General features: G+C 64.0%; 37 protein-coding genes, 1 tRNA gene and 2 pseudogenes (2 of these 40 cut by a window edge). 19 read left to right on the plus strand and 21 right to left on the minus strand.

Features of this window, described 5'->3' with window-relative positions; translation table 11 throughout:
* The 6 genes from DXT59_RS07390 to DXT59_RS07415 form a co-directional block, all read right to left on the minus strand.
* Positions 1-1,610: the 5' portion of a TOMM precursor leader peptide-binding protein gene (locus DXT59_RS07390; protein WP_116136271.1), read on the minus strand. 628 nt of this gene lie to the left of the window's left edge; the window shows 1,610 of its 2,238 coding nt (coding positions 1-1,610); the start codon lies at positions 1,608-1,610; its stop codon lies beyond the left edge, outside the window.
* 96 nt (positions 1,611-1,706) lie between these two features.
* The gene (locus DXT59_RS07395) at positions 1,707-2,060 is read right to left on the minus strand and encodes a BMA_0021/BMA_0022 family TOMM bacteriocin (RefSeq protein ID WP_116136272.1); all 354 of its coding nucleotides are present in this window, start codon (positions 2,058-2,060) and stop codon (positions 1,707-1,709) included.
* 1 nt (position 2,061) lies between these two features.
* Entirely contained in the window at positions 2,062-2,415 is a 354-nt protein-coding gene (locus tag DXT59_RS07400) for a BMA_0021/BMA_0022 family TOMM bacteriocin (RefSeq protein WP_116136273.1), read from the minus strand.
* Complete coding sequence (locus DXT59_RS07405) at positions 2,415-6,536, minus strand: TOMM system kinase/cyclase fusion protein (RefSeq protein WP_116136274.1); 4,122 nt, start codon at positions 6,534-6,536, stop codon at positions 2,415-2,417. The genes DXT59_RS07400 and DXT59_RS07405 overlap by 1 nt, the downstream gene beginning before the upstream one ends.
* 7 nt (positions 6,537-6,543) lie before the next feature.
* Positions 6,544-7,359: an FHA domain-containing protein gene (locus tag DXT59_RS07410; RefSeq protein WP_116136275.1), complete on the minus strand. Its 816-nt coding sequence runs from the start codon at positions 7,357-7,359 to the stop codon at positions 6,544-6,546.
* Between the two features lie 254 nt (positions 7,360-7,613).
* Entirely contained in the window at positions 7,614-9,020 is a 1,407-nt protein-coding gene (locus tag DXT59_RS07415) for a GGDEF domain-containing protein (RefSeq protein WP_116136276.1), read from the minus strand.
* A gap of 193 nt (positions 9,021-9,213) precedes the next feature.
* Between DXT59_RS07415 and DXT59_RS07420 the strand changes: the two genes are divergently transcribed.
* The 3 genes from DXT59_RS07420 to DXT59_RS07430 all read left to right on the plus strand — a co-directional run bounded on the left by DXT59_RS07420 (position 9,214) and on the right by DXT59_RS07430 (position 13,314).
* A complete protein-coding gene (locus tag DXT59_RS07420) occupies positions 9,214-10,239 on the plus strand; it encodes an aldo/keto reductase (protein WP_116136277.1) in 1,026 nt (341 codons plus the stop codon).
* Positions 10,240-10,565: 326 nt separating this feature from the next.
* Positions 10,566-11,951, plus strand: a complete 1,386-nt coding sequence (locus DXT59_RS07425) for an NCS2 family permease (RefSeq protein ID WP_116136278.1) — start codon at positions 10,566-10,568, stop codon at positions 11,949-11,951.
* A 286-nt stretch (positions 11,952-12,237) separates the two neighbouring features.
* Entirely contained in the window at positions 12,238-13,314 is a 1,077-nt protein-coding gene (locus DXT59_RS07430; protein WP_205417388.1) for an NHL repeat-containing protein, read from the plus strand.
* A 74-nt stretch (positions 13,315-13,388) separates the two neighbouring features.
* On the opposite strand, the gene DXT59_RS31435 is transcribed toward DXT59_RS07430, so the two are convergent.
* The 4 genes and pseudogenes from DXT59_RS31435 to DXT59_RS07440 all read right to left on the minus strand — a co-directional run.
* Positions 13,389-13,514: a hypothetical protein gene (locus DXT59_RS31435; RefSeq protein WP_275895767.1), complete on the minus strand. Its 126-nt coding sequence runs from the start codon at positions 13,512-13,514 to the stop codon at positions 13,389-13,391.
* Positions 13,515-13,868: 354 nt separating this feature from the next.
* Complete coding sequence (locus DXT59_RS31110; RefSeq protein ID WP_338065158.1) at positions 13,869-14,168, minus strand: ATP-binding protein; 300 nt, start codon at positions 14,166-14,168, stop codon at positions 13,869-13,871.
* Complete coding sequence (locus tag DXT59_RS07435; RefSeq protein ID WP_240324436.1) at positions 14,169-15,500, minus strand: sensor histidine kinase; 1,332 nt, start codon at positions 15,498-15,500, stop codon at positions 14,169-14,171.
* 269 nt (positions 15,501-15,769) lie between these two features.
* Positions 15,770-16,747: pseudogene (locus DXT59_RS07440) on the minus strand (bifunctional enoyl-CoA hydratase/phosphate acetyltransferase); the annotation flags it as partial.
* A gap of 254 nt (positions 16,748-17,001) precedes the next feature.
* Here DXT59_RS07440 and DXT59_RS07445 point away from each other — a divergent pair.
* Positions 17,002-17,214 carry a DUF2964 family protein gene (locus DXT59_RS07445; protein WP_240324437.1) on the plus strand — a complete coding sequence of 71 codons (213 nt, stop codon included), beginning with the start codon at positions 17,002-17,004 and terminating at the stop codon, positions 17,212-17,214.
* Positions 17,215-17,218: 4 nt separating this feature from the next.
* Here DXT59_RS07445 and DXT59_RS07450 read toward each other — a convergent pair whose 3' ends face one another.
* Positions 17,219-18,115 (minus strand): LOG family protein, encoded by an 897-nt coding sequence (locus tag DXT59_RS07450; RefSeq protein ID WP_116136281.1) that lies wholly within the window; start codon positions 18,113-18,115, stop codon positions 17,219-17,221.
* 427 nt (positions 18,116-18,542) lie between these two features.
* Between DXT59_RS07450 and DXT59_RS07455 the strand changes: the two genes are divergently transcribed.
* The 7 genes from DXT59_RS07455 (at position 18,543) to rbsD (ending at position 25,933) form a co-directional block, all read left to right on the plus strand.
* Positions 18,543-19,676 (plus strand): NHL repeat-containing protein, encoded by a 1,134-nt coding sequence (locus tag DXT59_RS07455; protein ID WP_116136282.1) that lies wholly within the window; start codon positions 18,543-18,545, stop codon positions 19,674-19,676.
* Positions 19,677-19,905: 229 nt separating this feature from the next.
* Positions 19,906-20,865 carry a sugar ABC transporter substrate-binding protein gene (locus DXT59_RS07460; RefSeq protein WP_116136283.1) on the plus strand — a complete coding sequence of 320 codons (960 nt, stop codon included), beginning with the start codon at positions 19,906-19,908 and terminating at the stop codon, positions 20,863-20,865.
* Between the two features lie 71 nt (positions 20,866-20,936).
* Positions 20,937-22,502, plus strand: a complete 1,566-nt coding sequence (locus DXT59_RS07465; protein WP_116136284.1) for a sugar ABC transporter ATP-binding protein — start codon at positions 20,937-20,939, stop codon at positions 22,500-22,502.
* Positions 22,499-23,497, plus strand: coding sequence for an ABC transporter permease (locus tag DXT59_RS07470; RefSeq protein WP_116136285.1), 999 nt, complete (start codon positions 22,499-22,501; stop codon positions 23,495-23,497). Before DXT59_RS07465 ends, DXT59_RS07470 begins: the two co-directional genes overlap by 4 nt.
* A 28-nt stretch (positions 23,498-23,525) precedes the next feature.
* Positions 23,526-24,563 (plus strand): LacI family DNA-binding transcriptional regulator, encoded by a 1,038-nt coding sequence (locus tag DXT59_RS07475; protein ID WP_116136286.1) that lies wholly within the window; start codon positions 23,526-23,528, stop codon positions 24,561-24,563.
* Positions 24,560-25,513, plus strand: a complete 954-nt coding sequence (rbsK, locus tag DXT59_RS07480) for a ribokinase (RefSeq protein WP_240324438.1) — start codon at positions 24,560-24,562, stop codon at positions 25,511-25,513. Before DXT59_RS07475 ends, rbsK begins: the two co-directional genes overlap by 4 nt.
* A gap of 12 nt (positions 25,514-25,525) precedes the next feature.
* Positions 25,526-25,933 carry a D-ribose pyranase gene (gene rbsD / locus DXT59_RS07485; protein WP_116136288.1) on the plus strand — a complete coding sequence of 136 codons (408 nt, stop codon included), beginning with the start codon at positions 25,526-25,528 and terminating at the stop codon, positions 25,931-25,933.
* Positions 25,934-25,955: 22 nt separating this feature from the next.
* On the opposite strand, the gene DXT59_RS07490 is transcribed toward rbsD, so the two are convergent.
* The 3 genes from DXT59_RS07490 to DXT59_RS07500 form a co-directional block, all read right to left on the minus strand.
* Entirely contained in the window at positions 25,956-28,403 is a 2,448-nt protein-coding gene (locus DXT59_RS07490; protein WP_240324439.1) for a hypothetical protein, read from the minus strand.
* Between the two features lie 2 nt (positions 28,404-28,405).
* A complete protein-coding gene (locus DXT59_RS07495; protein ID WP_420823370.1) occupies positions 28,406-29,968 on the minus strand; it encodes an SLC13 family permease in 1,563 nt (520 codons plus the stop codon).
* Between the two features lie 201 nt (positions 29,969-30,169).
* On the minus strand, positions 30,170-30,994 hold the full coding sequence (locus tag DXT59_RS07500) for a phosphate/phosphite/phosphonate ABC transporter substrate-binding protein (RefSeq protein WP_162877997.1): 825 nt from the start codon (positions 30,992-30,994) through the stop codon (positions 30,170-30,172).
* Positions 30,995-31,182: 188 nt separating this feature from the next.
* Here DXT59_RS07500 and DXT59_RS07505 point away from each other — a divergent pair, with 188 nt between their 5' ends.
* Positions 31,183-32,145, plus strand: coding sequence for a fatty acid desaturase (locus DXT59_RS07505; protein ID WP_116136291.1), 963 nt, complete (start codon positions 31,183-31,185; stop codon positions 32,143-32,145).
* Here the strand turns inward: DXT59_RS07505 and DXT59_RS07510 are convergent.
* Positions 32,138-32,878 (minus strand): sulfite exporter TauE/SafE family protein, encoded by a 741-nt coding sequence (locus DXT59_RS07510; protein WP_116136387.1) that lies wholly within the window; start codon positions 32,876-32,878, stop codon positions 32,138-32,140. The two genes, DXT59_RS07505 and DXT59_RS07510, sit on opposite strands and share 8 nt — an antisense overlap.
* A 129-nt stretch (positions 32,879-33,007) precedes the next feature.
* Positions 33,008-33,637 (minus strand): cysteine hydrolase family protein, encoded by a 630-nt coding sequence (locus tag DXT59_RS07515; RefSeq protein ID WP_116136292.1) that lies wholly within the window; start codon positions 33,635-33,637, stop codon positions 33,008-33,010.
* A 340-nt stretch (positions 33,638-33,977) separates the two neighbouring features.
* On the opposite strand from DXT59_RS07515, the gene DXT59_RS07520 reads away from it, so the two are divergent.
* The 4 genes from DXT59_RS07520 to DXT59_RS07535 all read left to right on the plus strand — a co-directional run bounded on the left by DXT59_RS07520 (position 33,978) and on the right by DXT59_RS07535 (position 49,119).
* Positions 33,978-46,448: an NUDIX domain-containing protein gene (locus DXT59_RS07520; RefSeq protein ID WP_116136293.1), complete on the plus strand. Its 12,471-nt coding sequence runs from the start codon at positions 33,978-33,980 to the stop codon at positions 46,446-46,448.
* A 170-nt stretch (positions 46,449-46,618) separates the two neighbouring features.
* Positions 46,619-47,050, plus strand: a complete 432-nt coding sequence (locus DXT59_RS07525) for a hypothetical protein (protein WP_116136294.1) — start codon at positions 46,619-46,621, stop codon at positions 47,048-47,050.
* A gap of 62 nt (positions 47,051-47,112) precedes the next feature.
* Positions 47,113-48,510, plus strand: coding sequence for an ATP-dependent RNA helicase DbpA (gene dbpA / locus DXT59_RS07530; protein ID WP_116136295.1), 1,398 nt, complete (start codon positions 47,113-47,115; stop codon positions 48,508-48,510).
* Positions 48,511-48,588: 78 nt separating this feature from the next.
* Positions 48,589-49,119: a GNAT family N-acetyltransferase gene (locus DXT59_RS07535; protein ID WP_116136296.1), complete on the plus strand. Its 531-nt coding sequence runs from the start codon at positions 48,589-48,591 to the stop codon at positions 49,117-49,119.
* Positions 49,120-49,133: 14 nt separating this feature from the next.
* On the opposite strand, the gene DXT59_RS07540 is transcribed toward DXT59_RS07535, so the two are convergent.
* The 3 genes and pseudogenes from DXT59_RS07540 to DXT59_RS07550 form a co-directional block, all read right to left on the minus strand.
* Complete coding sequence (locus DXT59_RS07540; RefSeq protein ID WP_116136388.1) at positions 49,134-49,994, minus strand: MurR/RpiR family transcriptional regulator; 861 nt, start codon at positions 49,992-49,994, stop codon at positions 49,134-49,136.
* Positions 49,995-50,223: 229 nt separating this feature from the next.
* Positions 50,224-50,439 (minus strand): annotated as a pseudogene (locus DXT59_RS07545) (FAD-dependent monooxygenase); the annotation flags it as partial.
* A 2-nt stretch (positions 50,440-50,441) separates the two neighbouring features.
* Positions 50,442-51,083 carry a cytochrome d ubiquinol oxidase subunit II gene (locus DXT59_RS07550; RefSeq protein WP_338065155.1) on the minus strand — a complete coding sequence of 214 codons (642 nt, stop codon included), beginning with the start codon at positions 51,081-51,083 and terminating at the stop codon, positions 50,442-50,444.
* Here DXT59_RS07550 and DXT59_RS07555 point away from each other — a divergent pair.
* A complete protein-coding gene (locus tag DXT59_RS07555; RefSeq protein WP_162877986.1) occupies positions 51,036-52,262 on the plus strand; it encodes an inositol polyphosphate kinase family protein in 1,227 nt (408 codons plus the stop codon). The two genes, DXT59_RS07550 and DXT59_RS07555, sit on opposite strands and share 48 nt — an antisense overlap.
* Positions 52,263-52,309: 47 nt before the next feature.
* On the opposite strand, the gene DXT59_RS07560 is transcribed toward DXT59_RS07555, so the two are convergent.
* Positions 52,310-52,396 (minus strand) — tRNA-Leu (locus DXT59_RS07560).
* 241 nt (positions 52,397-52,637) lie between these two features.
* On the opposite strand from DXT59_RS07560, the gene rnr reads away from it, so the two are divergent.
* Together rnr and rlmB are read left to right on the plus strand one after the other, a co-directional pair.
* Positions 52,638-55,103, plus strand: coding sequence for a ribonuclease R (gene rnr, locus DXT59_RS07565; RefSeq protein ID WP_116136299.1), 2,466 nt, complete (start codon positions 52,638-52,640; stop codon positions 55,101-55,103).
* A 24-nt stretch (positions 55,104-55,127) separates the two neighbouring features.
* A complete protein-coding gene (rlmB, locus tag DXT59_RS07570; protein ID WP_116136300.1) occupies positions 55,128-55,871 on the plus strand; it encodes a 23S rRNA (guanosine(2251)-2'-O)-methyltransferase RlmB in 744 nt (247 codons plus the stop codon).
* On the opposite strand, the gene DXT59_RS07575 is transcribed toward rlmB, so the two are convergent.
* Positions 55,861-57,671 carry the 3' portion of an AprA-related methyltransferase gene (locus tag DXT59_RS07575; RefSeq protein WP_116136301.1) on the minus strand. 352 nt of this gene lie beyond the right edge of the window, so the window shows 1,811 of its 2,163 coding nt (coding positions 353-2,163); its start codon lies beyond the right edge, outside the window — the gene reads right to left on this strand; the stop codon is at positions 55,861-55,863. The two genes, rlmB and DXT59_RS07575, sit on opposite strands and share 11 nt — an antisense overlap.

Consider the following 57,671-nt stretch of genomic DNA (forward strand, 5'->3'; position numbering starts at 1 on the left):
GCCACGGCATCGCGCTCCACGAGTTCGAGCAATCCTTGCAACACGGCTTCTTCGAAGCAACTGCCCGCCGCACTGCCGTTGGGATTGTGTACGCACACATTGGCATCTGCGTGGGCATCGGGCGTTTCGGAGAAGCAATAGCTCAGCGGCACGAGCCGCTTGCCGCCGCCGGCAATCGACCATGCCGGCGTCCAGTCGATCACCGCGTCGGCGCTGAAGCGTTGCGGGACTCGCTTGCGTACGTCATCGGTCGCGGCATTGATCACCTCGCGCGCGTCGAATTGGCGTTCGCTGAATTGCTGCAGCGCGTTGGGATCGATCGGTTCTCCCGCCGGCGAGGAGCTTGCCGTCAGTTGCCGCAGGCTGCCTCGGACGGTCGCTTCGTCCCCTTGATAGACGCCGCTGAATCGTTCGAGCGCTTCGCAAAGCGCACTGGCGCGCGCTTGCGTTTCCGTGGCGCCCTTGCCGGAGCAGATGCGGTCGAAGCGATTGGCGCTTCGACCGGGCGAGCGCGGGCAGACGACGTAACCGGCGACATAGACGTAGCGCGATCCGGCATGGCGCCCGGGCATGGGATGCGAATAGGCGATGGCTCCGGTCAACGGAGATACGAAGTGGCGGTATCGTTCGAAAGCCGTCTGCGCGTCGGCGATCCGATAGCCGCCGAGGCGCCGGGCTACGGTGGGCGCCGGCGACAGCGCTCGCGGTTCGAAGGCCTGCTCGCGCATCAACGAAGGGTTGCCGCAATATGGGCACTGCGGGCGCTTGATCAGGCGGTGCCAAGCCGTCTCGAAGCTGTCCGTGCGAACGGATAGCACGTGGTTGCCGGCACGCGCACGCTTCTTTGGATCGACGGCGAGTCGTTCGAGGAACGTGGCGACGAACGCGGCCATCGTGCGCAAACTCGCGGCGCTATAAACAACAGGCATGCGGGCCGCGCGTTCGCCATGACGCCGTGCCAGCAGCGATTGAACCGGCCGGTTCAACCCGATCCAATAGCGGACGCAGGCGATGCAGGGAGCGTCGGCGTCGCCGCCGGTCCCCAGCAGCGGACCGATGCAAGCTTGCACTCCAGTAGGGTTCACGAGCAGCAAGCGGGCGCCGCGCGCGGCGGCCCGTTCGGCCGCGATCGGCAGTTCGGGGTGCGTGTAGCTGTCGCACAGCGCAATGACGAGCGGCGAACCGTCGGCGAGTTCGATACCGCACGCGCGCAGGGCCTCGATTTGCGGCAAGGGATCGACGCCGTAGGCTTCGACGTGTACAGACAGGCTTTGCACCGCCGCGTTCGCCCGGTCGCCGTCGAGCCCCGAGCGTTCGTAATAGCCTCGCGCGGGATCGCGCCCATCGGGTTCGTCCGCGCGCAAGTACCCGCGCTCGAGAAAATGATCGAGCGCACGCAGGATTTCCCAGTCGGAAAAACGCGGTGATAAAGCCGCGACGATTTGCCCGATCGAGCGCGCGTCGCGCAAGCACGCGGCCAATGCCGGGAAAATCGCGCCGTTCAATACGGAGCGTTTGAACTCGTCGACGATGTAAAGGGTATCCGGGCCGTCATCGAGCAGCAGCAAGTGCGGCTTGAAACGCACCTTGCGGGAAAGATCGTCGAGCATGCGCTGCGCCTGTTTTGAGCGCGCCTCGCGCGCGGGTGTGGTGCTCGCGCCGCGCCGAACGCGGGCGGCGGCGCGAGCATGCCGCCTTGCCGTGCGCTAGCAGCAGGTGAACAAATACGCGGGTCCAGCGTCATTGTAGGCAGCGAGCGCGATCGGCTCCTCGACGATATCCGAGGGGCGTGTCGGTATGCCGAAGGTCAACGTATGAGGCGGTAGCGACCAGGTGCGCGTCTTTGGATTCCAGCCGTACTCGGGGCTGGGCTCTTTGACAGTTAGGTCCACGAGCCACGGCGCTTCGTAGCCGAGGTAGCGTCCGAGCGCATCCGGCGCATCGGTCAGCAGCGCCTGTTTGAATTCGGGATCGCGCCACGCCAAGGCAATCGCGCGTAGATAAACCTCTTGCAGTTCGAGCAAGGATTCGAAGCTGGGGATGCCGTTGTTCGCTGCCATGTCAACGCTCCGTGGCTGAGATGGGATTGAGGTGTTTGGCGTTGTATGCGGCGAGCGCGACCGTCATCTGATCGGGTGCCGGCGCCGGCGGTAAAACCAGTTCGAGCGCATTGAGCTGATTGGTTTTCCAGCCGCCTGTCAAATCGGGCAGCCAAGTCGAGGTATTGTTGTTCACCTTTAGATTGACTTGGGCGGGGTATTCGTAGCCGAATTGGTCTTTGAGCGCTTGCTTGGGGTCTTTGCGCAGTTCGCCTAGAAAATCCGCATCGCGCCAGGCGAGGGCAATCGCTTCGATGATGACGGCTCGAAACTCAAGAAACTGATCGTAGGACGGCAATATCGTCGATGTGGTCATTACGCTTCTCCAGTGGTTGAATAAGCTGCTTCGTGCAGCGTGCGCAGTTCACTCTGCGCTATGTCGGCGATGTGCCACATCGCCCCCCGGCGGGCCGCATCGATTGCTCGCAAACAGCTTTCTCGAGCGGCGTACAAAGATGCGTCATCGCGTTGCTCTCGCAGGGATCGGGCCTTCATGATGAGCAACTGCGGCAGGTAATAGCGCTCGCCCGTCGATTCGCACAACGCAAGGCACTCGTCGAGCACGACGAGCGCATGGGCATAATCGTCGCGTCGCACGTCCAGCTCGGCGACGAGCGACGCATAGAAGCTCAGACCGAGCATGCAGCCCGTCCGCTTGAGCGCGTTCACGTTCTCGATCGCCGTCTCCCGATCGTCGACGCACCATGCTTGCAAGATCGCCGCATAGCGCTCGACGGCGTTCAGTCCGTAAATTCTGGACAGGCCCATGATGGCCGACGACGTCACGCGGGCGCCTTCGCGATCGCCTGCCCAGTGCTGCATGCGTCCGAGATACATCATCGTCACGCCGATCGTGGGCAAGTGATCGCTGCACGTGGCGGCACACACCGCGTCGATCGCTTGCTTGACCGCGCGGGCGCTATCGCCGTCCATGCACCACACGACGCCCGCCAGCGCGGACATGGCCCATGCCCGCGTATCGAGCCCGAACACGCGCCGATGGTCGTGATCGCGCGCGGGGCAATGGGCCGCGAGGGCGGTTTCCAGAGCGGTTCGAGCCTTGCCGTATTCGCCGTCGACCCAATAGTTCATGCCGCAAATCGTATCGGCCACCACGGCGAGGTCGTCTCGCCGCGAGGTGGTCGCCAGTTGCGTCAGTTGCGTCCCGACGCGGTGCGACTCGGCCCGCTCGCCGGCAACATGGTGGTACAAAGCGACGGTCCATAGCGCGCTGCCGGCCAGCGTCGGATCCTCGAGCATCGCCGCCTGCGCGTGCATTCTGTCCGCACCTTCGCGTACCTGCGGCGCACCCCATCCGTAACGGGCCATGAGCGCGTGCGAGAGCGTAAGGTCGAGCGCGACGCCATCGTGGTCATGTCCCGCGTAGTCGCACTGGCTCAGCCATTTGCGCGTGATGCGCGCGTAATGAATGGCGTCGTCGTGCAACGCGCGCTCGAGGGAGCGCCGGGCGGCGGCCATCCCGAACGGAACGGCCTCGGAAAACGCCAGCGCACGTGCGAAATGGCCCGCGATAGCGGCGCAGCGCTCGGCCGAATCGGTCTCGTCCGACGGCTGCGCCAGCGCTCTTGCGATTCGAAGATGACAGGTTCGCCGCGAGGCGGCGGGCATCGATTCATAAGCCGCATCGCGTAACAAAGCATGCCGAAACACGTACGCGACGCCGCTCAAGCGATGCTGCGCGTACAGAATGCGGCCTTCGAGCAAGCGCCGAAGATCGTCCTCGACGATCGTCGCACCATGCGGCGAGGCGCTCGTCAGCAAGTGCGCATCGAACTCCAAGCCGATCGTGGCGGCGAGCTGGACCGTATCGCGCGCGCCGTCCACGCGTTCGAGCGCGAGTTCCAGCACTTCGCGCAGGCTGCCGGGAAGCGGATCCGCCTCGGCGGCGACGGTGGCCGCGTCGGTCTCGGCGCTGCCGTCGAACGCGCCGCGCGATTCCAGTTCGCGCACGAGTTCTTCCACGAAGAGCGGGATACCGTCCGCTCGCCGCACGAGACGATCGAGCGAGGCCGGGTCCGTGTACGCGCCCGGCGTCAGCGCCGTGGCGAGTTCCAAGGCGGCGGCGCGCGACAGTTTCCGGAGCCGGAGAGACTCGGCTCGATGCCGCCATCGATCGAGCTCGTCGGGTCTTGACGTGAGCACGACGCAAAAGCGCGCCGACGAGGGATGCCGCATGAGCGCATCGAGGAACGCGATCGAGAGGTCGTCGATCCATTGCACGTCTTCGACGATCAGCAATACGGGGCCCTCGGGGTTTAGGGATACCAGAAGCTGGCGCAGCATGTCGAACAGCGCTTGTTGCTGGCGCGCGCCGGACCAGCGCGTGAGGTCGGCCGCGAGCGGCCGGCCGAGCCACGCCGACAGCGTCGCGCGGGCCGCGGCGCGCTCGCTTTCGTCGAGTTGGATGACTTGCTCGAGTGCAAGCAACGGATCGGCGCCGCCGGCATCGTCGAGGTCCAGGTGCCAACGGGCCTTGACGAAGCGAAGGAGCGGCGCGAGCGCGTGGTTGGTCTGATCGGGCAGGCAGGCGCAATCGGCATAGCCGTGGCCGCTCGAGCGCACGGCTTCGCGCAGTTCGTGCACGAGGCGCGACTTGCCCATGCCCGCTTCGCCGACGACGAGCGTCATGCGCCGCGCGTTTGCACTTGCGCGCATATCGAGCCGCGCGCTTTCCCAAGCGCGCATCAAAGCGGCGAATTCACGCTCGCGGCCGACCATCGGATGCGCGGCGCCATGCTCGAGTGCGTCGAACGGGGCATGTTCGTAGCGCTCGCCCAGCAATTCGTACACGGGCTGCGGCGGTGCGCCGGGCAGCGCGAAGCGAAGCGGCAGCGATACCGAATCGACGTGGCGCTCGACGCGACGTGCGGCGTGCTCGCTGAGCAGGATATGTCCCGCCTGTGCCATTCGCTGCAAACGTACGACCGCGCTCGCCGTGATTCCGCCGTGCATCGTGCCGGCCTGCGAGGCGATCGTACCGGCGTGGATCGCCGCGGCGATCTCCACGCGCGCCATGGCGGTCCCGCCCCCGCCCGGCATCGGTTGCGCTTCGTGCGCTCCGGTCTGTCCGCCCGCCTGCGACGCCTGCCGCGTCATTTCCAAGGCGGCGCGGCACGCGCGTTGGGCGGGCCGATCGATGCCATCGGGGTAGCCGAAGTAAAACAGTAATAGCTCGCCAAGCGTACCGGCCGCGTGTCCCCCATAACGGATGGCGATATCGGTGCAGCGCGTGAGCCATTGCGCTTGATATGCCTCCAGCGATTCGGATAGCGCACCCTGCGTATCACCGGGTTCGTCCGCGGTGATGGACACGCTGCAACACAGCGCGATGACCTGACGGCACTCGGCCGCGGCGGGCGTCGGCGCTGCGGGTACGACGGGCTCGGGCCGAGGCAAAGCGGACGCGGCGCGATGAGAGGGAGGAGCGGAACGAGCGGGGCGAGCGGGACGATAGCGCAGCACGCCGACGAGCGCGGCGAAATGCACGCTGCGAAAGCGGGCTGCCAGCGCTTCCGCCGATTCGGCGCGCTGCTTCGGATCCTTATTGAGCGCTTCGCGTAAGACGGCACCGAGCGGATGCGCGGCGATCGCGGGCGGCAACGCGACATCGACGGGGCTCAATTGCTGATACAGAATCTCGGCCACGGTGGAGCCTTGCATGACCGGCTGCCCCGTCAGACATTCGATGACGACCAAGCCCCACGCGTATAGATCACTCTTGGCGGTAGGGGGTTCGCCGCGCAATTGCTCGGGCGAGCAGTATCGCGGCGAGCCCAGCACTTCATCGGTCCGCGTGAGCGTGAGCTCGTCGCCGAGCCCGGCGTTCGGGAGCAGTGTACCGATGCCGAAGTCGAGGATCTTGGCATGCAGCGCGCCGTCGAGGTGCGTGACCATCACGTTCTGCGGCTTCAAGTCTCGATGCACGACGCCGCCGCGATGCGCATGGGCGAGTCCATCGAGCACTTGCGCCATCAAATGACCCGCTGTCTCGGCCGGTATCGGACCGCCGGCCGCAAGCATCGCGCGCAAGGTGTGGCCCGGGACATGTTCGAACACCGCGAAGAGCCGGCCATCGGCCGTCTCGCCGTTATCGAGCAGCGCGACGATATTGGCATGCGCAAGACGTGCGCAGAGCTGCGTCTCGCGTTTGAAACGAGCGCGCAAGCGCATGCGCTCGTCGGCGTCGCGCGTGGCGTTCTCGCGCAGCAGTTTGACGGCCACGCGTTCGCCGGTGTCAAGGCGCCACGCTTCGTACACGACGCCGGTCGCGCCCTCGCCGAGCGGCGCGCCGATTCGATAGCGGTGCGTTCCCGCGAGTTCGAACTCGGACGCATCGGGACCGGGCGGGGCGGATACCGCTTCCGGCATACCGGTATGACCCGGTATGGCGCCAACGGGGGCAAGAGCGCGCGGCATGACGGGCTCAGCTTGCCGGCGCGCGCATGAGCTCGGATACCGTGGGTGACGGCGCCGCCTCGCTCTGAGGGAAATCGTCCACCGGCGATTGGCATTCGACGATACCGGCTCGCACGATACTGAACGGCAGCGCGCCGAAACGAACGCCGCCGCGCCGTCGCTCGACGAGCTCCGGCGAACCGGGAGTCAGTACGGCGCCCAATTGCATCCGCGCACGATGAATCTGTACGTTGACATGCGAGAGGTCGAGACCGAGCATGTGCGCCAGCAGCTCCAACTCGATCCATCCTTGCGAGGCGTTGTCGTACCCCGCCAGCGCATGCGCATAACGCTTTCGCGCAAGCGTGACCAAGCAGTAGTGATGCGCGCGCATGCCGAGGTCTAGCGCCGCGCCGCGCGTATAGAGCCTCGCCGAGACGTGTTCCTCGTCGCGGCTCACATGCCATTCGATGCGTTGGGCGATCGATTCGAACGCAATGGGGCGAGGCAGCGCCGCGGTGGTATCGGCCGCCGGACCGTCGTCGGGCGCATCGAGATTGTCCACGTGCCAAGGCGTGCAAGCAGGGCTGCCGAAACGAATGACGTCGCCGATCTGCAAGACGGCATAGCCGCCTTCGCCGACGAACCTGCCGCCGATCAGCGCCCCGTTACGGCCATGAACATGCAATTCCCAGCGCGGGGATTTCCAGCGGATGGTGGCATGAATGCGCGAGACAAAGGGGAGTGCGATAACGGTGTCACAGCGATTCGAATCCCGGCCGAGGACATGATTGGCCCTCAGCAAGCACGATTGCCCCGTCAGCTCGCTTATCAGAATCGCCATTTAGCTACGCCCTTGATGAACGCGCGGGCCGCGCCGCGCGCATGGGCGGCTACGTCAGTGCATTCGACGAAATCTTTATAGATGGGATTTGATCATAGGAAAGTCCGGACCCGTCGGCAAGGTGTAATTGCGCGCAATGCGTTTCGCCTACAGGATGGTCCATCTTTCTCTATCTTTTAGCGCGCTCTTCGCTTGGCGTGTTTTTCAGGGCGCGTTCGAATAAGGCGATAAAGGGCTGATTTATTCGCCTCGTATCAATCCCTATATTTCGAGCTCTCCTCGTAAACTTCCATTCGATTGCGGCCACGCTCCTTGGCGGTATACAGCGCCTTGTCGCAGCGCGAAAGCGCCTGCGTCGCCCCGTGATCGGCCGGCCGCATGCTGTCGATACCAATGCTGACGGTTAGCGCGATGCGGGTACCGCCGCTCATCAGCGGTGAATCCTCAAGGCGCTGCTGCACGCGGCGCGCGAACCGCGCGGCATCCTCCGTGGATGCGCCGGGCAATACAGCGGCAAATTCCTCGCCGCCGATACGGCCGACTAAGTCGCCCGTACGTGCCTCGGCGCGCAGCATGCCGGCAAAAGCGCTTAGCGCGCGGTCGCCCAGCGCATGTCCCCAGCGATCGTTGAGTAACTTGAAGTGATCGAGGTCGAACATGAGCATCGCGGCGATCTCGCCATCCACGCGACGCATGCGTGCAAGCTCGGCCTCGCTTTGCGCCATGAAATGGCGCCGGTTCGAAAGCTGCGTCAAGTGATCGATGGTGGCGAGTTCGTGCAACTCGGCTTCGATCCGCTTGTGCTCGGTGGCATCCATGATGAATCCGTGCCATAGCGTACCGCCGTCGGCCATCCGCTGCGGACGAGCATCGCCTTGGCGCCAGCACAATCCTTGTCGCGGCAAGTTCACGCGGTATTCCAAGTGCCACGGCGTCAAGTGCGAGGCCGAATCCAGCAGCGATTGCCGGAACGTTTGCAGATCGCGTGGATCGATGCGCGCTTCAATTGCATCGTCGTTGTGCGCCACGTCATCGGGCGCTAGTTCGTAGATCTCGCGAATGCCGTCGCTCGCGTAAGGGATCGAACCTCGACCGTCCGCGCTTTGCCGATACTGAAAGACGAGTCCGGGCACCTCGTTCGTCAGGTTCGTAATCAAGTCGATCGTGTGCTGCAGGTTCGCCGCCGTTTCGCGCAACGCCGTAATGTCGGTGCTGGTGCCGATCATGCGTTGCGCACGGCCTTCGCTGTCGCGGCTGATGACTTTGCCGCGGCTGCATATCCACTTGTACGAGCCGTCCTTGCATCGAATGCGATGCTCGACGACGTAATTGTCGGTTTTGCTGTCGAAGTGCGCTTGCATCGTCGCGCGCACGTAGGCCAGATCGTCGGGGTGAACCCGAACGTAGGCGTCCTCGATTCGATTGCTCAGTTCGTGCGGCCCGTAGCCGAGCATCGCCTTCCAAGCGGGCGAGTATCGAATTTCGCCGGTGACGATATCGCGGTCCCAAAGCCCTGTCCCGCTTCCCGTCAGCGCGAGCGTGACCAGTTCCGGATCGATATAGAACTGTGCGGCGGGGCTAGGCTGAGCCGGCGTTGCGTCGCCGCTCGTTAGAGCCGAGGCGCGTATCGCATCGTCGTCGGGTAAATCGGTTTTCAGCATAAAGGGCCGCGAATCTAGGGGACTGAAGCAGACACGGTCAACCGATATAACGGCGCGATCGCCTGGGGCTTAAGGGGTCGTAAACAAAATGTTCGGGCGCGGGATTTGGCGTACGGGAAATCCCGCGGTCTTCGCGAGCACGGTTGCCTCGATTGCGGTAGCCTAGGTCTTCGTTCTTCCTAAAGGGGGCACCATGGAATATCGGCATCTCGGCGCGTCGGGATTGAAGGTCCCGGCGCTCAGTTTCGGAACCGGCACGTTCGGCGGTCAGGGCGAATTATTCAAGGCATGGGGCGAAACCGATGTTTCGGAGGCGCGCCGGCTGATCGATATTTGTCTAGACGCCGGCGTAACGATGTTCGATACGGCCGACATCTATTCGCGCGGCGCGTCCGAATCGATTCTCGGCGAGGCGCTGAAAGGGCGTCGCGATCGAGTGCTCGTCTCGACAAAAGCGACGTTTCGCTTCGACGACGAGCCGAACAACGTCGGGTCGTCGCGCCATCATCTCATCAAGACGATCGACGCCTCGCTCAAACGGCTTCAGACCGACTACATCGATTTGTTTCAACTGCATGGTTTCGATGCGAAGACGCCGGTGCAGGAAGTATTGTCGACGCTCGACGATCTCGTGCGCGCGGGCAAGATTCGCTACACGGGCGTGTCGAATTTTTCCGGCTGGCATCTGATGAAGTCGCTCGACGTGGCGGATCGCTATGGCTACCCGCGTTACGTCGCGAACCAGACCTATTACTCGCTGATCGGCCGCGACTATGAGTGGGAGTTGATGCCGCTCGGGCTCGACCAAGGCGTGGGGGCGGTCGTTTGGAGCCCGCTCGGATGGGGGCGGCTAACCGGCAAGATCCGCCGTGGCCAGGCGGTGCCCGAAGTCAGCCGGCTGCATAAGACGGCCGACTTCGGCCCGCCGGTGCCCGACGAGTATCTTTATCGTGTCGTCGATGCACTGGACGCCATTGCCGAAGAGACCGGCAAGACCGTTCCCCAGATCGCGCTCAATTGGCTGCTTCAGCGCCCGACGGTTTCGACGGTTCTGATCGGCGCACGTAATGAAGAGCAACTGCGGCAGAACTTGGGCGCGGTCGGCTGGAATCTAACCGCCGAACAAGTCGCGCGACTCGATGAAGCGAGCAAGGTGCGTCCGGTCTACCCGTACTGGCACCAGGAAGGGTTTGCGGAGCGCAATCCGTCTCCGGTTTAACGCGGCCAAGCAGGCAGGCGGCGGCGTACCGCGCCGCCGCGCCGTCCCGCATTCATCGCGCGGCCAAATAATCGTCATCACGGTTTCACACTAGGCGTAAACACGCGGTTCGCGGCAATGAAACCCCGGTTTCATGCGGATATATGCGCTGCGACATGTGCTGCATGTCCTCCTCCCGATAGGCCCGTCATGGGCCTTCATCTAACCTTCGCAACGGCGAAGTGCCTTGGCGAGCAAGCCAAACCCAAGCCAAACCTATTAGAGACGAGACAAACCTGACGACGGCTGCCGTTGCCGTTTCAGCATGCTGATAAAGGAGCAAGCTCATGAGTGATACCCCCGCGCAGCCGGCCGTCGGCGTCGGCGCAAGACAGGCGTTCGGCCCGACGGGTGTCATCGATCGATACTTCGGAATTTCCGCGCAAGGCAGCACGCAGCGCCGCGAAATCGTGGCCGGTATCACGACCTTCCTAGCCATGGTCTATTCGGTGTTCGTCGTCCCGGGCATGCTGGGCAAAGCCGGCTTCGATACGAGCGCGGTCTTCGTCGCCGTCTGTCTCACGACGGCCTTCGGTTCGCTGCTGATGGGGCTCTGGGCGAAACTGCCGATTGCCATCGGTTGCGCGATCTCGCTGACGGCATTCACCGCATTCGGCCTCGTGCTCGGCAAAGGCATTTCGCCCGCGGTGGCGCTCGGCGCGGTCTTCCTGATGGGCCTGGTTTTTACCGCGATCTCCGTCACCGGGGTGCGTTCATGGATCTTGCGCAATTTGCCCTCGGGTGTCGCGCACGGTACCGGTATCGGCATCGGGCTGTTTTTGCTGCTGATCGCCTCGAACGACGTGGGCCTCGTCGTCAAGAACCCAGGCGGCGGTTTGCCGGTTGCGCTCGGACACGTCAGCGCGTTTCCCGTGATGATGTCGGTGATCGGTTTAGCCGCGATTTTCGGGCTCGAAAAACGCCGCGTGCCGGGCGGCATTTTGCTCGTCGTCGTCGGACTCTCGGCGATCGGACTTGCGCTCGATCCGAGCGTGAAATTCCACGGCGTGTTCGCATTGCCTTCGCTGAGTGCGCCCGGGCATGCTTCACTGATCGGTGCGATGAACATCAAGGGAGCGTTATCGATGGCGGTGCTGCCGAGCGTCTTCGCACTCGTCATGACGGCCGTGTTCGACGCAACGGGCACGATTCGCGCCGTGGCGGGGCAGGCAGGCCAACTCGACGATACGGGCCGCATCGTCAACGGCGGCCGCGCACTGACGGCCGATTCGTTGAGTTCGATTTTCTCGGGTTTTCTCGGCGGCGCACCGGCGGCCGCGTATATCGAATCGAGCGTCGGCGTGGCCGCGGGCGCCAAGACGGGCTTGGCCGCCGCGGTGGTCGGCCTGCTGTTTCTGGTCGTGATGTTCTTCTCGCCGGTCGCGGGTCTCGTCCCCTCGTATGCGACGGCACCCGCGTTGATGTACGTCGGCCTGCTGATGCTCTCGAACGTGAGCAAGCTGCATATGGACGACAGGGTCGACGCGATGTCGGGTCTCGTGACCGCCGTGTTCATCGTGCTGACGGCCAATATCGTGACGGGCATCATGCTCGGCTTCGCGACGCTCGTGATCGGGCGCGTGGTCGGCGGCGAGTTCCGCAAGCTCAATGTCGGTACCGTGTCGATTGCCGTCGTGCTGGTTGCTTTTTACCTAGGTGGCTGGGCCATCTAATGCGGTTTGTCACGGGCCTCGCCCAAGGCGTTTTGTCCGCGTTTTGTCAATCCCGTCGTGGTGAAGCCGCGTCGGTTTCGACAAAGGCGTCACCAAGCGCGAAAGACGATGCTATATTCCGCTCTCTCAATGAGTCCAAGAACTCTTTTAATAACCACTTGCTATTCCGGGGCCTAGAAAGATGCAAAGCGGTCGTTCAATCGTTCGGTGCGTCGCGCAATGCGGCGTTTTGGCCGGCATTCGTTTTCACAGTTTCCGTCGTACCGGCGAATTCGCCGCGGCTGCCGTGATCGCGTTTTCGCTGGCCGCGTGCGGCGGCGGGAACAGTGCGGTCGGTGTTTCTTCGGGCGGTACGGCTGCCCCGAGCGTCACCGTCGAGCAGGTATCCACCGTGGCGGGAACGGGGACGTGGGGCGCCGCCAACGGGCCGGCCGCGACGGCGACGTTCAACGATCCGTGCGACGTGGCCGTCGATGCGGCGGGCAATATCTACGTCAACGATACGGGCAACCATCTGATTCGCAAGATCGACGCGAGCGGGAACGTCACCACGGTGGCTGGAGCGGGCGTCGCCGGCAATGTCGACGGCAACGGTGTCGCGGCGAAATTCGATTTTCCGAACGGCTTCACGCTTGCTTCGAACGGCACGCTGTACGTGGCCGATTCGGGCAATAACACGATCCGAAAGATCGATACGAGCGGGAACGTGACCACGATCGCGGGCACTGCCTCGGTCGCCGGGGGCTCGACCAACGGCCACGGCACGGCCGCATCGTTCAATTTCCCGACTGGTATCACCGTCGATGCGAGCGGAAACCTATTCGTCGCCGACGACGGCAACAATCTCATCCGCAAGATCGATCCGAGCGGCAACGTCACGACGTTCGCCGGCTCCGGCGCCCAGGGTTCGGCGAACGGCGCGGGCGCGACCGCGTCGTTCAATGCGCCGCATGGCATCGTCGTCGATGCGAGCGGAAATCTCTACATCGCCGATTCGGGCAACAACCTGATTCGCAAGATCGATGCGAACGGGAACGTCACGACGATTGCCGGATCGGGCGCCCAGGGTGCGGCGAACGGCCAAGGCGCGGCCGCCTCGTTCAACAAACCGGAGGCGATCGCCGTCGATGCGAGCGGAAACGTCTATGTGGCGGATTCGGGCAATAACCTCATCCGCAAGATAGATGCGGCGGGGAACGTGACCACGCTCGCCGGCTCGGGCGCGCAAGCGTTGACGAACGGGCAGGGCACGGCGGCCGCGTTTTACAATCCGGAGGGGCTGACCGTCGACGCGGCCGGAAACGTGTACGTGGCCGATACGCTGAACAACGCGATCCGTAAGATCGTCGCAACGCACTCGTAAAAGCTCCGCTCGCATCGGAGGATGGCTTCGCCGCCCGCCCGCGATCAGGCGCGGCAAGACGACGCCATCCTCCGCTAACTCGTGACGTACGCCAGCACGAAGCGCAGCGCTTGAAAAAACGCTTCGCGCATTTCGGCCGGCCTAAGGTCATAGGCGAGCACGACCGGCGTGCTCAATAAAGCAATCAAGAAATATTTCATGTTTGGCCTCCTCACAAAGGGGGATCGTGAGGTGTGGCCAACGTAGAGCAGATGCTATGCCATCGGCGCGCAATTCAAGCGCGATGCGCCATAGCGCGGCTTAAGCGCGCGTAAAAGAGCAAACCGATAGGCTGAACGTATCTTCGTCGAAACGTGGCTCGATACTGGGCGGGTTTGCGCAACGGGCTAAGCGGCGGCGGCCTTCAAAGCAATACATCCGCTTTGCCCGCGATCCCTAATCCGGTCGCGGTTCGACGCCAGCTTTCCTAAAATACGGAGCCGGGCAACCTGCGTGCGGGCGGCCAAGAAAGCGTCGCATCGATGAAACGTCGAGCCCGGCGGTGAGTGGATGCGTCACTGCACCTCCTCGGCTTCGATGACGGCAAGCGGCAATGTCGCCGTCAACTTGAATCCCGACCCCGGCGCCGTGCGGATTTCGACATCGCCGCCCAGGAGCGCGGCTCGCTCCCGTATGCCGAGCAAGCCGAAAGAACGCAGCGCCGTGTGTTGGTCGAAGGCGGCGCCGCGTCCGTTATCGGCGATCATCAGTACGCAATGTGCGTCGTCGCACGCAAGGTCGAGCACGACTTCGGTCGCACCCGAATGCCGCGCCACGTTCGCCAGCCCCTCCTGAACGATGCGAAAGAGTTCGATTCACCCCGCCCGGTTGAAGCGAATCGCATGCTCGTCGATATGGTGGTCGACGCGAACGTTAAAGCGTCTCGAGAACTCATTCGTCAACCAGTCGATCGCGGCAATGAGTCCCAGATCGTCGAGCATGGCGGGGCGAAGCTCAGCCGCGATTTGCCGCACCGAATCGATGAGTTTATCGACGAGCGCGGAGGCCGTGTCGGGATGAGGCAGGGCAGACGGATCCGATGAAGGATCGGTTATCGCATCCTCCATCGTCGCGATCGCCATCTTCAGCGCGCTCAGTTTTTGTGCGAAATCATCGTGCAGTTCGCGGGCGATCCGCCGGTTTTCCTCCTCGCGGATCTGCAAAATATGCGCGGACAGGTGCCGCAACTCTTCGCGCGAAATGCGCAGCGCCTCTTCGGCGCGCTTTCTATCGCTGATGTCGGCCACCACGGAAATGAAATAGTCCGGCAGGCCGGCTTCGTCACGGACCAAAGCGACCGTCAATTCGATCCAAAACTCGCTCCCGTCTTTGCGCAGATAGCGCTTTTCAAGCGTGTAAGTGTGGAGCCGTCCGTCGAGAACCTGCCGCATCTGCGCGAGATCGGTGTCGAGATCGTCAGGGTGGGTGATATCTTGAAAAGTCTTGGTCAGCAACTCCTCGCGGGTGTAACCGACGATGTCGCACAATTTCTGATTGACGCGGAGCCAACGGCCGCTCGTTCCTACATGCGCAATGCCCACCGCGGCTTGTTCGAAGGTGGTCCGAAAGCGCGTCTCGCTGTCGCGCAGCGATTGCAACGCCTCTTCGAGCGCCTCGCTTTTTTGACGGACGGAGTCGGCCACATGCTCGACTTCGGCGGTGCGTTCGGCGACGCGAAGCTCCAATTCGCGATTGAGGACTTGAAGCTCTGCCTGGGTCTCGCGCCGCGCGGCGATTTCGCGCAGGAGTTCGTCGTTCGCCGCTTTGAGTTGCATGGGACTCGGCAGGGCGAGTGCCTTTGGGATGAGCGGCCAGACGACGATCGCGGTGGCGAGCGAAGCGATCGCCGTGATTGTCTTGATGCTTGCATCGAGCCAATACGCGGCCTGCCATATATCCAAAATGGCGGTGAGATGCGTCGTACCGCAGGCGAGGATAAATAGAGCGAACATAAGAAACAGCCAACTGAATGGCAATTCCGGTCGGCGTCGCGCAAAGGTCCAAAGCGCAATCGGTATCGAGTAGTACGACAACGCAATGACCGCATCCGCGCCGACGTAAGTCCAAAGCAGTCCCGCCGACCAATGAAAGCAATAGCCGTGCGGCATGAATCCGGGCGAGGTGAAAAATCCCGCGAGCGCGTTCATGGAATTGTCACGAGCGTCATAACGACGTGTCCTTCGAGAGCAAGGCGCGGCCGTGGCTCGCCGCGCGGCGTTTCGCATCGGAAGCAGGATCGAAGCTGCAACGGCGAGCCGATCGATAGTCTAATTGCGTGGGCTCGAGTGCCCCGCCTGCAATTGCGGGATTCGCCGGACCATAAGAAGTATAGTCAAGGACTTGCGATTTGAAAGGCGGCCGGCGCTAGATTCCCATCTTTATGCGAAGTGATTCAAAGACCGGCGCAAGTCGATCGTCACGCTCGCTCGATCGCCGTTTCGCTCGAAGGCGATCTCGATGTGCGTTCCGCCAATAGTTTGGCGAGCGCCGCCGATGCCAGGCGCACTCGCAGCGAATCGGCCCGGCTGGTGAGAATGATCGGCAAGCGGGCGCCGAGCACGAGGCCCGCCCCGTCGGCGCCCGCAAAATACATCAGTTGCTTGGCCAGCATGTTGCCGGCCTCGAGGTCGGGCATCAGCAGAATGTCGGCCTGGCCCGCGACGGGCGAGACGATCCCTTTCGTTTTCGCGGCCGCTGGATTCACGGCATTGTCGAAGGCGAGCGGGCCGTCCACGAGGCCGCCGGTGATTTGTCCGCGTTTGGCCATGACGGTCAGCGCGGCCGCATCGAGCGTGGACGGCATCTTGGGATTGACTGTTTCGACAGCGGCCAAGACGGCGACGCGCGGCTCCTCGACACCCATCGCCCGCAGAAAGTCGATAGCGTTCTGGCAAATGTCGCGCTTTTGTTCGAGCGTGGGGGCAATGTTGATGGCCGCATCGGTAATCACGAGCGGCTTCGGATAGGCCGGTATGTTCATCGCGTAGATGTGACTAATGCGCCGTTCGGTGCGTAACCCCGACCCAGGCGCGACTACGGCCGAGAGCAATTCGTCGGTATGCAAGCTGCCTTTCATCAAGGCGGCGACTTTGCCGCACACCCCCAGCTCGACGGCGCGGGCCGCCGCCGCATGGCTATGCTCGACCGGCTCGATGGTCATGCCTTCGAGGCTGAGCCCGGCCGCGCTCGCGGCCGCGCGAATCTTGGGCTCCGGACCGACCAGGATGGGGTCGAGCAGGTTTGCCTCACGGGCCTCCACCGCCGCCCTGATCGCCTCGGGCGAGCAAGGATGAACGATCGCAGTGCGTAGCGCGGGGTGCCGCCGCGCATCGCGGATGAAAGCCTCGTAGCGATCGTGATGGTGCGTTGCTGAATCCGCGCCGGGCGATTTGTCGGCAAGGCGCTCGCGCAATAGGTTTTCGTCCGTGTTTTCCATGGTTCGATCTCGTTGCGTCGGGATGCTCGCGTTAGGCGCTCGCCAGGCAGGCGAACGTCAACATCATACGAACGACGCAACCGCTAACGATTGATGCATATCAATCGCTCGTTCGCGTTTGAGCGGACGATAGACGTCGACGCATCACGCGTCGATGCGATGCGCCACCCGAACGGGGTGGTCGTGTCTTGTTGGATAAGAGGAGTACGATCATGCGCGCGAAGTACCGAGTTGCATTTGCAACCTTTTCGATATTCGTCGCAATTTCGGGCATTTTCGTCGCAATCCGAGGCCTGGTGTTCGACCAAGACAGCTTTTTGCGCTACGGCATAGCGGCTGTGATCTCTGGCGTGGCCGGATTTGTGTTGCTGCTCAATCCGCGCTCCCGTATGGATGACGAGTCGCACGAGGGGCATCATGAGTGACTGGTCAGGGCCCCTTGCCCTTGCCGTACCACTCCGAAACGGCTTGCCAGATTCCCTCGGCGGATTCGGCATAAGCGAATAGGCCGACATCGTTCGCCGCGATCATTCCTTCATCGACCAAGAAGTCGAAATCGATTGCCCGCCGCCAATATCGTTCTCCCACGAGTACCACGGGAAGCGGTGCGATCTTACCCGTCTGCAACAGCGTCAACACTTCGAACAGTTCGTCGCAGGTGCCGTAGCCGCCGGGGAAGAAGACGGCAGCCTTGGCGCGCTCGAGCAAGTGCATTTTGCGAATGGCGAAGTAGTGCAGCTTGAAGCACAGGTCGGGGCTGATGTAGGCATTCGGGCGCTGTTCGCGAGGCAGTGAAATATTCAAACCGATACTGGGCGCGCCGGATTCGAACGCCCCGCGGTTGGCTGCCTCCATGATGCCGGGGCCGCCGCCCGTTACGACAGCGAGTTTCGGAAGCAGGGCGGTCGCGCTCCGGCTGCCCACGAGCCGGCCGAATTCGCGAGCGATCGAATAAAACCGGCTTGTGTCGAGCAAGCGCTTCGCCGCATCGACTTCGCGGGCGCAGCCGGTATCCGAAGGTGCGCATGCAAGCGTTTGTTCGGCAAGCTCGAACCGTTGCCGGGCGGCTTGCGGCTCGATCAGGCGAGTACTGCCGTAGATGACCACCGTATGCTCGATGCCATGGCGCTGCAAACTCTCTTCGGTTTTCCAAAAGTCGAGTTGCAAGCGCACGGCGCACATGTCTGGACGCATGATAAACGCCCGGTCCTCGTCGGCTTGCCGGAAGCTCGCGCTTGCCATGAGGCTATCGACTCGCCGCGACGCTTGCGCTTCGGTCTCGCTTTCGTCTTCGGTTTGGATTTGGTGTTCCGACCGCTCGATCATGGCGTGTCTCTAGGCGACGGCGGGTAGGCCGATGGGATGTTCGTCGTCTCATCATCCGCTCGAATCGTCGCTCCTCGATGATGCAAATCAACGGCGCGCGTGATTGATGGAGGCATTCCGTGCATCGCGGCCTGCTCCGCCTCGGCAGCGCATGATGCATGAGCCGTTGGTGTCGATCTCCTGGTGGCGGCAATTGCGTCGTCGTTGATTTGAATTGGCGTGCTTATCTGTATTAAAGCGCGGATTTTGCATAGCTTTGGAAAAATTGATTATTCGTCGAAATTCTATTGCCTAATGTTGGATCGCGGGGATCGTTTATGCCCGTCCTGTAACGATAGATAACATGGGAAGGAGTAAAGCGATGAGAAATCTAGTCAATTGGGCAGTGATGCAGGGGAGATATTTTTCAAATAGACGCGAGCCCTTCATGCCGGCGAGCGATACGCTCCGAACGCTCGCGAGCGGTCTCGCGCTTTTGAGCGGACTATGCTTCGCAAATGGGGTTACGCATGCGGCCGAGCTGAAAGCGGGCGACGTCCTGGTGACCGACGTCAGCGCGAACACATTGATCGTCGTCGATCGGCATAGCGGGAAGCGCACTGTCCTCAGCGACTTCTACGACGCGGCGCAAGGTCCCGTGCTCACGGGGCAAGCAACGTTTTCAGGCGTGGCCGTTCGTCACGGCCGGATCTTCGTCACGGCCGGCACCCGGGGCATTTTTCTCGTCGATCCTCGCACCGGCCAGCGCAAACTCGTGAGCGATTTCAGTCGCGGAGCTTACCGTGGCGGCTTCGTCGGTTTCGGCGTCGCGGTGGATTCGTTCGGCGAAGTGGTGACGGCCTTGCATCAAGGCTTCCCGACTAGCGTACTTCGCGTCGCACCTTGGAACGACACACGCACCATCGTTTCCGATTTGAGCAATGCAAGCCAAGGCGGCGATCTCTCATGCTGTTCGATTACCGATCTCACGTTGGAGCCCCGCGCACGAGACGAGAATCACGACGGCCGGGAAGCGATTCTGATCGACACGGCCGATATTCCCAATCTCGATCCGCAACGCGAGTCCGCGATCTATCGCGTCGATCCGGTCACGGGCCATCGGTCGCTAGTGAGCGACTTTACCAACCCGGCGCAGGGCCTAACCGGCGTGGACCCCAACGTCGGCCTCGCCGTGGAACCCGACGGTGCGATTCTCGTTGACACGATGGGCTCGCAAGGCGATCTGCTCGTGCGCGTGGATCCGAAAACAGGGAATCGCACCGTCGTCAGCAATTTCGACGACCCTGCCGAGGGGCCCGTCGGCAATTACCTTTGGGGGGCGGCGGTGGTTGGGCCGCGGCATGCCGTCGTGGCCGCTGTGAACCCGAACACCTTGGGGATCAGCCTGTACTGCGTCGACCTTCGGACGGGCCACCGTGGGTTGTTCAGCGATTCGGGAAACCCGAAACAGGGACCGGCGTTTCGCAATCCCAACTACATTGCCGTGATACCGGCTCACGCTGGTTTCGACGCCTTGCCCGCGGCGGATTCCCTCGCGAGTCCGTTCGGCGCGCCTCAATAAACGGTGAAGGGCGGCAGCAACGGTGCGCCGGCCATGGCGCACCGCACAACAACGAACGGTTGACTTTACGAAACGTCTCCTCGAACATTCGATCCGCAACCGGTTGCGCGCGTGATTTTCTCGTCATTTGGACGATTTTTGTTGCGCAACCGGTTGCGCAACCGGTTGCGGGAAAACCAGCAGGCAGCCGCAACGATAACCAAATCGAACGATTTTCAGGAGACACCCTATGAAGACCCCCGTCCGTCGCCGCGTGCTGGCCGCATGTATCGGGTTGGCTGCCGCCGCCATGCTGCCGGTTGGCGCCTATGCGCAAGACGCGGCCCATAAGCCGAAGGTCGCGCTGATCATGAAATCCCTCGCGAACGAGTTCTTCTTGACGATGGAAGACGGCGCGAAGGATTACCAAAAGCAGCACGCCGCCGACTTCGACTTGATTTCGAACGGCATCAAGGACGAAACCGATACGGCCGCACAGATCCGCATCGTCGATCAAATGATCGTATCGAAGGTCGATGCCATCGTGATCGCGCCGGCGGATTCGAAGGCCATGGTGCCGGTCGTCAAGAAAGCGATCGACGCGGGCATCATCGTCGTGAACATCGACAACCGCCTCGACCCCGACGTGCTGAAGTCCAAGGGCCTCACGGTACCGTTCGTCGGTCCGGACAATCGCAAGGGCGCACGCCTGGCCGGCGACTATCTCGCGGCGAAGCTGAGCAGGGGTGACGAGGTCGGTATCGTGGAGGGCGTCTCCACCACGACGAACGCCCAGCAGCGCACGGCCGGCTTCAAGGACGCGATGGCGGCGGCGGGCATGAAGGTCGTTTCGGTCCAGTCGGGCGATTGGGAAATCGACAAAGGCAACGCGGTGGCTTCCTCGATGCTCAACGCGGATCCGAATCTGAAGGCGCTGCTGTGCGGCAACGACAATATGGCGCTCGGCGCCGTTGCGGCGGTTCGCGCGGCCGGCCGCGCGGGGAAAGTGGCCGTCATCGGCTACGACAACATCGCCGCCGTCAAACCCATGCTGGCCGACGGCCGCGTGTTGGCCACGGTCGATCAGTTCGCCGCCAAGCAGGCCGTATTCGGCATCGACACGGCGCTCAAGGCCATCCGCGGGCATAAGAAGCAAAGCGATCTGTCGAGTCTCGTCGAAACGCCGGTCGAACTCGTCGTCAAGAAGTAAGTTCGCTGTCGTCGTCAGGCCGGAACAACGGAATCGGCCTTCGCGCTGGTGCGCTTGCGAAGGGAGAGTGCATGAAAGCAGTATCAACGGCCGCCGCGCCGAGCAACGGTCCGGTGCTGACGGTCAGCGGAGTCGGCAAGACGTACGCCGTGCCCGTGCTCGCGGGCATCGACCTCACGTTGAACGCGGGCGAGGTGCTCGCGCTCACGGGGGAAAACGGCGCGGGCAAGAGTACGCTGTCGAAGATCGTCAGCGGCCTGGTCGAGCCCACCAGCGGGGTCATGCATTATCGCGGGCAGCCGTATGCGCCCGCGAGCCGCCGCGAGGCGGAGGCGCTCGGCGTGCGAATGGTCATGCAGGAGTTGAACCTGCTGCCCACGCTGACGATCGCCGAAAACTTGTTCCTCAATTGCCTGCCCGCCATCAAAGGCATCGGTTGGATTTCGCGCAAGCGTCTACGTGAAGACGCCCGTGTCGCGATGGCGCGCGTCGGGCTCGAATCGATCGATCCCGATACGCCCGTCGGCGAACTCGGGATCGGTCACCAGCAACTGGTCGAGATCGCCCGTAACCTGATCGGCGATTGCCGCGTGCTGATCCTCGACGAACCCACGGCGATGCTGACGGGCCGCGAGGTCGATCTGCTGTTTCATCAGATCGAACGATTGAAGCGCGACGGCGTGTCGATCGTCTATATCTCGCATCGGCTCGAGGAGCTGGCGCGCATCTCGGAGCGCGTTGCCGTGTTGCGCGACGGCAAGCTCGTCAGCGTCGGCCCGATCGCCGATTACACCACCGACCGGCTCGTCACGCAGATGGTCGGGCGCGATATCGGCGAGACGATCGACCTCGGCGAGCGCAAGATCGGCGCGCCGATGCTGCGCGTCGATAAGCTCTCGAGGGGCGCCGTGGTTCAGGACGTTTCGTTCGAGGTCAAGAGCGGCGAGATCTTCGGGATCAGCGGCCTGATCGGCTCGGGACGCACGGAGCTGTTGCGCGCGATCTTCGGCGCCGATGCGAAGGACGGCGGCGAAGTGTCGATCGGCACGCCGCTAAAGCCGGTGTCGATCGGCTCGCCGGCCGATGCGGTCAAGCGCGGCATGGCGCTGATCACAGAGGATCGCAAAAGCGAAGGGCTCATGCTCACGCAGTCGATCGCCTCGAACATCGCGCTCAATAACTTCGATGCCGTCTCGCGCTTCGGTTGGATCGACTCCGAACGCGAAAAAGATCTCGCGAAACAGCACATCGAGGCCATGCGCATCCGTTGTGCCGACGAGCAGCAGGCGGTGGGCGAACTCTCGGGCGGCAATCAGCAAAAGGTCGTCATCGGACGCTGGCTCGAGCGAGACGCGGACGTGCTGTTGTTCGACGAGCCGACGCGCGGCATCGACGTCGGCGCGAAATTCGAAATTTATAGCCTGCTCGGCGAAGAGGCGCGCAAGGGCAAAGCGCTCGTCGTCGTATCGAGCGAGCTGCGCGAACTCATGCTCATTTGCGACCGGATCGGCGTCATGTCGGCGGGCAAGCTGGTGCGCATCTTCGAGCGCGACGAATGGACTCAAGACGATTTGCTGGCCGCGGCGTTCTCGGGCTACGCAAAACGTGACGCATTATTGACGAGAGAAGCATCATGACGATTTCCTCCAATACGCCCCTCGACACGGGTGCGCCCAAGGCGAAGAGCGCGACGCGGTTCGAACTGACGAGCTACCTCGGTCTCGTCGGCGCGCTTGCCGCGATGATCGCGCTTTTTTCCGCGCTCAGTTCGCACTTCTTCACGTACGAGACGTTCGTGACGATCGCCAATCAGATTCCCGATCTCGTCGTCATGGCGGTCGGCATGACGTTCGTGTTGATCATCGCCGGGATCGATCTGTCGGTCGGCTCCGTGCTCGCGCTGTCCGCGTCGGCCGTCAGCGTCGTGGCGCTGCAATGGCACTGGAGCGCGTTGCCCGCGGCCTTCGCGGGACTCGTCGTGGCGGCGCTCGCGGGCAGTCTGACGGGCTTTGTCACGGTCGCTTGGCGCATTCCTTCGTTCATCGTCTCGCTGGGCGTGCTCGAAATGGCGCGCGGGCTTGCGTACCAACTGACGAATTCGCGCACGTCGTATATCGGCAGCACCTTCGATTGGCTGGCCAATCCGTTCGCCGCGGGCATTTCGCCGGCCTTCGTCATTGCGATGGTCGTGATGGTGGTGGCGCAACTGGTATTGCGCCGTACCGTCTTCGGCCGCTGCCTGATCGGGATCGGTACGAACGAGACCGCGGTACGGCTCGCGGGTATCGATCCGCGCCCTTATAAGGTGATCGTCTTCGCGTTGATGGGTGCGCTCGCCGGTCTTGCATCGCTGTTCCAGGTATCGCGCCTGGAGGCGGCCGATCCGAACGCGGGCGTGGGTATCGAATTACAAGTGATCGCGGCGGTCGTGATCGGCGGGACGAGCCTCATGGGCGGGCGCGGCTCGGTCATCAGCACCTTCTTCGGCGTCCTGATCATTTCGGTACTGGCGGCAGGCCTCGCACAGATCGGGGCGAACGAGCCGACCAAGCGGATCATCACCGGGATGGTCATCGTCATCGCGGTGGTGCTCGATACCTACCGGAGCCGGCGCGGCGCGAGCCGCGCTTGAGCGAGCGCGTTCGAGCCGCGAGTCGATCATGTGGACTATCCGAGATGTAGCCAAGCGAGCAGGCGTGTCGTACACGACGGTGTCGCACGTCTTGAACAACACGCGTCCCGTCAGCGAGGAAAAGCGCGAGCGCGTCCTGGCGGCGATCGCCGAGATGAATTACGTGCCTTCGGCTCCGGCGCGCTCGTTGAAGGCGAAAACGACGTCGACGATCGGCCTCGTCGTGCCGAACAACACGAACCCGTACTTCGCCGAGTTCGCGCGCGGCATCGAAGGGTCGCTCAGGCGGCGCGGCTACTGCGTCTTCCTGTGCAATTCCGACAACAATCTCGTGACGCAGCGCGAGTGTTTGCGCGCGTTGCACCAGAATCGCATCGACGGCGTGATCGTCGCGTCCGTCGATGACGACGAATCGGTCGCCGACGACCTGAAAGCCGTGCGCGTGCCGATCGTTATCGTCGACCGGCCGATCGCCGGGCTCGATGCCGACCTCGTGCAGATCGATCACGAGGCCGGCGCGATGATGGCCACTCATCATCTGCTCGATCTCGGCCATACGCGTATCGGTTGCATCGCGGGGGCAAGCGATACGGCGGTCAGCGCGATTCGGGTGGCGGGCTTCAAGCGCGCGATGGCCGAGCGCGGCGTGCCCGTGCTGCCCGGCGCGATCGTGGAAGGCAATTTCACGTGTCCGGGCGGCTATGCCGCGGCCTGTGCGTTGTTCGATTCGATCGCGCCGACCGCGATTTTTGCGAGCAATGACTTGATGGCGATGGGCGCGCTGCGCGCCGCGGCCGAACGAGGGTTGCGCATTCCGGCCGACTGCTCGATCGTCGGGTTCGACGACGTCGAGATGAGCCGCTATGTGTACCCGGCGCTATCCACGGTGGGCCAGGCGATCTTGCGTCTGGGCGACGCGGCCGCGGGTACGCTGCTCGAGCGTATTAACGGTACCGTATCGGGTCCCGCGCGCACGTTGTTGATCGAGCCGCGCTTGATCGTGCGAGAGTCGAGCACGCGGCTTCGCGCGCCCGCGGGACATGAATCCAATCACATTGCCTCATGACATCGATGAGTACGACAACAATGCAGCCAGAGGCGGGACGCGTCACCGTGGTCGGCAGCCTCAACATGGACCTCGTGATTCGCGCGCCGCGCTTGCCGGGCGCGGGCGAGACACTGGCCGGGCGTTCGTTCGCCAACGTGCCGGGTGGAAAGGGCGGCAATCAAGCGGTGGCCGCGGCGCGTTTGGGCGCGCGTGTCACGATGATCGGCTGCGTCGGCAACGACGAGAACGGTGCCCAATTGGTCGCGCGTTTGCGTGAGGACGGTATCGATTGCGATCGTATCGCGACGGATGCCGCGCTGCCGACCGGCGTCGCCATGATCGTCGTCGACGATGCCGGGCAAAATGCCATCGTCATCGTAGCCGGTAGCAATGGCGCGCTGACGCCGGCCGCGATCGCGGCGCACGAGGCGGCGATCGCGCAAGCCGACGTGCTGGTCTGCCAGTTGGAAGTGCCCGATGACACGGTATTTGCCGCGATGCGCGCCGCGCGCCGCCACGGCCGGATCGTGGTGCTGAATCCCGCGCCGGCGAGCGGGATGCTGCCGCGCGAATGGCTCGAATGCGCCGATTTTCTGATTCCGAACGAAGGCGAGGCCTCGGTGCTGTCGGGCGTTGCGGTGGATTCCCCGGAGAGCGCGCTGGCGGCGGCGCGCGCCTTGCGGCAGCAGGGCGCGCGCAACGTTATCGTGACGCTCGGCGAGCGCGGCGTGCTGGTGCTCGCCGAAGGCGAGGATGGCAGGCACTTTCCCGCGCCCAAGGTCGATGCGATCGATACGACGGCGGCGGGCGATACGTTCGTCGGCGGCTTGTGCGCGGCGCTGGCCGCGAAGCGCTCGCTCGACGAGGCGGTGCGATTCGGCCAGGCCGCGGCGGCGCTATCGGTGACGCGCGCGGGCGCGCAAACCTCGATTCCATATTTGCATGAAGTTCCGAGCCGGGCCGACTAACCGAAAGCGACGATGAAGAAGACCGATTTGCTCAATAGCGCGCTTTCGCGCGTGGTCGCCACGTTGGGGCATGGCGATATGGTTCTCGTTGCGGACGCCGGGATGCCCGCTCCGCACGGCGCGGGGCCCGAGATCATCGATCTCGCGTTGACCCCGGGCGTGCCCGATCTCGCGACGACGATTCGCGTGTTGTTGACGGAGATGCAGGTCGAATCGCATATCGTCGCCAGCGAGACCCTCGCGCGCGGCGATGCATGGCTGTCGCGCGTTTCGAGCGAATGGGCCGAGGCAATCGGCGCGCGCCAAGTGGTGACGCATGAGGAGTTGAAGCGCCTTTCTCATCGCGCGCGCGCCGTGGTGCGTACGGGCGAATGCACGCCCTACGCCAACCTGATGCTCGTGGCGGGTGTGACGTTCTGAACCGGCTAACTACGCCATCGATTCACTCGAAGCGGATGAACTGCGCCGACGACCAGACTTTACTGTCGTCGCGCTGCCGCCCAAAGAAGTAGACCGGGCGGAAGCCGAACGGCGCATTCTCCGGCGTCACTTCGATGCTGCCGGCCAGATCCACGGGAAGAGGCTTGTCGGTCAGGCGTTCGACGGAGACGAACAACTCGGTGCCACCTAGTGCATGTGTCGAGCGGCCTTCGGCGAGCAACCGCGCGCCGGAGATCTCGTATCGAAAGCTCGGTGCATGCTCGAACGGGTTGGCCTGCAACGGATCGCCGACCTTGACGAAACTGTCGATGGTCCCTTCGACGACGATGGTCGCCGCGGCCAAGTTGCTCACGTCGAGTTCGATGGCGTCGGCGTCGCCGTAGGTATCGCTCCTGAAGCCGATGCCGGTCGCGCCGATCCGCCAGGCCGATTCCTCGATATGCTCGAAGCCGTTCGAGCCGAAATTATGGATCGTCCCATTCAGTATGGTGATCCGCCCGCGCCAGGCGGCCCAGCGATAACGATCGCGAATGCGCGCGCCGCCCCAGCGAACGCGGATCGAGCGCTCGGCGTATCCCAGCTCCGCATGCAGATCGCGCTCCCAGATCAGCCCACTATGGTCGTAAGCCGCGACATATTCCCAGCCCGCGCGGCCGAGCAACCGGTACTCGAGCGTGGCGGGCCCGCCGTGCGCGAACTCGTCGCCCTGCCAATGCGTCCCGCTGCGCACGAGGAGTGCGCTGTGTTCGCCCGTCGTGGCCCAAGTGCGCCGTGCGCGCAGGGCACGGCCTACCGTGCGCCGGTCGAGCGACTCCGCGAGGACGCCCGTGAGTCCGCCGTGCACGCCGAAAACCTGAACGCCGGGCGCGCCGCCGCCGGGCCGCCCGCGATGCTCGTCGCCGCTGGCCGCGACGCCCAACCGGTAGCCGCGCGCGATGACGTCCTGATAGAGCCAGCCGAAATGGCCCCAAGACGAAGCGATTTCGACGAGCCGCTCCAGGTTGGGATGATGCCAATCGGGAATATAACGGCGCCCACCGACGTGGGGCATCACGAGATGGTCCTCGGCGGCATCCGCATAGGCGTCCCACAATTCTTCCACCGGCCAGCGCCCCAACTCGACGGCGCTGCCTTTCATGTCTTCGTTCCAGACGAGCGTGCGATTGTGCTCGCCGCGCGCGTTATAGGGGAAGCCGGGCGTCTCGTCGCCGAGAAATACGACGTTGTGATCGCCGCCCGCCGTCGAACTGCCGCACCATTCCTGGACCGGGTACACCACGAAGCGGCCCGGCTCGTTGAACTCATCGACCGCGCGCAAGCCGAGGCGCCAGTTTTCGTCGGTGATTTGGAAGTCGTTGGCCGTATAGCCGAGGACGTCGATGCCGCCGATATCTCGCGCGTACCGTGCGTTATACGCGGGGCTGTTCGTGCCGACGGTATCGTGCGCATGTACGTGCAGATCGGCGTATAGGGCGCGCGGTGCGGGCAACGCGGCATCGATCGTCAGGTAGGCGACGGCCGCCCGGATCTCGGGACGGTCCGGTACGCCGGCGACGATTCGAAGTGCGCCGGCCGTGGTGGGCAACCCATCGAGCGCGCAGGTGGCGAAGCCTGTGGCCGGCAGGGCGTGATCGCGGGCGTAGACGATTTCGCCATGACCGTCGTACGCGGTCACGCGCGCCGTCGTGTCACGTGCATGGGCGCGCGCACCGAGGTCGTGGCAAGCGTTGCCCCAACGGTCCTGCAGCGAGAGCCTAAACGGTGCCCGCTCGCCGGGGCGGACGAACCGGGGGCCCGCCAGCAGCACATCGGCCGGCGCGCCGGCGTGGATATCGATCGAAATGTCGCCGGGTACGGTCACGAAGCGCGAGGTGCCGAGCGGGTCCACGTATAGGCGAAATCGGAAAGCGTCTTCGGCGAAGGTCTGCACGCGCGTGCCGGGCCCGCGCCGCCGGTCGCCGAGCCGGATCACGATGCGATCGCCGGCGTTGAGATAGCCGTCGACGACGTCGACGATCACGGCCTTCTGATACGGACGTTCGTGGCCCTTCTGATCGAAGCGCACGTTCAGCGCTTGTACGGTCGCCGGGCTTTGACCCGGCACGAGCGGTGCCGCGTGGTATTCGGCGCTGATGTAGTTCGCGCCGCTCGGGTCGCTCGTCTGGAACAGGGCCCAATCGGAGTAGAACTTGAAGGTCGCCTTGAGCCAGCCGCCGTCGGCGATGCCGGACGAGCCGACCTCGTAGTCCAGTACGATTTCGGCCCAACTGCCGGCTTCGAGCCGCGTGACGTTGCAGCGCACGCCGCCGGCGAAAGGCAACTGCTTGAGCCGTTCGTAAAGCCCTTGCGGGGCGACGTGCGGCCCGAGGCGTTCGCGCAGCGCATGCGCTCGTTGCGGCAGCGAGTCGGGGGCGTGGCTCATAGTCGATGACGGATGGGAGAGTTGCATGTTCAATGCGGGAAGGGCCAGGGCGCCGCGGCATCCCAAACGGGCACGCCGAGGAACGCATACCACGGAGCGATGACGCAAAGTCCGTAGACGATCGCGATCAGCACCGACACCACGCCGACCTTTGCGTAATCGGCAGTCGTGAAGACGCCGCTGCTGTAGGCGATCACGCCTGCCGTAATTTGCGTCGGCAGCACGTAGGCGAAGCTGTCGGTGTCGCTGACGAGCATCGTGAACGCGACCGGATGTAAGCCGAGACGCGGAGCCAGCGCGAGCGCGATCGGCGCGATCATCGTGACGGCCGCCACGTTCGAAAGCATGCCGATACGAATGACGTGCGTGGCCAGCATGACGATGCCGAGGGTGACCCACCATCCGTGACCCCGCGCGAACACATAGATGTGATCGGCTGCCCACCGCGCGAGCCCCGATTCGCCGATGGCGGCCGCCAGGGAAAGCGCTCCGCCCAGCAGAAAGACCGTGCCCCAAATGGTTCGCCGCTCGACGTCGGCCCAGCCGAACGCAAGCACGCCCGGGGCGAAGAGGACCGCGAGGCCGATCAATGCCACGACTTCCGAAGGCAAGTGATGCCATGCCTCCGCGGCCCACAGCGCGGCCACGCCGCCGAAAACCGCGAGCACCGTCCAATCGCCGCCCGTGGCGGGGGCGAGGCTCGCGCGCATGGCGGTGACGGCCGAGCGGCCGCCGGGAATGGGCACGCTACGCGAACGGAAGTAGAACTGAACCCAGCATTGCGTAATGGCGAACATGCCGAGGTAGGGCCACTGCAATTCGAACCAGGTGAGGTAGGAGATGCGTACGCCGAGTTGCTTCTCCAATAGTCCCGCGACGACCATGTTCGGCAGGTGCGCGGTGAGAATGCACATGCCGCTGATCATTGCCCCGTACACGAGCGTCTGAATCACGATCGCTTTTTTTGCGTCGCGTTCGCGCGGCGAATCGCCGAACAACCCGACGATCCCGTTTGTGACGGGCAATAGCGCGGCCGCGCGGGCGTTGGCGGCGGGCACGACGCTGGACATGACGAAATTCACGACGAACATGGCCCAGATGACGCCGTTGGCCGTTTTGACGCCCAGGCGGTCCAACAGCGCGAGCGCGATGCGGCGATCGAGCCCGCTCTGCTGCATGATCGAAGAAAAAAGGAATGCCGCGAGGCAGAGAAACACGACGGGCGCCGCAAACCCGTTCGCGGCTTTGGCAAACGATGGGCTCGCATGCGAGAGCACGAGCAGCATCGGCAGCAGCATACCGCTCACGCCGACCGGAATCGCTTCGGTGACCCATATGATCGCTACCCATGCGACCACGGCGAGTGTGGCCTTGCCATTCGCACCGAGTCCGGCGGGCGTCGGCATGAGCCATCCGATGACGAACAAGGCAAGCCATGCCGCGAGAAAACCGAGCCGGGCTCGCGTCACCGCGCCTGCGCCGTGTCGATCTTTGAGCGCCTTCGTCAACGGTGCCGCGACGGACGGCTGTGTCTTGCCGTGGGGCCCGCGCACGTGCTCGTGCCGCGGCACGCCGAGGGCTTCTTCGCTCACGGCCATTCTCCTTATCCTTATTGAAGTTCCAATGCCGAGACTCGACCGGCCCGGCGGCGGGATGCCATGATACGAAGGAATACCAAGAACGCCATCCAATTGCTTCTTATATCGATATGCGCGGGTGCGCACATCGCTTGTGTTCCCAGGATTTGCGCCAGGCTGGATTGTCTGCGGCCGAATCGAGAGAGCGCCCGGCGCTTAGTGCAATTCGGGGTATCCGAGCAAGGCCGCCTCGTTGGCCATCTGTTCTATATCGGCGTAGTCCTCGGCGGCTAGGGCGGCGACGCCTCGCAATCGCAGCGCCTGTGCACGGCGCGGGTCGATCTCGACGGCTTTGCCGAGCGCATCGCGTAAGGCGGGAAGGTGTTCTTGATCGAGCGTCTTCGAGGCGATGAAGGGCAGGCCCGGTGCGGATTCGCTCATGCCGATCACATGCAAACCGTCGAGCACGCCGGGATGGCTGTCGCGCAGTAGCGCTAGCGTGACGCAGTCGATGGCGGCGATGTCGGCGCGCGCATCGACCAAGGCTCCGAGCGATTCCAAGTGCGAACCGCTCCATAAGACCGACGAGAAAAAACGCCCTTCGAGCGCATAGGCGGCGGCCGCGTGACGTAAAGCGTTCATGCCGCTGTGCGAATCCGCGCTATTGCAGACGGCACGCAATTCGAAACACTCGGGCAATGTTTTAGCGCCGCGCTGCCAGGCCGAGCGCGAAACGACGAATGCGCTGCGGTAGCGCGGCCCGTCGCAGCCTTCGGCGTCGAAGACGGGCGTGGCCACTAGATGAACCGCCTCGTGCAGTCGCAGAACGCGATAGGGAAAGCCGCAAGTCTGGGACAGCAACAAATCCTTGCGGCGCCAGAGCCGCGACAAATCGCCGTATGGTTCCTCGGCCAGCCGAACCTGGCGGGGTCCACCGGCATGCGCGAATAGGGTCAGCGCGTCGGCCAGGAATGAGCGCCACAACTCGGCATGTTGCGGTGTGACGTTGTACATCGGCAGCGCGGCGATCCAGCGGTTCATCGACGCATTGTAGGCGTTCGCGGCATATAGCGGGGACGAGTTCGGGCAAGCGCCGGCACGCATAAGCGTTCGGTTCCGATACGGATAAGCAAATGCGAATTCATTGTTTCGCCGGGCCGCGGGCTTTCGATATGTTTGGGCTATCGCTTGCACTCGATGTGTCGTCTTAGCAGACTGCCCAGAAACCGATGGCCGAGTATTTCGATTCCGAACACATGCGCGAAATCGCCGCGCTCCAAAGCAGTTTCGCGGCGCGCAGCGAGTGGCCGACTTGGATCCTGATCTTCGCCATCTACGGGGGATGGCTCGGCGTTTTGTCGATGCTGCACCACGGGCGTCTCGCGCTGAGCGCCGCCACGCCGTTGCTCGTTTTGATCTGTACCTGGCACCTGTCGTTGCAGCATGAACTGCTGCATGGCCATCCCACGCGCTGTATGCAATTGAACATGCTGCTGGGCTGGCCGCCGCTCTCGGTGTGGTATCCCTATGCGCTATACCGCGAGAGTCATTTTGCGCACCACCGCGACGAGGCGTTGACCGTGCCCGGCATCGACCCCGAGACGAATTACGTCCATGCCGATGAGTGGGCACGTATGCCTCGTTGGCGCCGGGCGCTATGGCTCGCGCGCAAGACATTGATCGGGCGCGTCGTGGTGGGGCCGCCGACGAGCGTCGCCGCCATGCTGGCCGGCGAGATCAATGCGCTCGCGCGAGGCGATCTGCGTCACGTGCCGATGTGGCTCGCGCACGGGGCCGGCACCGTCGTGCTGCTGGTCTGGGTTCAGCGATACGCGGGCATACCTTGGTGGATTTACCTGCTTGCCGTTACGTGGCCCGCGCTCGGCCTTGCGATGGTGCGCTCGCTATACGAACATCGCGCGGCGCCCGATCCTAAAGCGCGTATCGCCATCAACGAGGCGGGATTTGCGATGCGGTTGCTGTTTTTGAACAACAACTTTCATCTCGTGCATCACGACCTTCCGCGCCTGCCTTGGTTTCATTTGCCGCGCGCGTACCGCATGCGCCGGGACGACTATCGGCGAAAGTGCAGCGGCTTCATCATCGACGGCTACGGTTCTCTGCTTCGGCGTCATGCGTGGCGAGCGACCGATGCCGTTGAGTACCCCTCTTCGACGACGATCGTCAACTGATCGGTTTGAGGAATAAGCCGATCGTCAATGCAACGCCGATGCAGACGATCGCGATCCGCAAGATGCGTTCATTGACGCGGCGCAGAGCCCATACGCCGGCGAGCCCGCCCGCTATCGCGCCCGTCCCGAGTACGATCGCTTCACGCCAATGCAGCATCGAGGAGGTCAGAAAGATCGCGACGGCCGCTGCATTCATGACGCCGGCCAGCGCGTTTTTCGTGGCGCCGGCGTTGCGCGTGGGCAGTCCCGCCATCGTCAGCGCCGCCATCATCAGAAATCCGATGCCTCCGCCGAAGTAGCCGCCATAGATGGCGATCAAAAATTGCGCGAAGGCTGCGCCGCCCGGCGATAGATGCGTCTTCGTCTCTTGCGCGCGACGAACGAAACTGCCCCAAGCGAATACGGCCGTGGCAAATAGAACGAGCCACGGCACGAGCCGGGCGAATACCGACGATGGCGTAACTAGCAACAAAACGCCGCCCAGGGCGCCGCCGACGACGCTGATCCCGAACAACACTGAAAACGGCAGCCGATTGGCGCCCGTCACCAAGCGCCGCCCGGCAACGCCCGACATGACTTGGCCCGGAAACAAGGCAACCGTCGAGGTGATATTCGCCGCAAGCGGCGTCATGCCCGAGAGGATCAACGCCGGCAGCGTGATGAACGAGCCCCCGCCGGCAAGCGCGTTTTGCAGACCCGCCCAAACGCCGGCGAGGAGAACGAGGGTTAGCAGCATGGATGGAGCAGGGAAATGGGACAGGTTCAAAGTACTCGATACTACCTGGGTTCTGTCGAGCACCAAAACCGGCGGCGCACGGGCATCGATCAGCGTGAACCCGGCGGCTGTGCGCCGGCGTAAGTTTCAGGCGAGCAATCGCACCGCATCCGCAAGCGAAAGCACGGTGGTGCGCGACTCGAATGCCGTGGCGAACAAGTGCTCATGCACCACCTCGTCCGGGTCGTAGCAACAGTCCTTGACCGTATATAAGCGAAAGTCCGCGTCGCTCGCGTGCGCCACCGACGATAGGACGACGCGCGTCGAGGCGATTCCAACCATGATCAGCGAGTCGACGCCTCGCGCGGAAAGCCGCACCTGTAGATCGGTGTAGAAAAAGACGCTCGCCCGGTGCGCGAAAACGAGCGGTTCGTCGGGGCGCCGGCCGAGCTCGGGCGCGAGGCCATCGTCGATAAAACGTCCCAAGCGTTTGATCCCTTGCCCGTTCTTATTCAATGGACTGACTTCCGGGTAGCCGGGGCTGAAGCGCAGATTCGCGAAGTACACGCCTACGCCTTTGGCGCGCGCCGCCTCGCATAACGCGCGCGTATTGGCGAGCAGCGCCGGGGCGACGGACGGAAAGAGCCCGAGGATATCGGTCTGATAGTGCATGACCAGCAGCGCGGTTCGCGCCGGCACGATGAGCGGTTGAGTGGGTTCGGAGGAACCGCCGTCTGCGTCTCTTTCGTCCTTATCCGCATTCAATGCCAGTGCCATTGCGCCCCCGGATCGAAACAGGTTGTGTGAAACGCGAGTATGACTCGGATCGATTCGCAAGCATGACAACGAAGTCTCGTAGCGGGAGAAGGGCATCGACCGCGCGATGTACCGGCATCGTAGTCTCGGATTCGAAAAGCATCGTTTTGCGCGAGGCGACTACGAGTGCTTGCCTTGCGACGCCTGGTAGGTTCCGCGATATTTGGACGGGTCGAAGCCAGTCCCCACGCATCGGCTTAGCCGCGGGCGGCGCGCGGACGGTCGACGCGTGTCCCCAAGCTCGACCCACGGACCCTTGGCGATAGGCTCGCCTTCGGTCTTGGCGATAACCGGAAAACCGATGATCGACGGACCGAATGGCGTAATGATGGGCGTGCCGCTCAGGCCCGCGCCCAGCGATCCACCACCGCCGCCTTCCGCTGCGGATGTTTCGAGCGCGCAAAGCGCGCTGCGCGGACAACTGAAGGGCAATTCACCTAACGACGCCGCGGCGTTGAAGGCCGCGATCGACGAGATCGAACGGACCAACGCCGCGATCACGCGCGAGGCGCTCGCACGCGCGGCGATCCTGTTGCAGGAGCAAGCCGACGCCGCCCGTGCCGCGCAATCGGACACGCACGTCGATGCGATCGAGCAAGCTGCGAGCGAAGTCGGCCTGACGCACGTATTCGACACGTCCACCCTGGACGCGGCGGCGAAGTCGCTCTCCGCTAAGCCATTGGCGACGAGCCCAGCGGGCACATCGAAGCCGATCGACGCGAGTGCGGCGCGCACCGCCATCCAACAAGGGTTGGACGGCGGTATGACGCTGGCCGAAGCCGTCAACGCGGCCCGCGTTCAATTCGGCGGCGATGAGCGCAACGAAGTCTCGCTCGACGAAGCAGCGCTTGCCATCGAGGGCGACGCCGCGGCCGAGGCGCAAGCGGGGCATGCCGATGCCGACCTGCTCAAAGCCGCGGCACAGCAGGTGGATGGACTCGATATTTTCGCGAAGCCGGTGCAAGAGGCCGCTCTGAAGGCCCTGACGGTCGATGTCCAGCCGAGCGCCGGCCTCGATGCCGCGGCCGCGCAAGCGCAAAACGCCTACCGGACCTATCAAACCGACAAGGCCAACCACGCGAGCGACGCGCAATTGGCGAGCGATCAGGCGGCCTATCACCGCGCGCTGTCGAGCGAACTCGATGCGGCCGCGGGTCAGCAAAACGGAAACTGGCGCGGCGATCTGCTGCAAATCGATCGCCGCTGGCAGGCCCAGCAGACCGTACTGAAACTGAATACGGCCAAGGGCGTTGCGCTCGCGCCGAAGGCCGGCGATCTGCTCGTCTCATTGAAAGCGGCGCAGATCGTCGATGCGGTCGAGTCCAGCCGCATCGCGGGCGGAGCGAATGCGAACTTGACCGCGGCGCAGACCTTGACGCGCCAATTGGCCGGCACTCCGACGTGCAGCGCTCTCGGTCAAGAGGTGGGCGACGACGGGCGCATCGTCGATCTGCGTGCCGCGGCCCTCGCCGATATTACCGGCGCGCGCGCGAAAGATCCGCAAGGCACGTTGGCCGCGGAAGGTGCGGCGCTCTCGAAGTACCGCGGCACGGCGATATTCGATACATTGCTGCGCGATACGTTAGCCGCAGGTGCGACGGCGCATAACGAGCAGGCGGTCGGCACGCCGGGCAATCTCTCCGATATCGCGGACCTGCTGGAGAGCACGGCAAAGGCATCGCCCGAACTCGCCAAGGCGCTGTTTTCAATGCTGCAAGAGAAGATCGTGTCGCTCGTCGGCCACGGCCCGGAATATATGTTCGCCGGCTCGGAGACGATGCGCGAACGCGATTCGTATTATGGGCCCCTGGCGCGGATCGTCGATGCCGCAGGCGGTCCGCAAAGTACGGCTGTTCAGCCGGTCGTCGGTGCGTTGAAGACGAAGTTGCAGGCGTTGCTCGACGAGTTGAATCGAGAGAAAGCGGCCCATGAAGACCCGGTCGCGAATGCGTTTCAGCCGCTGGCCTACTTGAGCAACGCGCAACTGAACGACCCGACGACGCTTTACCAGGCGCTTATCGATCAGTCGCCCAATACCGATCTGGGCAAGACGCTCGCGACGTACACGGGTCTAAAGCCCCATCCCGCGCCCGTTACGCCCGCCGCCGAAGGCGCCGGCACGCTGGCGACGGCGGAAAGCGCGCTCAATCAGCAACTCAAGGCCGGCCAGCCCGATGCCGCCGCCTTGCAAAGCGCGCTCGCCGCGGCGCGCAAGGCCAATCCGTCGATCGACGATAAGACTTGGGCCGAAGCCATGCTCGCGCAGCAGGGGCAAACGGACGCGCAAGCGATCAACAGCGGTAAGGCGAAGGCGCCCGGTGACCTGATCGCTCAAGCCGCATCGGAGTTGAGGCAAGACCAACTATTCGATGCGCGGACCCTCGAAGCCGCCACGAGCGCGCTGCAAAGCGGGCAGGTCGCAAACGGCGGGCTTGCGCCCAACGTACCGCTTTCGGATCAAGGCGGCCCGAGCGCGGCGCAGTATCTGCAAGGGCTCGTGTCCGACGGCATGACGATGAAGGAAGCGATTGCGTTGACCCGTGCCTGGTTGAGCGGATCGAAGCAATCGGACATCGTGCTGACCCAAGCCGCGCTGACGGTGCTCGGCCAGCAGAACCTGCCTACGTACTACAAGGATACGGCGAACACCGACCCGATCGATCTCGCCGCGCAGCAGTTGAAGGCGGTCGATCTCATCGATTCGGCCACCATCGACAAAGTCGTGAACGGCGCGCCGGCGTCGCCAACCGAACCCGCCGTCATCGGCATGAAGCAGGACGTCAAGCCCGATACGGATGCGTTGAACGGAAAGAAGGGCGAGGGCGGACTGATCGGCAAGGTCGATACGGCATATAGCGCGTGGCAGGCCGCGCAGAGCAAGGCGGACAAGAACAAGAGCGATGCCGCCGACCAAAACGCCGCCGCCGATGCGTTGCGCCAATATCACGAAGCGCTCTCGGCCGCTTTGAACGCGGCGGCGGGCAAGGCGCCCACCGATAGCGCGTGGCAATCCGATCCGCTTCACGTCGATACGATGTGGAAGGCGCAAAACGCACTCGAACTTGCGGCGTTGCAGCCGCAGATCGACGCAGCGCAAGCGGCGGGCAAGGACTCGCCCGAGGCGAAATCGCTCGAAACGGCGTTCGGTCAGTGGCAAACCGGGCTCGACGCGTTGCAGATCATCGGCCAGGTGCAGTATGCCCGGCAAGCGGCGACGCCCGCCGGGGGCGACGCGGCCGGGGGCGACGTCGCCGCCGCGCAGATGTTGACCTACGAAACGTATGGTTTGGACCAGGGCGACCCGCAGCTTTATCAGCAAGTGATGGGCGATGCGGCGGTCTCGCAACTGAAGGAATCGGCATTGGCGTCGATTACGGGAGCGGCATCGTCGCGCGATAGCGCTCAAGCGCGGCTGCACGCGGTTGGAACGCGCTTGCAGGCCTACCAGGGCACGCTCCTGTATGCCCAGTTGCTCGATGGCGCCGCGAGCGACCCTGCCGTCAAGCAATTGCTCGGCGCGATTCATGATGCGGTGTACGGGCAAAAGAAGGATCCCGATAAGCTGAAGACGCTGGCCGATATCCTGGAAGGGACGAGCCCCGATATGGCGGCATTCGTGCTGCAGGAGATGTTTCCCGGGGGAGCGAAAGACTCGGGATTTTCGCCCGCGCAACTCGTCGCTTGGACCAAGAGCGCCAACGACCTGACGCAGATCTCGCGAATTTACGCGGCGGGCGGCGGTGCGCGAAATGCCGGCATGACGGCTTTGCGCGGGGCATTGGAGCAGATGATCGTCGCCAACCAGGACTTCGGCAGCGTCGATTACAGCTCGCGTCTGAACATGCAAACGTCGGTGAGCGAAGGCGGCGCCGTCGTATGGGGTGAGGGCCTGGGTCTCGGCGGCTTGAAAAAGCACGGCGGTCAGATGCAGCTCGCGCAGGATATGCTCGACGACGACGCGAAGAGCGAACTCGGTATCGAAATCGCGCGCGAGACGGGCTTCGGCGATCTAGGCAAGCCCGCGGCGCCGGTCGGTACCGGCGGCGGGGCATCGTCGTTGACGGCCGATACGGCCTTCGCGCCCGGAGTGGGGACCGTCGTGACGGCGCAACAACATCTGGCCGGGCTCCAGTGGCAAGACGGGATGCAAGTTGCCACGAGCTACGACCAGGTCCTCAATACGATCGGTCAGGCCAATGGATTGAAGGCCGACTACAGCCCGGGATCGCTGGCCGACGAGCAGGCGCTCTCTATCGGCGAATTCGCGCTGTTCAACGCGAACGACGTGATTTTCGACGCGTCCGGGCACAAGACGACGCTCGGTGACGTCGCCGAGGGTTTATTGAAAGGCGAGGGTGTCAAAAAGCCGAGCGGTTCGGCGCCCGTAACGGTTGCCTCGCTCTCCGGACAGTGGTGGAAGTCGCGCGCGCCATCGACCGACGATAAGGGGACGAGCTTTACGTTGCTCGAAGGCCTGGCGGCCGATGGGCATATGATCGACGTCGGCCCCGCGAACACGACTGCCCGCAACGGCTACGCCGATTGGCAATCGAACACCGGCTTCGATAAGGGATTCATGCTGGTCCAGCCGCATTGGGTCGTCGATGCGCGAGGGGCCGTGCAGACGGGCAACGCCTATTTCGTCGATTACAAGCCCTATGACCATTGGTACGACTGGGAGAATCTGCGCGGCGATATCGTCACGGGCTTGACGATCGCGGGCGGGATCCTCGCGATGATTACGTTGCCCGAAACCGCGCCGCTGTGGCTCGTGATGCTCTCCGAGGCAGCCGATCTCGGTTTCGCCGTCAGTGCGGCGGCGGGAACGGTCGATGCCGTCCGCAAGCTCTCGGCGCCGGGCGGCGCGCGCAATTGGACCAATTGGCTCAACCTGGCCGCCAGCGCATTCGGCGGCGTCGCGAGCGGCGCGGGCTTGCTGGCGCGCACCGGCACGATGGCGGCGCGTTTGTCGGCCGGCGATGCCGCGTTCGCCGACGCGGCGCGCATCGCCGGCGTCTCGCGCAACGCGACGCCGCTCGAACTTGCCCAAGCGGAATTGGCCGCGCCCGGCTATCGCGGCATGCGTCTGTTCGACGATAGCTGGACCGCGCGCTTGTTGCGCGCGCGCTTGACCGGGTCCAATGCCGCGGCGCTGCGTACCGCGGCCGCGACGCGCGGCTTGTCGTCGTTGGCCGGCTCCGGCGCCTTCAAGGCGGCAGGCGTACTTGCCATGCTGACGAACGTGGGTTCGATGGGGCAGCAAGCCTATACGCTGCTGCGCAGCGGCGATCGCGCGACGCTGAGCGACTGGTTCGATTTCCTATCGTCCGCGGGGCTCATGGCGTCCGGCGCCGGTGTCAGCCGCATCCATGCCGCAACCGCCGCCGACGAACGCCGAGTGGCCGGCGCCGAGCGCAATGCGCCGACGGTGAACGTCGATGGGCTCGCGATCGCCGCGCACGAAAATCCGTTGACGGTGGTCGGGTTCACGCGTTCAGCCGATGGCCGTTCGATTCAAATCAGGCTGGCGGACGGCAGCGTAATCGACACGCAGGCATTCGGCGGCGCACGCACGGCTGCGAGCGTCCAGCCCGACGACATCTTGTTGCCTAACCAGCGCGATCGCGGTCAGCGATTCGAGGTCGTCGCGGATCCGGATATGGGCGGGTTCGTCTTGTTGCCTCGCATACGTGGCGGCGCGACCGACGATGACCCTTGGGCGTCCGGCGAGAACGCGCAAAACGACGACGACTCGATCCCTGCGTTCGGCGGCCTGCCGCGATTGACGCGCCCGAAGGCGCGTCCCGGCGAGCGCGATCATCTGCTTTATTCCGCGCTGCCGGTCGTCGAGGACCCCGCGGCGGTGCTTTACGTGCCCCGCGGCGGGAGCGGGGCGAGATCGAGCGAGGCCGCCGCCGGCGGTCCGGCCGGACAGCCGGACGGGACGATCGCCCACGCGCGCGGGCCCCGTCCACCCATCCGTCGTTCCCCTGAAGACAGAGGGCCTTTCGAAACCGGTTTTCCCGTCAAGAAAAGCGAGTATCCGCTGAGCGAGTGGATGGCGGAATATGTGAGCGAGACGGGGCTCATCTACACCGAGGCGAGGCGGGTCGACAAGCAGTGGGTGTTCCGGCCCAACCACGAGCGCCGCGACGCGACCAACGTTATCACCATCGCGCCCGACATTCATGTCGTCAGCGCGCTCGGCACGCCGGACGCGCTGTTCGATCTGAACGGACGGCCGGTTACGGCGATCATGGATTTGCGCCGGCGGCTCATTACGCCGCAGCGTTTGGCCAATCGCCTCAGCGAGAACGTCGGGCTCGAGGAACGCAGCTACACGCCGGGCCAGCCGATCGCGGTGCTGGCGGAATATACGGCCGGCGGGGCGGACTCCTTCGCGCAGCAGTTGGCCAACGAAGTGCATGCGCCGGTGTACGGTCTCGAAGGCAGCTATGAGGATCGCAACTGGCTGCTGCATTTTCCGGAAACCGTCTCCCATCCGGTGTGGCAACCCGACGTCACGGGGCGGCGCGCATTATCCGGCGGGGCGCAGCCGATCCGCGTCAAGTGGAATTTGCTCGAGCGCCGGCAATCGTCGGACCTGGAGGTCTTCGCGAACGACGACCCGGTCAAGATCGATACTTACCTCGCGCCGCAGGGCATGTTCGTCATCAATGGCGATACGAGCGAGTTGACGGCGCGCGGACCCGAGCGGGTCGCGCGATCCGCACGCGCGGCCGGGCATACGCCGAACACGCCCGTCATGTTGTTGACGACCGAGGCCGACGCGCAGCGTCACCCGTTCGCACGCGCGCTCGCCGACGAACTGGGCAGCCCCGTACTCGTGATGACGGACGACGCTTGGGTGCCCGGCGGAAGCGCCGTCCGCAAAAATACCGTGACCGTTTCGCGCGTCGAGGGTGCGCAAAACAAGCGCGTGCAGATCGACGAGGACGGGAACGTCTCGTTCCTGGATACCCAGCAGAACCGCGGTTCGACCGTATGGTTGAACTTCGGGCCGATGCAGCGATCGCTCGAGTACTTCGAACAAAAGCGCGGCACGATGGACGACGTCGTGATGCAGACGTTCGAGGTCCCGCGATCGTTGCTCGACGAGATCAGGCGCCGCGCGGTGCATCAGGGCGACGCCACGGCGCCGGGCAATGAGCAAAAGCCGGTGCTGGGCGATTGGTTGGCGTCTCCCGATCAATTCGGATTGCGCTGGGACGATGTGATGCGGCTGCAAGAGCAAATCATCCCCGGCAGCGCGAAAACGATCGTGGTTCCGCCGCGGGCGCACGGGCCCGGCGGCCCGAGCACGGGTGCCGCGGCGCCGGCGAATATGGTGCAATTCGCGGCTCGACTCCCGGCTCGTCCCCCGGCGCGACCCGCGGCTCAAACGACACCGGCCGTAGGCGAAGATCGTCCCGCGCCGTTGATTCACCCGCGCCGCAAAGAGGACGGCACACCGGTCGAGATCGAGACCCCCACGCAGCCGAGCGATCCGAGCACATGGCACGATCCGGCGGCGACGGCGGTGTTCGTGCCCGACGGAGCGCATCCCGCCGTGCTCAACGGTGTTCCGATGACGCAATGGGAGCCTCCGGCGACGTCGGAAGGTTGGCAGACCGTATCCGGCCAGAACCCGGATATCGTCGAGCCGCCCGCCGACGCGTCCGTCAAGAAGGCCGGCGTCGTCATCCTGGAGCCCGACGGCCGCGTCTGGATCATCGAATCGACGAATCACTTCACGGGGCCGCGTTCGTTTCCCAAGGGCTCGGTGGACGAAGGACTGTCCCTGCAGGCGACCGCGATCAAGGAAGGCTATGAAGAGACCGGCCTGCACGTCGAGCTTCTCGCGCATTTGACCGACTTCAAAACGAAAACGGGCAAGACGAGGACCCGCTACTACCTGGCCCGCCGCATCGGCGGCAACCCGGCCGCGATGGGATGGGAAACGCAAGGCATGTATCTGGTGCCGCGCGGCGAACTGGCCGGGACAGTCAGAACGGCGCGCGATTTGCGTGTCGTTAGAGCCTTGCTGCAATACGAGGCCGACGCCGAGCCGCTAGCCCCGGCTGGCGGCGAACAAGCGGCATCCGATTCGATGGGCCTGCCCGCACGCGCATTGTCGGAAGACGAACAAGCATTCAGAGCGCAACTCGAGGGCGCGACCATCGGCGACGACGCCTTCGAGTTGTCGCATCTGACCGACCCGGGCGTTGCGGTCAATCTAGTCGTCGAGGACGCCACGGGGCCGATCGGCTCGGGTCCGATCAATGCCGGCACGGTCCGAGTGCTCGATCTGCGCAAAGGCGATTTGCCGAAGGGCAGCGGCCATCAATTGCTCGCGTGCGCGCTCGAGCAAGCCGACGTGCGGCCCACTCAGCGATTGGTGCTCGACGATGTCGAGCATCCCGAGACGATCGCCGCGCGCGAAGCCGGCTTGCCTGCCGAGCAGACGCCGCTCGCACGCACGGCCATGCGCGCGCTGACCGAACTTGGGTTGACGCCGGCTTCCGCGAACTACGAGGCCAACGCCCGCGGGCATTGGAATCTCGTCGTCGAACTCGCGGGCGAGGGCCGAGCATCGTCGCCCGACGCGCTCGCCACGGACGAGGCGCCGGTGCAATTCAAGGATCCCGACGCGCTCGCCTCCGAGGCGTTCCTTGCAGTGGCGCAGCAGTACGACTTGAGTCCGGAGGCGATCGAAGACTTGCAATGGAAATCTCCGCGCGATAACACGACCAAGTTCTTCGACGCGCGGCAGGGCCACGTCAAGGCCACGACCGTGAGCGATGCGAGCCGCCACGTCGCGGCAACCGACGACTCCGCGTACTACATTTCGGCCGACATCTACAACCTCGGCGGATTGAACGCGGCGTTCGAGGATGTGGCCGAACACGCCAACGTCCATTACGAAGCGATGGCGCGCATCGCCGCCGATGCGCTCGAGCAAACGGGCGCGAAGGTGGTGCCGATGCGAACCGGCGGCGACGAATTGGGCTTCGTGGTCGTCGGTGCGGTGGACGACGATGCGATCGCGGCGGCGCTCGGCTCAGCGCGCGAACGCATCGCGGACTATGCCGAAGAACAGGGGCTCGCGGATATCCCTCATCCGAAGCGCAAGGGAGAGAAGGGCGTCGGCATGCATTTCGGCTCAGCCCCGATTCTGCCCGGACTGTCGCTATCGGACATCTTTACGCAAGCCGATCTCGGTGTGAACCGCAGCAAGACGTCCGGCACGCGGCCGGCAAGCGACGAGCCCGATGCGGCCGATGAGGACGGCATCACCGCTGATTCGACCGCCGCGCCGCCGGCGGCGCGGCCCGGGCGAGCCGCTCCGCCGGTCGAACCGTTCGGCTACGAGTTGCGGCCCACGGTCTATGTCACCGACCCCGCCCAAGCCGCCGCGCTCGACTATATCGAACGCGCACGCCGATATGGACTGACCACGGAGCAGGCGCGCAGCCTCGTTCAGCCCGTCGCGCTCGACGACGTCTCGGGCTTTTTCGACGCGCGTCAGGCTTCGGTCAAGTCGAGCACCGTGAACCGCACGCGCGACTATGTGAGCGCAAGCGGCGGCACGGCTTACTACGTTTCCGGCGATATCTACAACCTCGGCGGATTGAACGCCGCCATGAACGATGTCGCCGAACTGGCCAACGCGCATTATCGATCGATCGTCGGTATCGTTGCCGACGAGCTGGCGCAAACGGGCGCCGATGTCATACCGATGCGCACGGGCGGCGACGAGGTGGGCATCGTCGTGGCGGGGCAGCTCGACGAGGGCGCGCTGCGCGAAGCCTTGCAAGCGGCTCAACGACGGCTGACCGCCTATGCCGAGCAGAACGGATTGACCGATATCCCGCATCCCAAGCGCGAGGGCGAGTACGGCGTCGGCATGCATCTGGGCTACGCGACGATTACCGAAAGCAGCACGCTCTCGGAGATATTCACGCAGGCCGATAAGGGCGTCAACCGCAGCAAGACGTTGCAGGCGAGGCTTTCGAGCCAAGCCGGCCCCGGCGGGCAGCCGCCCGAGGTTAAACTGAGCGCGCCCGGACAGTCCGGCGAGACGCAAGGACAGGGCGGGATCGAATCGGATTGGAGCGAAGACGATGTCACAGCAAACGCGGGACGCTCGCCTCGGCTTGACGGGGTTGAGTCCGAAGCAGCGGGAAGAGCGCATCCGGCAACTCGAACGGGAAGCGGCGCACAAGCAGGCAGCGGCCCAAGCGGAGCTGGAGAAACAACGGTCCCAACGCAAGAAGGACAAAGCCTAGCGGACGATGAACCGGCGCCGTACGTCCGCGATGCGCTCGTCTGGTCCAAGGGGTGGAAGGGCGATATCACGGCTACGGTGGCAAGCGAGCCCGATGCTCGCGTCTTGATCTCGCCGACGCAAGCGTCGGCCGGCGGTGGCGATAAGCCTCAAGTCTTGCTCTCCACGGGCTGGCGTTTGACGCCTTCGCGCGGCGGCCGAGTCGTCGCGAACGCCATCGACGCCATGGGACTCGCGCATGCGTCGGAGTTGACGATCGGAGGCGCCGATCGTGAGCGGGAAATGGCGGAGGCCGCCGAGCGCGGCACCGATGTCCGCGACACGATGCTGGGCCGCACACTCGAACAAGCATGCGCTCATCTAAACAGAACGCCGATCGACTGGCGGGTCAGCGGCGGACTTCATAGCCGAGTGACCGTCCAATTGGCGCCCGACATCACGTCGGAGCCTTCGTCATCCGCGTCGTCTTCCGTGCTGTCGTTGGCGCGGCAGATGCCCGACCTCATCGTCTCGTGCCCGCCCGCTCGCTCACCGCTGACGCGATTCGGCGGCGCGCCGGGGACGCACGCAGACTTCGTCGTCGCCGCAGCGGTTCGCGATGGACAAATGATCGACGGGACCGGCGCGCCGCTTTCCGCCCAAGCACTTGCGCACCAGGTTGTCGGCGCCGACACGTTTCCGAAGCGCATTCGCGTGGTGTTGCTGACCGACGGCGAGGCGCCCGGCGCGGCGTCTGCGTTGGCGCGCTTGCTGCGGCATTTGCAGATTCCCGTGCTCGCACGCGACCATGCCGTGAGCGCCGACGACGAAAACGCGTGGCGGCTGCATACGGGCGATGAGGCGCCACCTTCGCCCGCAGCCGGCGAGACGGCTGACGTCGTGCTCGGTTACGGCAATTCGAAGGTGGCTTATGCGTTGACCATGCCCGGCGAGCCGCCGCGCGTGGTGACGGTGCTGCGAGATTCGCGGCCGGCCGACACGCTGGAGCAAGAGCAAGCCGTGCTGGAAGCGCTGCGAAACGAGGGCGTGCCGGTACTCGATGTGTCGCTGGGGCGTTACCTCGGCCGGCCGGCCGTGTTCTCCGACCGCTACGCGACGAGCTACAAGGCCTTGATGAAGGCCATCGAAGGGGAACCACGCGACGAAGCGGCCGAGCGAGCCATACTCGCGTTGCTGCGCCGCGCGCGAATACCGATCACACCGCAGACGGCCGCATCGATTACACGCGTGCACGATGCGCTCGTTACACGCAGCGTCGACATCACCGACTTCGATATGTTCTTGGGACGAATCGGAGCGGATGGGCGCCCGGACGGCCGCGCGGTCGTCGCAGACCCGCTGCGATGGAGACGAGCGATACCGATGGGGCCGCACCTTGACGATTTGCCGTGGCTGTCGCGGCTCGTGCGCGCAGCGGCGCGTGAGCCGCAGGGCGAACGCCAGGCCGCCGAGCCTTTGGACCTCGGCGCTTTGGCTGAGGTCGCACCCGGCGTGGACGGCCGTTCCGTTGTCTTGACCGACACCGCTGGACGGTCCGTGCAAGCGGTCTTCTTGAGCGGACGCCGCGGGCCTCCGACCGATCCCGAGGATATCCTGTTGCCGAACGGCGAGAAGCGCGGACAACGCTTCGAGTTGTTGCGCGACCCGAGCGACGGCACGCTCGTCGTCTTACCGCGCATGCGTGGGGGCGCGGTCGACGATGATCCGGAGAAGCAAGGCGCGCCTGCGCTCGCGGTCCCGCTTCGGGCGCTGTACGAGACGACGCTTGCGCCCGAAGGGTACGGACAGTTGTTGGCCGATACGCGGGCGTCGTTGCAGCCTGTGCGCGGCATCACAACGGCTCGCTCCGATTTCGTCGAGGCGCTGCGCACGCGCATCGAGCCCATATTGCAGGTCGAGCCGCGCCCGCCGGGCGGCGAGGCGGGCAAGCGTCGAACGCTCGAAGGCGAGGGCGAGCCACACGATCGGGCGGTACGCTACATCGTCAATACGGCGTTGCTCGTGGCCCGGTCATCGATGTCCGATGACGAGTTGCGCGCGAGTCCGGCGATCCGTTCGCATGCGAAAGCGTTGGATTTGGTCGTCGGAATCCGGACGCTCAATGTGCGTAACAGCGAAAGCCTCGCATTGCGCGATGCCGATCACTATCTGTCGAATCTCGTTCAAGAGTGGCAAATACCCTTCGAGCGACGCGGCGCGGGAGAGGATCGAACGCCTTCGACCCGGCTGGCGCGGCTTTCGGGGATCGTTGCGCGAACCTACGATCTGACGAAGGCGCGAGGGCGGACGGGTTCGCCAGGCTCATTGCCGTCCGACGCCGACGTCTCGCTGATGGAGCCCCATGACATTCCCGCGTCCGCGCCCGGCGGTCGCGCGTGGGCGGCGCTTGGTACGCGCGATTTCTTGCGGATGGCCAAGGGCGGCACATCCGACGCGCATTGGATCCTCACCGACGTGCCGGGCGCCGGACCCCTCGCAACCTGAGCGGCGGATCCGCCGGGCGGCCCAAAGCAACGCATGCAGCCGGGGCCGCCGGGGAATCGTCCTGCCCGGCTGGTTGCCGCGAGCGTACGCACCCATTACACTTTGCGCCTGCCATGCGGGAATCGCGGGCAAGCGCTTGCGGCCGAGTCCGCCGAATCCGGAAAGAATCAATGAGACGACTGTTCCCCAGCGTGCTAGCGGCCATGTTTTTCGCGGCCGGGGCGCACGCGCAAAGCGATGCGTCAGGGCCCTTCGTCACGCCCGCGGGAAGCGCGCAATTCGAGCGTGTCGGCGGTGACTACGTCGCCTCGCTCGATGGAACGGCTTTCGATCGCTTCGGTGCGCGCGCACTCGTGCATTTCGACGATGAGGGCGAGGCCGGCCAAGCCGTTGCCCGTATGCTGGTCGCCACCGATTCGGGGCCGGCCCTGTACGACTTCCGCCGCCGTCCACCGCTCGTGGAGCGCACGGGTAAGCGCATGAACTTGCAACGCGTCTTTTGGCAAGGCGACGAGGTCGTGATGCAGAGCCCCGAAGGATGGTACCGTTTCAAGGGCGGTATCTTGACGAAGCTTCAATCGTCCAAGACGATCTACCGGTAATCGCTTCTCGCGCCTGAGCCTTGCACAGCGCGCGGTTCGTTCATTTGATGTAACGCCACGACATGACAAATACCCCGGCGGCGACGCCGTTCAGCGAGCTCGCGCTCGCACCGGCCACGCTCGCGAACCTGACCCGGCTCGGCTATGTCTCGATGACGCCGATCCAAGCCGCTAGCTTGCCGGTCGCCCTGGCCGGGCTAGATCTGATCGCTCAGGCGAAAACGGGCAGCGGCAAGACGGCGGCATTCGCGCTTGCGCTGCTCGCACGGCTGGATGCGCGCCGGTTCGACGTGCAAGCGATGGTGTTGTGCCCCACGCGCGAACTTGCCGATCAAGTCACGCAGGAGATTCGCCGCCTCGCCCGCGCCGAGGAAAACGTCAAGGTGCTGACGCTATGCGGCGGCACGCCGATGGCGCCGCAAACCGCGAGCCTCGGGCATGGCGCGCATATCGTCGTGGGTACGCCGGGGCGCATCATGGATCACCTGACGCGCGGCAACCTCGCGCTTGGCGCGCTCAATACGCTCGTGCTCGACGAAGCGGACCGGATGCTCGATATGGGTTTTTACGACGACATCGCCACGGTCGCGAGCCAATGCCCGAAGGAGCGCCAAACGTTGTTGTTTTCGGCGACCTACCCCGAGGGCATCGTCAAGCTGAGCCAGCGATTCTTGCGCAGCCCGAAAGAGGTGCGACTCGAGGAGCGCCACGACGACAGCAAGATTCGCCAACGCTTTTATGAGGTGACCGAAGACGAGCGGCTGCACGCGGTCGGCATGTTGCTCAATCACTACCGCCCGGTGAGTACGATTGGGTTTTGCAATACCAAGCAGCAATGCCGCGATTTGCTCGACGTATTGCGTGCGCAGGGTTTTCATGCGCTGGCGTTGCATGGCGAGCTCGATCAGCGTGACCGCGATCAGGTGTTGATCCAGTTCGCGAATCGTAGCTGTTCCGTTCTCGTCGCCACCGACGTGGCGGCGCGGGGGCTCGACTTCGCGCAGTTGGAGGCCGTCATCAACGTCGATGTCACGCCCGATCCCGAAGTGCATGTCCATCGAATCGGCCGGACGGGCCGCGCGGATCAAGACGGCTGGGCGCTGAGTCTGGCGAGCATGAACGAGATGGGGCGTGTGGGGGCGATCGAGCAAGCGCAAAAGCGCGACGTTGAATGGCACGCGCTCGCCGAGCTCACGGACGTGGGCAAGGAACCGCTGTTGCCGCCGATGGAAACGCTCCAGATTTTGGGCGGACGCAAAGAAAAAATTCGTCCCGGCGACGTTCTGGGCGCACTGACCGGCGAGGCGGGTTTCAGCGGCGCGCAGATCGGCAAAATCAATGTGACCGAGTATTCGACGTACGTTGCGGTCGAGCGCGGGATCGCGCGCGAAGTGTTGCGCAAACTCAATGCGGGCAAAATCAAAGGCAAGAAAGTCAAAGTGCGTTTGATGGACGAATGACGCGGTACGGGGCGCTCGGTGCCGTGGGCGACTGAGCGGGCGATTATCTTCTCCTTTTTCTTAGTCGAGTCCACTTCGATGATCCATCTCGATCGACAAATCGATACCGAACGCCTGATGCTGCGGCTGCCGAGCCGCGAGCATTTCGAGAGCAGCGCCGCGATGTGGTCGGATCCGGAGGTGACGCGCTTCATCGGCGGACGGCCCTTCACGCGCGAGGAAACATGGGCCCGGCTGCTGCGCTACATCGGTCATTGGCAACTGCTCGATTACGGCTATTGGGTCGTGCTCGAGCGTGAGAGCGGGCGCTATATCGGCGAAGTGGGGTTCGCCGACTATCACCACGATTTCGGTGCGCTTTCGAACGGGGCGCCCGAGGCCGGCTGGGCGCTTTTGCCGAGCGTGCACGGCAAGGGCTACGCGACTGAAGCGGTGCGCGCCGCGACCCGCTGGGCCGACCGCCGCTGGCCGAATAACCGAACGATTTGCCTGATCGATCCGGAGAACGCGCTGTCGCTGCGTGTCGCGGCTAAATGCGGCTACGTCCCGTTGCAACAGGTCACGCATCGCGGCATGGAATCGATGGTGTGCGAGCGGGTGGTCGGGTAGAACTCAGGGCGCGCTCAGGACGTATAGGCGCCGTGTCGATGCAACGCGCTCTCGGCTAGACCAAGCCGCTTGATCGCGTCCGGCCCTTCGAGCGAGAGCAACTGGGCGAGCAGCAACTCCGCAATCGCATTGGCGGCCAGCAGCGAGGGGAAGAAGGAAGGCGTTTCGTGCGAAAACAGCAGAACCTCGTCCGCGTTCAGTGTGATCGGGGAGACGACGCTGTCCGTCACTGCAATCAGTTTGGCGCCTTGATCGATTGCGGCCTGCGCGACGCGTACGGCTTCCGCGGAGTAAGGGGCAAAGCTCACGACGACGGTTGCGTGCTTGTTCTCGATCGCGCGCAGTTGCATTTCGAGCGTGCCCGCCTCGGCGGAAATAAGGCTGACCGATGATCGAAATAGCCTATACCCGTACATGAAGCCGAATGCGACCGGGAAGCACGACCGAAACCCTGCAACATGCACATGGGGCGACTTGCGCAGCAGCTTGGCGGCGCTGCCGACGGCTTGTGCGCTTTGACTGAACGTCAGTTCGAGGTTGTGCGTTTGAGCCGCCGTCAGCCGATGCGAAAGCGAGTCGCCCGAACTGCCTTTGATCAAGGTTTTAGCGCGAGACGTCAGGGGTTCCGGGCGTGTCCGGACGCGGCTCACGAAGACTTCGCGAAGTTCGCTCCAACCCGGATACCCAAGCTGTTGGGCGAGCCGGACGAGGGCCGCCGGCTGGACGTTCGCTCTTTCCGCGATCTTGCGCATGGACAGCACCGCGACCTCGTCGGGATTGTCGAGCAGGAACGCCGCTCCGGTCTGGAATTGCGGGCTCAAATACGGAAAGCGCTCGCGGATGAGCGTGGTGAGAGCGTCGAAATCGTGGGTCACGTCTGTCGTGTGCGCAAGCAGGGGAACGGTGAAAAGCAAGGACGCTGGCCGTAGGCGCGCCTTCGATATCCCCGCGGCGGCTTTCCGGGGCGCATCCCGCGCACATGTTACAACGATTGTTGCAATCGATGTCCGAAGACGTGGGCGACTTATCTTTGGTATCCGCTCCTCATGCCGTGAGGCGCGCGTCGCCGCTGCCCATGATGCGTGCCCCGAGCGTTAGCCACAGCACGCCGAGCGCGGATGGATGTTCGATGCCGGCAAAGCGGAACGCGTCGAGTACGCTCGGGTTCAGCACGAGCCCGCCGCCTCGGCTGTCGAGCTCGCTCGCCGAACGTTTATATACGATGACTTGCCAGCCGATTGCCCGCAACGCCGTTGCCGTGAACAGGCCGCCGAGCGAGCCGCCGATGACGGTGGCTCGGCCCGGTGTCTTGTGCTCTATGATTACTCTCCTTCGGCGTCCCCCGCGACCACCTTGCCGCGGAACAGGTGGTACTGATACAGGTTGTAGCCGATCATGACCGGAAAGATCAGGCCGATGCCGATCAACATGAACACGAGGGTGGCCGGGTCGGACGCCGCGTCCACCACCTTGAGCCGCCCGGGAATGAAGTACGGAAACAGGCTGATCGCGAGTCCGGCGAACGACACGAGAAATAGCAGCACCGACGCGCGGAACGGGCCGCTCGAGCCGCCCGTCAGCAGCGTGCCGATAATGCCCGCGAAGGCCAGCGCCGCGAGCGCCCCGAGCCCAAACAGCAAGTGCATGACAGGCGCGTGGGTCCATCGCTCCTGTCCGACAGCGCTATATAGCCAGGTGCCGATGGTGAGCAGCAAAGCGCTCGATGCGGTAAATATCGCGCTCAGTAATGCAATGCCGCGTGCCCAACGTTCGAGTGGCCCGTCGGTCTTCTTGATGTCCGGCCGGTCCCAAACTTCCGCGTCTTCGTCCTTCGGAACGAAAATTCGCGCTGCCTGACAGGAGTATTCCGTTCGACAGTTATGTTTGGCGCATCCACCCAACAGGTAAGAGATGCTATGAGCGATATTGCGAGAGTGCCGTCGCCAGGCGTGAGTGCATGGCACGGCACTTACGAGCCCACGGTGCAAACCGCCGCGAGCGAATCTGCGTCGACAAGGCCGCCCGCATCAGGCTTGCTCCAGCCGCTCAGTGCATTCGGTGGACACCCGAATCGTGCGGCTGCAGAGACGGGGAAAAGACGCATCCTCGGTCTTCCGTGGATGAAGGCATCGACCTCCACTGTCAATGCACAAACCCCGGGTATAACAGCCGGGGGATTGGGTTCGGAAGAAACGCAATCCGCGCAGCCCGGGAAGCCGCAGTCCATACCCGGGTCGTCGTCAGCCTTGAGTGGAAGCGGCTTACCGATGCGTAGGCCGGAGACAATAGTCCTCGGCGATAACGCCTATAGCATCGAGTACTCGCAAAGGTCCGGAGAAGCAGGTAGAAGTGTTCAGCTTAAAGCGACCTTGAAACACGGTGACGAAAGTATCCCCGTCAGAATCAAGGTTCTGGACAGGAGCAACGAGGCGCTGGCTTATCAGCAAATGCTCGGCAAAAATGACGCAATGGCAAAGTTCCTTCCCCACTGTTACGGCACCGTCGACAGTGCGGGAAATCCGCTGGAATTCACTCAGCCGGGTAAGATTGCTGCGCCGGCCTTTCTTGTCCTGCGCGACGAAGTTTCTGCTGTTGAGTCGGAGTCGTCGCGAGTCGTCAACAGAGGGGATTTACGCGTCAAGGATTTCAAGCTGTCGGATAAGGCTTTGAGAAGCGATCGGATCGAAAGGAAAATCAATGGTTTCCCGGAGAAGTCTCGGGCGTACTATGCAACCAAGGATGTACTGATGAATCTGTCACGCGGACCATTTGTGACGCATGAGGGCGGTCATCTCGACAAGATCCGTCAAATGGCCCGGACCAATCAGGCTGTCGATGGCATGTTCAATAGCGTGACGGACAAGAGTAAACTGCTTTCCGAGCTTAAGGTTTTGCGCGACGCCATGCAAAAGTCCGATTTCGCGTTTGTCGATTCCAGTCTCTTGTTCATACCTGTAGAAGATCGATCTGGAAATGTTTCTATTTCCATGAAATTTATTGATCCGGCTCACAGCTTTCATAAATCCGCGGCACATCCCGATTTTTCTCTCAAGAAGGATGCGGCTGTGAAATCTGTAGACTGGCTGATAGATCGGGCGCAAAAATCGATTCTGGAAGGGCTGGCGTCTTCGGCCAGCACATGACGAGCAAGAAATGAAAAAGGCCGGCTAAAAGCCGACCTTTTCAAATATGGTGCCCAGGAGAGGACTCGAACCTCCACGATGTTGCCACCGCTAGGACCTGAACCTAGTGCGTCTACCAATTCCGCCACCTGGGCAGGTGTGCGTCTTGCAACAAAGATCGCTACTATAAACGGCGTAGACTACGCTGTCAAGCGTTTTGCGCCACCTCTCTCCGGCAGGCCACTTCGTGCCCCATTTCGCCCCGCAGCCGGCAAGCACGCTGCGACAGGCGCAAGCGGACCCAGCGGCCGTCGCCAGGCCCCAAGCGGGTGTTAGAATGGCGCGCATTGCCGTGTCTTAACGTATCGAGCCAGAACAATCATCGACAAGCGCCCCTTGAGCAAATACCCGTACCCGATCCCCAGCCGTGAGGAAATCCTCGGCGTGCTGCGCACGAGCGAAACGCCGCTCGCCGCCAACGACATTGCCGAGACCCTGTCGATCAAGCGCCAGGAGCGCGAAGGATTCTTCAAGCGCCTAGGCGCCATGGAGCGCGACGGCCAGATTCGGCTCGATAAGCGCGGCTACTATCAGTTAGCCCATCCGTCCAATTTCGTCGCCGGCCGCGTGCAAGGCCATCGCGACGGCTACGGGTTCATCATCCGCGACGACGGCCAAGACGATCTGTTCCTGCCCAATGCGGAGATGCAAAAGGTCATGCACGGCGATCGCGTGCTCGCCCGCATCGTCGGCTACGATCGCCGCGGCCGCCCCGAAGGTCACATCGTCGAGGTGACCGAGCGCGCCAACAAGCGCGTCATCGGCCGCCTGCTCAACGAAAACGGCGCCCTCATCGTCGCGCCCGAAGACAAGCGGATCAATCACGACATCCTCGTCACGCAAAACACGAAGAAGGCCAAGGTCGGCCAAATCGTCGTCGTCGAGCTGACCGATTTCCCGAGCCGGCACTCGCAGCCGCTCGGCCGCGTCGTGGAGGTGCTCGGCGACATCGACGACCCGGGGATGGAAATCGAAATCGCCGTGCGCAAGTACGGCGTGCCGCACGAATTCAGCGACGCCGCGCTCGCGCAAGCCGCCGCACTGCCCGATGAGGTGCGCCCGGTCGATATCCGGCATCGCGTCGATCTGCGCGACGTGCCGCTCGTCACGATCGACGGCGAGGATGCCCGCGACTTCGACGATGCCGTCTATTGCGAGCCCACGAAGGTTGGACGCGGAGATGGCTTCCGCCTCATCGTCGCGATCGCCGACGTTTCGCACTACGTCAGGCCCGGCGGCGCGCTCGATACCGACGCGGTGGAGCGCAGCACGTCCGTGTACTTCCCGCGCCGCGTCATTCCGATGCTGCCGGAAAAGCTCTCGAACGGTCTGTGTTCGCTCAATCCCGAGGTCGATCGCTGCGTGCTCGTTTGCGACATGCTGATCACCGCGCGCGGTGAAATCAAGGCGTATCAGTTCTATCCGGGCGTGATGCACTCGGCCGCGCGGCTCACCTATACCGAGGTGGCCGCGGTCCTCTCGAACACGAAGGGCCCCGAAGCCGCGCGCCGCGCCGCGCTCGTGCCGCAACTGCAGAATTTGTACGGGGTGTTCAAGGCGCTGTTCGCCGCGCGTCAAAAACGCGGTGCGATCGATTTCGATACCACCGAAACCTATATCGTCTGCAACGCGCAAGGCAAGATCGAACAGATCCTGCCGCGCCAGCGCAACGATGCGCACAAGCTCATTGAAGAGTGCATGCTCGCGGCGAACGTCTGCGCGGCCGACTTCATGAAGCGCAACAAGCATCCCGGTCTGTATCGCATTCACGCGGGACCGACCGCCGAAAAGCTCGAGAACTTGCGCACGTTCTTGCGTGGCATGGGCCTCTCGCTCGGCGGCGGCGAGACGCCGCACGCGAGCGATTACGCGGCGCTGATGGCGCAAATCCGCGATCGGCCCGATGCGCAAATGCTGCAAACGATGCTGCTGCGGTCGATGCAGCAAGCGGTCTACAGCCCCGATAACATCGGCCACTTCGGTCTCGCCTACGATGCTTACGCGCACTTCACGAGCCCGATTCGACGTTATCCCGATCTGCTTACGCATCGGGCGATCTACGCGATTCTGTCCGGTACCAAATATCGCCCCGAGGCGCCGGACGGCGTCGTTCTGAATACGGCGCTCTCGCCGCGCGCCCGCGCGATGCAGCAGGCCGACGAGCAAACGCGTCCGCGCTCGCGCGAAAACACCGCGATCTGGGAGGAACTCGGTCTGCATTGCTCGGCCAACGAACGGCGCGCCGACGAAGCATCGCGCGACGTCGAAACGTGGCTCAAGTGCTACTTCATGCGCGACAAGCTGGGCGAGGAATACGGCGGCATGGTAAGCGGCGTGACCTCGTTCGGCATCTTCGTCCAACTCGATTCTCTGTTTATCGAGGGGCTCGTGCATGTGACCGAACTGGGCTCGGATTACTTCCAGTACGACGAGATCAAAAACGAGTTGCGCGGCGAACGCACGGGCATCCGCTATCGGTTGTCGGATCGTGTGCGCGTCCAAGTGAGCCGCGTCGATCTCGATGCGCGCAAGATCGACTTCCGGCTCGTGCGCGATACGCCCGCCAAGCCGGCATCGGCTCCGCGCGCCGCGGCGGTGCGCCCGGTCGGCGAGCCCGAGATGCCGGGGCGCGGCCCGCGCGTGCGAGCGCTGCCGCCGGCGGAAGGTGCGCACCGCAAGAAGGCCGCGCCGGGCAAGTCCGCCTCTGTCGTCGAAGCGCGTGCCGCGCGCACGCAAGCGGCGAGGAAGCGCGGCGCGGCAACGAAGGGCGCACCGAAGGCGCGCTCGCGAAAGAAGGGCTGATCGTTCAACCGATTTCACAGAGTTATGGCACGTCTTAAGGTTTTATACGGCTTTCATGCGGTGACCGCGCGCCTGCGGCACGATGCGTCGACGGTCGAGGAAGTGTTTTACGACGCCACGCGACGCGATCGCCGTATGCAAGAGTTCTTGCAAACGGCCAAGGAAGCCGGCGTGCGATTGATCGCAGCGGACGAAACGCGGCTATGGGGCCTCGCGCACACCGAGCGCCACCAAGGCGTCGTTGCCCGCGCAACCGATTTGCCGCTCGCGCAAAACCTCGCGGAATTGCTCGACGGCATCGAAGGGCCGGCTCTGCTGCTCGTGCTCGACGGCGTGACCGATCCGCACAATCTCGGCGCGTGTTTGCGCGTGGCCGACGGCGCCGGTGCGCATGCCGTGATCGCGCCGCGCGACAAGGCCGTGGGCCTGAACGCGACCGCGGCCAAAGTGGCCAGCGGGGCGGCCGATACCGTGCCCTATATCACCGTCACGAATTTGGCGCGCGCGCTGCGCGAGTTGCAGGACGCCGGCGTGTGGATCGTCGGTACGGCCGGCGATGCCCAAGCCACGCTCTACGAAACGAAGCTCGACGGTCCCGTCGCGATCGTCATGGGTGCGGAAGGCGAGGGTATGCGCCGCTTGACGCGCGATACCTGCGACGAAGTCATGCGCATCCCGATGGCGGGCACCGTCGAAAGCTTGAACGTCTCCGTGGCGAGCGGTGTGTGTCTGTTCGAAGCCGTGCGCCAACGCGCGATCAAGGGTTGAGCGAGCCGCCGGATCCATCGAGCGCCGCATGCGGCACGTAGTCGGCGATGCTGAAAAACCGGTAGTCGCTAAGTAGATCGAGGCCGGGAAACCCTTCGGGGTGAATCCGGCCGTACACGCCTGCGCGCGGGCTCAGACCCGCGAGACACATCGCCAGCATGTATTCGTTGAACGGCATCATGAATTGCCGCGAGACGAAGTGCATGCCCCAGTTGAACACCGCCGGCAGCAGTTCGGTGCGCATATAGCCGCCGTGCTCCGGCTCACCCGGCGGTTGCGTCAAATGCTCGGCCCATGGGCTATGCCCCTCGACCGCCAGGAAGCCGTGGCGGACGTACGGTGTCCAACGCCTGATCATCTCGATCAAATCGGCCGCAGCCACGTAGCCGGGCACAAGTCCTTGCGCATCGCTATGCGCCACGCGGAAGGCTGCCTTCAGTTGCGTCAGCGTCAGGGGCGCCGTGCCATGCGCGATATCCAACGTGGTGCCGAAATGCGCGCCGATCACCGCGCGCAGCCGGGCAGGATCGACGTCGCGTAGGCTGCGGCCCAGAATGGCGTCGGCCTCCTTGCGGCTGCGCACGGTCAATCGACGGTTATGCAGCAGAAACATGTTGGTGTGCAACAGATCCCGGAGGCGAGCGGGGCGCTCGAACCCGCTTGCGTCGCGCACGGTAAGGCCGCTCGCGGCTACCGCGGCGTCGTAGCCATCGGGATCCGAAATATCGGCGCCCAAGACGCGCACCGCTAGGCCGTCCGTTCCGGCCAGCTCCGCGAGTGTGTCGGTGGCGCGCGCACGTGCCGATTCGTTGTAGTCGGCTCCTACGACCAGTAGCGGAAAGTCGTCCAGATGCCGGCCGCGCAGTGTCGACCGGACCACATACTCGGCGATCCGCTTGAGCGCCGTGGCGTCGCCGCAGCCCATATCGGCAATGCCCGCGGGCTGATCTTCGAGCGGCGTTTCGTCGAATATCCGCCGAATGATCTTTCCGGTGATTTCCCGGCTTGCGGGTCCGGAGCCCGCGCCGCTCGATGCATGGACGTTCATGATGCGGTCGATATGGCCGTCGTCGTCGATGCCGAGCGGATCCGGGTCGCCGAACAACAATTCGTCCAGTACCGCATAGGAACGCAAATACGAGCTCGGCAGTCCCGCGTAAGGGGCGGCAATAGGGCGATAAACACGTCCGGCCTGCGTCAGCCGCACGCGTAGCCCGGTCCGGTCCAACTCCACCATTCCCGCGTGTTCCATTAAGCTCCATGCGGTCTCGAGCGTGTCCGCATCGGCTTGCGGCCAACCGCGCGGCAGTTCGACCCACTCGCCGCTCGCGCGCTCCCCGAATCGTTCGAGGATGCTCGGCGCCGCCTTGGCGCGGCGATTTCCCGCCTCTTCGTACAGCGGCAGATCGAGCGCGATCCACGTCGGACCGAGCAGTAAGCCGTCCATCGCCGTGCACATGCGTTCGCGCACTTGCCGGCCGAGTGCGTTCGACGGCTGCGGCAACGGCCACCCCGCGCGGCATAGACGCACCAGGCCGGCGTATTCATCGCTTTCCAATGGATTCACGCGCCGGCGATGAAACAGCGCGTGCAGGTGTTGGAGCATCGCAGTGGCATCTGCCAACCGTTTAAACAGCGCGGGGCTCGCCGCGACGTACTCGACGGCCGATGCGCCGGCGGCCGTCAGGCGGTATCGGGCGTCTTCGTCGCCGCCGTCGAGGGTCACCCAGCCCGCGAGCGCCAGCAGGTTGAATGCGCCCCAAAGCAAGCCGAGGTTCGGACGGGGATCCGCCTTGCGCC

This window comes from Trinickia diaoshuihuensis, assembly GCF_003390925.1.
Classification (GTDB): Bacteria; Pseudomonadota; Gammaproteobacteria; order Burkholderiales; family Burkholderiaceae; genus Trinickia; species Trinickia diaoshuihuensis.

Coding starts and splice junctions, on each gene's coding strand:
- rbsD (WP_116136288.1), top strand. CDS start 25,526: ATGAAGAAGACCGATTTGCTCAATAGCGCGCTTTCGCGCGTGGTCGCC.
- DXT59_RS07400 (WP_116136273.1), bottom strand. CDS start 2,415: ATGACCACATCGACGATATTGCCGTCCTACGATCAGTTTCTTGAGTTT.
- DXT59_RS07435 (WP_240324436.1), bottom strand. CDS start 15,500: ATGAACGCGCTCGCGGGATTTTTCACCTCGCCCGGATTCATGCCGCAC.
- DXT59_RS07460 (WP_116136283.1), top strand. CDS start 19,906: ATGAAGACCCCCGTCCGTCGCCGCGTGCTGGCCGCATGTATCGGGTTG.
- DXT59_RS07410 (WP_116136275.1), bottom strand. CDS start 7,359: ATGGCGATTCTGATAAGCGAGCTGACGGGGCAATCGTGCTTGCTGAGG.
- DXT59_RS07535 (WP_116136296.1), top strand. CDS start 48,589: ATGATCCATCTCGATCGACAAATCGATACCGAACGCCTGATGCTGCGG.
- DXT59_RS07525 (WP_116136294.1), top strand. CDS start 46,619: ATGAGACGACTGTTCCCCAGCGTGCTAGCGGCCATGTTTTTCGCGGCC.
- DXT59_RS07520 (WP_116136293.1), top strand. CDS start 33,978: ATGATCGACGGACCGAATGGCGTAATGATGGGCGTGCCGCTCAGGCCC.
- DXT59_RS07475 (WP_116136286.1), top strand. CDS start 23,526: ATGTGGACTATCCGAGATGTAGCCAAGCGAGCAGGCGTGTCGTACACG.
- rbsK (WP_240324438.1), top strand. CDS start 24,560: ATGACATCGATGAGTACGACAACAATGCAGCCAGAGGCGGGACGCGTC.
- DXT59_RS07395 (WP_116136272.1), bottom strand. CDS start 2,060: ATGGCAGCGAACAACGGCATCCCCAGCTTCGAATCCTTGCTCGAACTG.
- DXT59_RS07465 (WP_116136284.1), top strand. CDS start 20,937: ATGAAAGCAGTATCAACGGCCGCCGCGCCGAGCAACGGTCCGGTGCTG.
- rlmB (WP_116136300.1), top strand. CDS start 55,128: ATGGCACGTCTTAAGGTTTTATACGGCTTTCATGCGGTGACCGCGCGC.
- DXT59_RS07425 (WP_116136278.1), top strand. CDS start 10,566: ATGAGTGATACCCCCGCGCAGCCGGCCGTCGGCGTCGGCGCAAGACAG.
- DXT59_RS07420 (WP_116136277.1), top strand. CDS start 9,214: ATGGAATATCGGCATCTCGGCGCGTCGGGATTGAAGGTCCCGGCGCTC.
- DXT59_RS07455 (WP_116136282.1), top strand. CDS start 18,543: ATGCCGGCGAGCGATACGCTCCGAACGCTCGCGAGCGGTCTCGCGCTT.
- DXT59_RS07515 (WP_116136292.1), bottom strand. CDS start 33,637: ATGGCACTGGCATTGAATGCGGATAAGGACGAAAGAGACGCAGACGGC.
- DXT59_RS07490 (WP_240324439.1), bottom strand. CDS start 28,403: ATGCAACTCTCCCATCCGTCATCGACTATGAGCCACGCCCCCGACTCG.
- DXT59_RS07470 (WP_116136285.1), top strand. CDS start 22,499: ATGACGATTTCCTCCAATACGCCCCTCGACACGGGTGCGCCCAAGGCG.
- DXT59_RS07450 (WP_116136281.1), bottom strand. CDS start 18,115: ATGATCGAGCGGTCGGAACACCAAATCCAAACCGAAGACGAAAGCGAG.
- dbpA (WP_116136295.1), top strand. CDS start 47,113: ATGACAAATACCCCGGCGGCGACGCCGTTCAGCGAGCTCGCGCTCGCA.
- DXT59_RS07445 (WP_240324437.1), top strand. CDS start 17,002: ATGCGCGCGAAGTACCGAGTTGCATTTGCAACCTTTTCGATATTCGTC.
- DXT59_RS07405 (WP_116136274.1), bottom strand. CDS start 6,536: ATGCCGCGCGCTCTTGCCCCCGTTGGCGCCATACCGGGTCATACCGGT.
- DXT59_RS07415 (WP_116136276.1), bottom strand. CDS start 9,020: ATGCTGAAAACCGATTTACCCGACGACGATGCGATACGCGCCTCGGCT.
- DXT59_RS31435 (WP_275895767.1), bottom strand. CDS start 13,514: ATGAAATATTTCTTGATTGCTTTATTGAGCACGCCGGTCGTGCTCGCC.
- DXT59_RS07500 (WP_162877997.1), bottom strand. CDS start 30,994: ATGAACCGCTGGATCGCCGCGCTGCCGATGTACAACGTCACACCGCAA.
- DXT59_RS07505 (WP_116136291.1), top strand. CDS start 31,183: ATGGCCGAGTATTTCGATTCCGAACACATGCGCGAAATCGCCGCGCTC.
- DXT59_RS07555 (WP_162877986.1), top strand. CDS start 51,036: ATGAGCGATATTGCGAGAGTGCCGTCGCCAGGCGTGAGTGCATGGCAC.